Source organism: Alteromonas sp. KUL150, assembly GCF_009811475.1.
Lineage (GTDB): Bacteria > Pseudomonadota > Gammaproteobacteria > Enterobacterales > Alteromonadaceae > Alteromonas > Alteromonas gracilis.
This window is the reverse complement of record NZ_BLIJ01000040.1, coordinates 1-50308: the sequence shown is the minus strand read 5'-3', so window position 1 is coordinate 50308 and position 50308 is coordinate 1. Positions and strand designations below refer to the sequence as shown.

Below are 50308 nucleotides of genomic sequence, written 5' to 3'. Positions count from 1 at the left end.
AATGGCATTATTTAACTGGTAACGTCACGCCCTTGAACATCTTTTCCACTTCTTCATTGTTTTTAAGCATCATCGCTTTCTCAACTTTATCCTTGGTCAGATGAGGAGCAAAGCGCTCAATAAAGTCGTACATGTAGCTTCTTAAGAACGACCCTTTTCTAAAACCAATTTTAGTGGTGCTGTAATCAAATAAGTGACTGGCGTCAATTTTAACTAAATCGTCGTCTAAATCTTCACTCACCGCCATTGATGCAATAACGCCAATACCAACACCAAGTCGTACGTAGGTTTTTATAACGTCGGCATCTGTAGCAGTAAACACTATCTTAGGCGTTAGCCCTGCTCTCTCAAATGCCTGATCTAATTCAGAGCGACCTGTGAAGCCAAACACGTAAGTAACCAGCGGATATTTCGCGATATCAGAAATGTCTATGGTGCCTTTTTGAGAAAGTGGATGGTCTTTATTAACAATCACACTGCGATTCCAATGGTAACAAGGTAACATTACCAAATCGTTATACAAATGAAGCGCTTCGGTGGCGATGGCAAAGTCAGCCTCGCCTTTCGCGGCTAAATCACTGATTTGAGACGGTGTGCCCTGATGCATATGAAGCGATACCTTTGGGTACTTCGTCATAAAACCTTGAATAACGTCAGGAAGTGCGTAACGTGCTTGGGTATGTGTTGTCGCTATGTTTAACTTTCCCTGATCGGGTAAGGTATGCTCTCTCGCGACAGCTTTTATACTTTCAACTTTTGCCAGAATTTCTCTGGCAATATTTACAACATCATTTCCGGCATCAGTCACGTGTGTCAGGTGCTTTCCACTGCGGCCAAATATCTGAACGCCTAACTCGTCCTCCAGCATGCGAACTTGCTTGCTAATACCGGGTTGTGAGGTATACAAGCTCTCTGCAGTTGCTGATACATTTAAATTGTTATTAAGGACTTCTACGATATACCGTAGTTGTTGAAGCTTCATATTTACACCGATTCTATAGAGAAAACTGACATTGTTCTTTCACCGTTATAACTAAAACGACTCATTTTTACTAGTTGCTATTACAAAAATCGCATTATAAAGTTGCATTTCGTTCATTTTCTTAAGATTTTAAGTAGTATTCCTTTGCTCTAAACGGAATTGTTCTACATTATGTTTTAGACAAAAAGCAATGTGCGGCAATACAAGGGTTATGACAAGTAGTAAGCAAGTGACATCCACAATAGACTTTTCCTCGGTGCTCGCCGCTGCAGTGCACGATATGAAAAACTCCCTGTTTTTACTCATACAGTCTATAGAGTCGTTAAGCGAAACACTGTCAGCAGAAAATGTGGAAGCACAAGAACAAGTTTCACGTGTTCACTACGAAGCCTCAAGATTAAATACCAACCTTGTCCAAATTCTTTCGCTTTATCGAGCAGAACTAGAAAGTTTGCCTATTACAGTAGATGAAAGTTTTATCAAAGATTTGGTAGAAGACGTCGTTGGTTCAAATACGCTTTATGTAAAACAAAAGAAAATAATGATTACCATAACTATCGACGAAGACCTAAGCTGGTATCTAGATGGTGAGCTTATTTACTTATTGCTAAATGATGTCATTATCAATGCAATGAGATACGGAACGTCAAAGATACATATATCGGCCAAAGTAGATAAAAGCGAAAAGTTGGTGATTATGATTGAAGACGATGGGCATGGATATCCTCAATCTATGCTCGATAAAAGTCATGAAGACTTATCTGATTTCGAGTTGAGCCAAGGCCGCACGGGGCTAGGTTTGTTCTTCGCTAAATTGATAGCCCGAGCACATTCTCAAGATAATAAAGAAGGTACGATTGCACTTTCTAATGGCGGGTCACTCGGTGGAAGTGTATTTGAAGTAAAAATACCGTAGTATTGTGCGATAAACGCATGTAATTCAAAAAGTAATGCCTAAAAATGTGAACGAGATGGCGTTACAAAAAAACAAAACATAGACGGAAACACACGCATGTACGTGATAATAATCATTTCAATTGTTGTTTTGCTCATCGCGGCGATCTTTATCAATGCAATGCAGCAACATCGTCAAAAGCAAGAAGCTGAGCGCAGAACAGAATTAGCCAAACAGCGCGTTATTGTTGATGAAACTGAAAAAGTCATAACATCAAGTATTAACATGCCGGTGTCATCCAGAATAATGGGCATCTTGCATAATCGCATGCTCAACGCACTGAAAGCTATGAATGAATTAGCGAGTACCACAGATTTAAAGCAACGAATTGTAAGTAGCGAACAAGCGATGACAGCAGCGCTTTCTGACAACAGCGGCTCTCTGAATGAATTTACGTTGCCGGATAACGACAAAATGATTATCCAATATATTCAGTCGGTGAAAAAGCTTCGTATTATGCTTCGTTCTGAGCATAGTAAAGGTCAAATTGACGCAAAAGTGTTTTCAGATGAAGATAAGCAGCTTGAGCGTTTGCAAGTAAAAGTAAATGTTGAAACCTTAATTAAGCGCGGTCGCGCAGCACTTCAAACCAATATGCTTGGCTCGGCGAGGCAATATTTCGAAAAAGCAAAAGCTGCGCTTGAAAACCAAAACCCGCAAGATGATTACTCAACATCTAAGCTTGCAACATTAAATGAATGGCTAAATGAAATTCAGAATAATTTGAAAAGCGTCAACGAAAAAGACCGTGTTAGAAAACAAGAAGAAGAAAGAGACGAATTGGACGAATTATTTGCGCCTAAGAAAAAGTGGTAACGCGCTGGTGTAAAAAATAAACGATGCTATACGCGTTTGGTCATCTAGGCATAATGCGCAATAGCCAAGTTCCACAACGACTGAGCAGGTATTGAAAGACTCTTCCTGGTATTTCTTATAAGGCCAATATTTTTTATCAGTGGTTCGTCGGATACCTCTTTGACCACTAATCCCAATCCTTCCATTTGCTTTTTACATATGGAAGGCATTATGGAAATACCTAGCCCATTTTGAATAAGCTTGCCAAGCGTTGATAACTGTCCAGTCTCTGCAACAATGTCAAGTTCTCCATGGGACGCTAGTTTTGTTTGCGTCCAATGCCTCACCGCAGAGCCTCTATTCATCATAACAAGGGGCAGCTTAAGGCAGTCTAACCACTTGACTTTCTCGGGGAGCAAAGACGCCTGTATTTCATTGGCCACCACAACAAATTGATCATCAAAAAGACGTTCAAAAATTAAACCGTCCTTCCGCTCTGGCTCAAACGAGAACCCAATTTCAGAGCGCCCTGTCGTAACCTCATGAATAACTTGTTCCATTACCACATCAACGATTCGTAAATTCACATTAGGGGCTCGTTGGTGAAATTGAAACAATATTTCAGGTAGATGAGCCTCTGCAAAAGAAGGCATTGCGCAAATTGTAAGATGCCCTTTCGCCATAGCAAATAAGTTTTGAATATCTGAAAAGGTGTTGTCCCAATCGTGTAAAAGCCGTACCGCATTGGGAAAAAGAACCTCGCCCTCTGGGGTGAGGCTTACACTACGAGTATTTCGCAGAAACAGTTTCCCACCAAGCTGTTCCTCCATTTTCTTTATAGCGGATGACAAAGCTGGTTGAGTAAGGTGAAGACTGACTGCTGCTTCAGCAAAAGTAGACGATTTCGCTACTTCTACAAACGCTTTTATTTGGCGATAAGACACGTCCATTGAATGAAAATAAACTCAACTATTAATAAATAATATTTATTAATAGTAAGAATAATTCGATTTTACAAATGTAGCAACAATGCTGATACTTATTTTTAACAAGAAAAGTGGAGAAGAAGTATGGCAGGATTTAACAAAGTTGTGTCGTCTTACGATGAGGCGATGTCCGGCTTAGAAAATGGCATGACCGTCATTGCCGGCGGCTTTGGTCTTTGTGGAATTCCAGAAGGACTAATAGGTCAAATCAAAAAGATGGGCACTACAGGATTAACGGTTGTATCAAACAATTGCGGCGTAGATGGCTTTGGCCTAGGCCTACTCCTTGAAGATAAGCAGATTGCTAAAATGGTGTCATCTTACGTTGGAGAAAACGCACTTTTTGAAAAACAGTTGCTTAATGGAGAGTTAGAAGTAGAGCTAACGCCTCAAGGCACACTAGCGGAGAAAATGCGCGCTGGAGGGGCAGGCATCCCAGCATTTTATACAGCAACGGGTTATGGCACCCCTGTTGGAGAAGGCAAGGAAGTAAAAGAATTTAATGGTCGCCCTTATATTCTTGAACATGCTATTACCGGTGATTTTGCTATTGTAAAAGCATGGAAAGCAGATACCTATGGCAACTGCGTTTATCGTCATACTGCGCAAAATTTTAACCCTATGGCGGCTACCGCAGGCAAAATAACGGTAGTAGAAGCAGAAGAGATTGTAGAGCCTGGCGAACTATCCCCTAGCGAAATCCACACTCCGGGTATTTATGTAAATCGCGTTATTAAAGGGACGTTCGAAAAGCGTATTGAGCGTCGTGTAGTTAGTAAGGAGACAGTGTAATGCTTAGCAGAGAACAGATAGCAATGCGCGTGGCCCAAGAGTTTAAAGATGGTGATTATGTTAATTTGGGTATAGGCATCCCTACCCTGGCTGCTAACTACGTACCTGATGATATTAGCGTAATGCTTCAGTCTGAAAACGGTCTTCTGGGAATGGGCCGCTATCCAACAGAAAGTGAAATAGACGCTGACATGATTAACGCCGGTAAAGAGACAGTTACTGCCATAACTGGCGCGTCTATATTCAGCAGTGCTGAAAGCTTTGCCATGATCCGCGGTGGTCACGTAGATTTCACCGTACTTGGCGCCTTCGAGGTCGACGTATCGGGAAATATTGCGTCTTGGATGATCCCTGGTAAATTGGTGAAAGGTATGGGCGGCGCTATGGACCTAGTAGCCGGTGCAAAAAATATAATTGTTACTATGACCCATACAGATAAGCACGGTAACCCCAAATTACTTAGTGAATGTACGCTTCCATTAACAGGTGTGAATTGTATTACGCGTATCATTACAGACTTAGCAGTACTCAGCGTTGAAAACGGCGCTTTTGTTCTTCAAGAGCGGGCACCGGGTGTTAGTGTTGACGAAATCAAAGAAAAAACCGGTGGAAAGCTTGTTGTTCCAGAAAACGTGCCTGAAATGAAGTTTTAACGACCACTATAGGTTTTGCTTGCATCAAATCAGTACACAATGGGTGTGGCTGATTAGTAGATGGTGTAAACGAGGTTTCATAACAGAAATGTATAGCTAACAAGCGTGTACAGCATGTCACCTGTTTTCTTGATGTGACATCTAATCTTACATGGCGGCTATGCCGCCATCCTATCTATTTCTTTAAATTACAATTAATTAGCTTCAGCTTTTGTAGAAATATAAACTAAAACGCTATTGCAAAAATGAGCCTTTAACGAAGAATTATTAACAACTGTTGCTCCCTTCTATTGTGCCATCTAATAAGCCTTTCATTAACCAGGGCATTAAGGGATAATATGCGCGTCCATCATTTAATTAAGGCCGTATCTTCTTGCTAGTTTCTGATTTACCTGTAAACCACAAAATTATTTCAAAGCTCGAAACAAAAAATATTTCGACGCTAACCGAAATTCAAGAGCGCACCATGCTTCCCGCAATTCAGGGGAAGGATATTATTGCGTCCTCTAAAACCGGGTCAGGTAAAACCTTCGCCTTTTTGGTACCTGCGATAAACAGGTTAATGTCTCAGAAAGCATTAAGTAAACAAGATCCACGTGCGTTAATTTTAGCACCAACCCGCGAGCTCGCTAAACAGGTATTCATTGAAGCTAAATCAATGTGTACCGGTTTAAATTTGACTTGCTCGCTTATTGTGGGCGGTGAAAATTATAACGACCAGGTAAAAGCTTTACGCCGCAATCCGCATATTATCGTCGGTACAGCTGGTCGTGTTGCAGACCACCTTTTAGATAAGAGCATGTATTTAAACGGTTTAGAATTGCTGATATTTGACGAAGCAGACCGAATGCTTGATTTAGGGTTTTCAGCGCAGTTAAAAATGATTAATGACTACGCTGACCATAGAAAACGCCAGACAATGCTGTTTTCTGCCACGCTTGACAATATCGAACTCAAGCACATGACGACTCAGTTAACCAAAGGAGCGGTACGGGTAGCGGTGGGAGACTCTACCGCAGAGCATGGTGATATTGTTCAGCAGTGTTTCTTTGCCGATAACGTTGAAAATAAAGATCAAATCTTACAGTTTGAATTAAGCAAACGTTCATACAATCAAGCCATTGTTTTTACCGCAACTCGCGAAGATACGGACAGGATTGCTAACCTATTAAATGAACAGAAGTTGGAAGCAATTGCCCTTCGTGGTGACATGCCGCAAAACCAGCGTGCCGCCGTAATGAGTGCATTTGCCCGCGGACAACATAGCATCCTAGTTACAACAGACCTTGCCTCTCGCGGTTTAGACCTTTCAAAAGTAGGTTTGGTTGTTAACTTTGACCTACCTAAAAACGCCGACGAATATATCCACCGAATTGGGCGTACAGGCCGTGCAGGACAAAAAGGTGAAGCTTTTTCATTAATCGGTCCTAGAGATTGGAGCAGCTTTGAAGGGCTTAAAACCCATCTTCAATATGCACTTGAGTGTTCAGCCCACGATGAATTTCCAGCAAGTTTCAAAGGTTTTACTCCTAAGAAAAAAGTCTCGAAAAAACCAGGCCTTTCAAACGGTAAAAAGCGAACGGCGAAGCCGGCTAAAAGTGGCGTTAAAAAGCGCGTTGATACTATGTCGGGTGAAGATATTGGTATGGTTCCCGTTAAACGTAAGCCAAGAAGTATCCAGTCGGATGACGACGACGAGTAGAGCTTATAAAAAGAGGCTTATACACTCGTAACCGCTAAGCATGGTTCTTCTATGCTTAGCGATGGCCGGTATATCATTCAGTTTTACAGAACATTTTTTTACATTCTTTTTCTGTAATCCGTCTCCAGTAAATGCTGTACTACGCGTTCAAAATAATTAACTTAGTAAACTACTCCACTAATACAAGCCAGTGACTTTTAAGGCATTGAAGCCTTATATAAACGGATTTTGAAAACATGAAATTTCTTAAAGTTATGTCGTTATTGTTGGTTGCTATATTCCTTATTACCGCACTTTTTTATGAAAAGATAATAGCGAGCGTGCTATTACCCCAATATATAGATTGGGCGCAGGAAACAGATGAGAAAGGGATTGAAATTGGTACACCGTTAAATAACAAGGAACGGTCGTTGGCGAAAGAAATTGGCATCAAACACCCTGAAAAAGTCAGAATTGTTTATGTTGACGATGTCCCCTATCCTTACGAAAATTTTGCTCTTAAAGTATTCGGCCAGGCGGTTGGACTCGTTGGTGAAGGCATCACAAACAATGCACAAGTTTTCGGTTATTCGATTTACGCTCGTAAAGACTTCGAACTGACCAGGCCAAAATTAGCCCATGAACTAGTACATGTACTACAAGTTGAAAGGGCCAGCCTAGATAAAGTGGTTACCCAACACTTTTTTGACATGGCTGAGTATGGTTACGACAAAGCACCATTAGAAGTGGAAGCGGCAAAAGCTAATAATATATACAGTGCTGATTGGTAACATAAAAAAACGAGTACTTTTAAAAAAGCACTCGTTTTTGTTTATGTTCTGTGTACGATTTTAAGTTTCACTTGCGCATTAAAAAGAGCGTAAGGAAACCTCTGGCAAATGATGGCAACAGTAAGCCTTGGCCTAGTACTCCCACCACCCTTCTTGCCACCACTCCAAAAACTCTTCAAAGTCGATGTAACCGTCGTCATTACTATCGATAATCTTGAAGCCCTCTTGTACGTGGCTCGCTTTAGTTTTTGGCGAAATAACGGTTAGAAGCTCGATGAACTCTGGCAAGTCGATTTGGCCATTGCCATCACGATCGAAAAAGCTAAAGTCCTTCCTAATTTCTTCAATTTTAGATTCTGAAAGTTGAGTGCTCACTCGCATTCCTTAATTTCAACTGCAATAAACACGAGTGTAACGCCCTTCTTTCTGGCTGTCTATGCCTGATTTTCTTTCGCTTTAAGTGCGCGTAAACGTTGAGCTTCCGCTTTTTCTTTGCGTTTTTGTTCCATGGTTAAACGCGCTTCAGTTCCAACGTGTTCCTGTTGGCGTTCTTTCGCTAGCTGAACTTGTTTTTCACGCTCTCTAAATCGAGCAATTTGATCTTCAGTATGTGTACCATAACAATGAGGACAGCTTACGCCTGGCTCGTATTTATCGCTTTGCTTGTCTTCTTCCGTTATAGGGAGTCTACATGCGTAACACTGCTCGTAATGGCTTTTCTCTAAGTCATGATTAACGGCTACGCGGTTATCAAATACAAAACAGTCACCTTCCCACAGCGACTCTTCTTTTGGTACATCTTCAAGATACTGAAGGATGCCACCTTCTAAATGATAGACCTCTTCAAACCCCTGTTCTTTCAAATAAGCGGTAGATTTTTCACAGCGGATTCCACCAGTGCAGAACATTGCAACTTTCTTATTTTTAGACGGGTCTAGTTCTTTTGCTACGTATTCTGGAAACTCGCGAAAAGTTTCAGTTTTTGGGTCAACCGCGTTTTTGAACGTACCAATTTCAATTTCGTAACCGTTTCGTGTGTCAATAACCGTAACGTCCGGATCGCTAATTAGCGCGTTCCAATCTTTAGGTTTTACATACGTACCCACAGTTCGGCGCGGGTCGATACCCTCAACACCCATCGTAACAATTTCTTTTTTAAGCTTTACTTTAGTCCGGTAGAACGGCTGCTCGTCGTGAAGTGACTCTTTAAAAGAAATTGGGTTAATACGTTCATCACTGTTCAAATAAGCGAGTAAAGCGTCGATACCTTCACGGGTGCCCGACACAGTGCCGTTTATACCCTCGTGAGCGAGAAGAAGAGTGCCTTTGATGCCATTTGCTTCCATGGCTTCAAGTAGCGGTTGACGTATTTCTTTGAAGTTTTCAAGCGCAACAAATTTATACATTGCGCAAACAATATATTTAGACATAGTTTTTTACCTTTGCTGATTGGAGCGTAAGACCAGTGCAAAAATGCGGCGCGCAATATAACAAAACTAATGGTTAAAAACTAGGACAGATGTAATTATCTGTGCGGACTGGTACTAGTGAATGCTTTTTGAGTGTTCACGGTGCACGGTGTTGTGCTAAGCCATACTTCTAAAGGACGTTGAATTTAGGTGTTCAGGATTTGCAGAGTCAGTTTCACCGTGTTGTGAAGAGAGAATATCATAGAGTAATGTATTGTCTTCTTTAACTGAATTAGCATATTGTTTTTTCAGTCTTTTTTGCGTAGCGAGGCTGCAGTTGTGTATTACGTCATCGGGAAGACGCTTTTCATCGTTGGTTTGTGCTAAAGGTGCGGGTTTTAATGCCATGTACAATCGCGCTGTGGCATAGTCCTGTGCAACAAGCAAAGGCATAACGTGCATTGTTTTCCATTCACTTTCGCTCGCAGCGAGTGACGGCCGTCTGTAATGATTTAATGAGGCAAGTTGTGCCTTTACGCTATTTTGTTGTTCTAGGCCTGAATTTGCCGATTCAATTTGAAACGGCTCCGCAACACTGTGTTGCTGCATGGCAAGGTATAAGGAAAAAAGTGCACCTTGCGCTGATGCGCGAGCAAGCACCCCACTTCGCTCCCAGTAAATACTGGGGTCGATAGGCGTATTGTCGTTAGCAGCGGGGGTGTCTAATGGCATCCATTTTTATTACTTAATTTGCATACTTATGTTTTCGGCAAGATAATGTTTTTCTTAAGCTTATTTTCTAAAGTTAGATATACTTCTACTAGGCCTAGGTGTGCTCATTCACGGATGCGAAATGCAATTTAGCAACAAACAAGTATTGATTGTTGAAGATCAACGACCTTTCCTCCTTCTCCTCAAGGGATTAATGCACTCTATGGGCGTGTCTGACGTGGTCACTAAATCGTCAGCAGAACAAGCGGTATCACTTTGTAAAAAGCATAAATTCGATATCATCATTTGTGATCTTCATCTAGGCGCAGACAACAAAAATGGATATGAATTAATAGAGGAGCTGCGCACGGCCAGTCTCATTAGTCCAACGACCGTATTTATTTTAATTAGCGCCGATAGCGCACGACCGATAGTGTTAGGCTCAATAGAGCGTCGTCCAGATGACTTTCTTATCAAACCCTTTTCACAGGTACAGTTAAAATCTAGAATTGTACGCGCTTTTCAAAAACGCGAGTTCTTAAAAGAAGCTTATACACTGATTAATAAAGGAGAACTCAATAGCGCTATCGACCATATTGAAGCGCTCCTAGATGCGCCGTCTCATTATAAAGGTCACTGCGAGCAACTCTTGGTAGAGTTATATTGGCGAATCGATCAGCCTCAAAAAGCCCTTGATGTTTTAAATAGCTACATAGATGGAAAGCCTGTGCTCTGGGCTCAAGTCGCGATTGGTAAAACCTACCTTCAATTGAAAGATTACGAAAAAGCTATATCAGTGGCTAAGAAAACCCTCAAGCGCAACAGATTTAATGCAGATGCACACGATATTCTTGCTCAGGCCTATCAAGCTATCACATCTGGTGAAAAAGCATTAGAGGCTATCAAGGAAGCAATTAAACTTTCTCCCTATTCGCTGCCAAGGCATTTTAAAGCCTGCGAGATTGGCAGAGATAATGAGGATTTGCTACTCGCGGCAAGCTCTAGTTTAGCTATTTGGGATTTATCAAAACGTACCGTACACAAAAACAGCCTTCATTGGTGCGGCATTATCAGAAGCTATTTAGACATTGCGGAATTTGCAGAAGATAAAAAACAGCGCAACAAGTATCAACAAGAGGCCCTTCTCACACTGCAGCGGGGAAAATTTGATGATCATCTTCAAAAAATAGACCGCGACTTTGACATAAGTATCTTTGGAAAAATTGTTAACGCCAGAATAAGCGCAATAGATGGAAAGTTAATAGACGCAAAGCGACATTTAGCCTTGTCTCAAAATTTACTAGATGAAAAGTACACCGACGTTCCTACAGCTTATATCCCTGATAGTATAAATGTGATGTTTAAATTGGGTGAATTCGATGACGCGGTTCAGTTAAACGCGTTACTAGAATCACGGGGCGATCAGCTCGACCAAAATAGTGCGATTATGCTAAGAAAACAGTCTCAAGACGCGCAAAAAAGCCTAGCCAGCTATCAGCAGTTCAATCGCGAGGGTATTCAACATTACCAAGAAAAGGACTATGAGCGAGCTAAGGCATCATTTGCCCTTGCTCAAGGCTTTGCACCTGTTAATACCGGTGTTGCACTCAACCTACTTCAATGTCTTCTTCAAATAGCGTTGAAAGAGGGTAAAGCCGATGCAAACTTGATTAATGAGTGTAAGCGTTTATTTAAGTTAATAGACGACATGACGCTCAAAGCACCCTATAAAGAGAAATACGTCAATCTTCGAGACGAACTCTCACAATACATCGGTTTTTAGGCTATTCATCAATCCCTTGACTTTTATTTCACTAGGACAATCTTAAGCCCACTTATCAACCTCTATTACTAAACATTCGCTCAACGGGTTTTACTGCTTTCCCTCCAGATAAACATAACACATTTGTACTGTATATATATACATGTTATAACGCGAGTGGTTATTTCTTAAATAAAATATGTCAGCAAAATGTTTAGGTGAGATATCTCTACATCTGCTTTTGCTAAGAGGAAGTTTAATCTGCAATGCATGACAAACTGATACAAAAACTCGAAATTCTTTCAGACGCCGCTAAGTATGATGCGTCCTGTGCAAGCGGCTCAGCAGGTAAGCGTCAGGCAGGCAAAACTGATAAAACCGGTATAGGCTCGCTAACTGGTGGCTCAGGTATATGCCATAGTTTTACCCCAGATGGACGATGTGTATCACTATTGAAAATATTAATGACGAATTATTGTATCTACGACTGCCACTATTGCATCAATAGAGTATCTAGCAATGTACGACGTGCCCGTTTCTCAGTGAAGGAGACGGTAGATTTAACCCTTAATTTTTATAAACGTAACTACATCGAAGGCTTATTTCTTAGCTCCGGTATTGTTGGCTCACCAGATTTAACAATGGAAAGTATGGTGCGCATTGCTAAATCCCTGCGTCTCGATCACGGGTTCAAGGGCTACATACACCTTAAAACCATTCCAAACGCCTCGCCCGAATTACAGGCTGAGGCCGGTTTATATGCAGATAGATTAAGTATAAACGTCGAGATGCCAACCCAACCTTCATTAAATAAATATGCTCCAGAGAAAGACCTTGGCGCGATTCATGGGGCGATGAATACGCTTAAAGACAAAATAACGGAACATAATGTCGATAAAACACACTCGGGCAAACGCCCTCCTCGCTTTGCGCCTGGTGGACAGTCGACCCAAATGATCATTGGTGCGGATGATTCGAATGACAAAATCATTTTGGGAACCAGCGTTAAACTCTATAGCGAACAAAAGCTACGTCGGGTTTATTACTCTGCATTTTCCCCCATACCTGACGCCTCACAAGTTTTACCTTTGAAACCAGCGCCTTTAATACGTGAACATCGTCTCTATCAAGCTGACTGGCTTCTGCGTTTTTATGGATTTACCCTCGATGAAATTGTTCATGATGAAATGCTGGATATGGATCACGACCCCAAGCTCGCATGGGCATTGCGAAATCGCCATATATTTCCAATCGATTTAAACAAAGCCGATAAAATGCTTCTGTTACGAGTACCAGGGCTTGGTGCTCGTACAGTTCAAAAAATTCTCTCGATTCGTCGTCATACCAAATTAAATTGGATAGACCTTACTAAAATGCGGCTGCCTCTAAAAAAGTTAAAACCGTTCATCAGCGTGGGTGACTACTCACCGAACATTCACTTACTCGATAGCAATAATTTTGAACTTCTATTTAAACAGCCTAAGCAATTTGAGTTATTTGGTGGGTAAATGAAATTTATGTTAGCAGCTTCTAATTTAGTTTCGAAGGTAGTGCCAGAATGAAGACAATTACAATTACCTCGGTGCCTGGGTTTGATGAATGGCGCGAAGCATCAAGGGTGTGTCTAGCACACGGTATTCCTCCTGAGGCTATTATCTGGCAAAACGTTCAGTCGGTACAGGACGACCTGTTTGGTCATCAAGAGCAGACCCAAGCTACTAACAAACTTCAAATAAAACACACAATTCCCAAATCTGCTTTAGTGCTATTTAAGTATGCGCTATGTCATAGTGATACCAAACGCTTTGCTTTGTGTTATCGCGTTTTGTGGCGGATAATTTATGAAAATAGAAACCTTATTCAGCTAAAAACTGACGAAGATATAATGCAACTCTATATGCTTGTAAAAGCCGTCAAGCGTGACGCGTATAAAATGAGTGCGTTTCTGAGGTTCAAGGAACTTGAAGTTGAGGGTAAAGAACATTTTGTCGCGTGGTACGAGCCCGAACATTACAGTTTGGAGGTTAAGCTCGACTTCTTTCGAACTCGTTTTAAAAACATGCGCTGGTCTATCCTCACTCCCTACCGTGGCGCTCATTGGGATACCGATACGCTTCTTCTTGAGGATAATCCAGATCCAAGTGCAGTTCCTGATGATGACCGTATCGAAAAATACTGGCTTACTTATTATGCAAACATATTTAACCCAGCGCGCATTAAGACGAATGCGATGCTGAATCAAATGCCCAAAAAATATTGGAAAAATATGCCCGAAACCTCGTTGATAGACAACATGATCAAGCAGTCGGGTGCCCGTGCGTATAAAATGATTATTGATGGAAATAAGCACTGAATAGCTACGCACGAGCTTGTGTAGGCATACTTATTTTTTGAAGTTTTCCACTGTTTCAATAAGTTCATCAATATTTTTAAGTAGCGTATCTCGCTGCTTGTGGCTCATAGTTGTAAATATTTCAGAAATTAACGTAGCGGTAACGGCTTGATTGTGTTCACTACTTTGCTTATAGATGTCGCTCTTATACGTATCTGGGTTTTGCATTAGCGCAATAAGCTCCGTTTCAAAATCCTTATTAAACTTGCGTGTTACAAACAACTTTCTAGCAGCATTTTGTATGTCCCTACGATAATTTAACCATTCTTCACCAGTGGGAATAAACTGGCTAGCGTAAGTAGCAACAATTTGCTTTTGCTCGTCGCTAAGCTTTCCTATTCGCTCACTGATAGTTTCCTCTATGCGCTCAATGCGTTCTTCCAAACGCTTTTCTTCTGATTTCGCAAGCGTTTCAAGACGCTCTTCTTCTTCCTCTTTGTTGTCTTTTTCAAGTGCTGCAAAAAGAGATACGACTTGTTCGTCATCTAATGTTTTTGCAATTGATACCAACTCAGGGCTTATTTCGTCGCGAACTCGCTCCCAATGCTCCCTCGCTAGAACTAGATGCCCCTGCAAAGCGCCAGAATCTAATCTACCGTTTTTGATTTGACTTTTGATTTCGCTGAGGTGCGCTTTGTAGCGCTCAAGCTCTGATGTTTTGTGCCAGCGCAGCCAGTTTTGCAAATAATCATCAAATTTTTCTTCCTGCTCCCCCTTAAGTTCTATGTAGTCGTCCAAATACCAATAGACCCACCAGTCGAGGTTGTTGTAGGCCAATTTGGAACTACATGAAGCGAGAAAAATTACAGAAAACAAAACTAGCAGCAAGCGCATAATTCAATCCTTTTTTATTAACTACGTTCTCTACCGAAGATTCGCTTATTCGTTTTTTACATAGAAAAGCAATAACGATTTAGCAGCGTTACCTTTACGATATAAACGAGTTTTAAGTTCTTAGGCACTTGCTATAAATGTTTACTTTACGTGCCAACCCCTTAACGCTACCTTAAACATATTACCTGTAAAAAGAAGGATTTTAATGTGTCAAAACGTGTCGCAATTTTAACGTCTGGTGGTGATGCGCCAGGTATGAATGCGTGTATACGGGCAGCCATTATTGCGTGCCAAAAAGCTGAATATACGTTGTTAGGTTACCAACATGGATATAATGGCTTACTACAACAGGAACATGTCTCCCTCTCTCTCGGTTCGACCCACAATCTTATTCAACAAGGCGGTACTATTCTACACAGCGCCCGCTGTAAAGAGTTTAAAAACCGCGAAGGGCTGATAAAAGCAGCGGATAACCTAAAACAAGCTAAGATCGACACACTTATAGTCATTGGTGGTGATGGCTCGTTTCGCGGAGCATCAAAATTAAGCGAACATTGGGATGGTCAAATTATAGGTATACCCGGCACGATAGATAATGATATTGCTGGTACAGATGCAACTATTGGCTATTTTACCGCTATAGACACAGCAATGAGTTCAATCGATAAAGTCCGAGACACCGCAGATGCGTTTGAGCGAATTTTCCTAGTAGAAGTTATGGGTCGTAATGCCGGCTTTTTAGCATTAAACGCCGCTCTTTCCTCGGCCGCTGATTACGTGGTTGTACCTGAATTTTTTGAATCAGCCGAGATAGAGATTCAAAAAATGGTAACGCAGATCAAAGCACAGCGAGCGTTAAAGGGGGCCGTAAGCTTTATCGTTGTTGTGGCCGAAAACGTCTGGCCCAATGGCTTAGCAGGGTTAACCGAAGCATTACGGCAGCATGATATTAGCGATGTAAGGCCTGTCACATTAGGTCACGTTCAACGCGGAGGCTCACCAGTGGCACAAGACCGCTTACTAGCAACAACCCTAGGGGAACACGCTGTCAAGTTAGTGGGAAGTAAGGCTACTAACATCATGGTAGGTGAAGTAAATCAACGCCCCGTTACCGTACCCTTGTCGAGAACATGGGAAACAACAAAGCCCTTGAACGATGCAAGTGTAGAAGCAATGCGTACACTAATGAATGAGAGATACAGCAGTGAATAGCGAATAAGTTTATAACAAAAATGCTATGCTCATCGAGCGGAACTACTTAAAGAATAATAGAAAGCCTTGTTTAACTATAAACAAGGCTTTCTAAAACAAGGCCAAATGTTATGGTGCCGCTTTACATCTTCATTGCTGCTTTGACTTTATCGCGATGGCTACGGCTTACCTTTAACTCGGTATCGTTTTGAAGAATTAAATGATACTCACCGCTTATATGACTGACTAATTTTTTAACGAATCGGATGTTAGCAATCGCAGAGCGGTGAACGCGAACGAAAAACTGAGGGTTAAGTTCTTGTTCCAACTCTTTCATAGTCTTTCGCATAATATGCATGCCGTCTAGCGCATGAACACACATATAGTCACCCGCAGCGTCAATCCACTGTATGTCTTGAACATTAACACGCGTTACTTCAGAGCCATCTTTTATAGCGAGCACATCAGGATATGGATTGGTCTCTACTGGTTCACCATTAGCAAGTTTGCGGAGAATCTCTTCACAATCATCACCCGTTAATTCAGCAACCAAACTTACAAGCTTTTGCGACTGCTCATCTTGATGCTGCGTAGAAAAATACTCACGCACTTTGTCTAATGCAGCGCCTAAACGTTCGTCGTCTGCAGGCTTTAATAGGTAGTCAAGCGCATGAACATCAAACGCTTTAATAGCATAGCTATCATAGGCAGTTACGAACACGATCATTGGAATAGGTTGTTTTAATTCCCGAAGTTTATGAATAACTTGAAAACCATTTAAACCAGGCATCTGTATATCCAAAAACACCAAGTCAGGGCGATGTTGAGAAATACTGCTCACCGCCTCAAGGCCGTTTTGACATTCGGCAACCACCTGTACATCATCATGGCGTTCTAACCTAGCACGAAGCCCTTTTCGAGCTAAAGGTTCGTCGTCCACTACAATGGTTTTAATCACTTGCTTTGTCATGTTATACGTCCTTAACTTCATACGGAATGCGTATTCTTACGCGCACACCAGAAGGCTGATTGTGTTCTATTGAGAATGCAAAATTACGGTGATAAAGGGATTGCAAACGTTCTTTTATATTGGCTAAGCCCACGCCGTTCTCTCGACTTAGCGTACCGTCTTTAATGTCCGCTCCAGGCCCATTATCGGCCACGTCCATCAATAGGTCATTTCCAAAAGTACGTGCAGTTATTGAAATACGACCGCCGTTTTCCATTTTAGATATGGCGTGCTTTATCGAATTTTCAATAATTGGCTGCAAAATCATACTTGGCACGAGAGCACTCTCACAGCCTTCATCAATGTCCCAAAGTACTTCTAAACGGTCATCGAAACGCACTTTTTCTATTTCTAAGTACAGGCGCAATGCCTTAATTTCCTGCCCTAGTGGAACTCGCTTTATCGGGTCGTTATCTAAAGAGTAACGCAAAAAGTTGCTAAGGCGCGATACCATAGCTTCCGCCGTATCATTTTCCTTTAGCAGGATGAGTGTTGATATAGCGTTGAGCGTATTAAATAAAAAGTGCGGATTAAGTTGGTAGCGTAGCATTTTTATATGCGCTTGGTGCGCCATAGTGCTTGCTTTAAGCGCATTTTGTTTTTCTTTTTGGAGCATCTGGAAGTTTTTGATGCCGAAATACACGCCACTCCAACAGCCTACCATTATCAAAGAGTTGATGGTGTTGGTGAAATACATATACCATTCATCAGGGCGATATCCATGTTTATAGATTTCCCAGTAGTTTATGTTTTTTACCACAGCCCATAGCAGCGCAATTAAATAACAAGAAACGATCACAATAGTGATCATGTTGAGGGGCGACTGCTTTCTTGCCCAACGGTAGATATATCGAAGAGGGATGGTTAACAACCAACCTGCATAGGCGTTTAGCATAATAATGAAGACCCATATAGGCCTTACATCATGGAGAAATGAACCAATGTAATAAATTATCGCAAACCCTGCCCAGCCCGCGCTGTGCAACGTCCAAAATAATCGTTCATTACTTTCTATTACACGCTGAAAGCGACTCACATTATTACCAGTTTAAAAACTTATAATAAGATTATACGCAAGCATTGCTATCACCCAAGCAGCTTGGTCGTGCCACTTATGCTTCTGGTCGCAGGGCAAAATCTTGAAATTAGACATTTTTTGGCGAAATAAAGGGCTTTATCAGGTTAAACCCGCTTGGCTTTAGTAGCTAATATTCATTCTTTTTAGCCAGTGAACCCACCACCAAGCTGGGCCGACTAAAAGAAACCGTAAATCATCAAAAAAAGACGGCTTCTTACCTTCAATACGATGACCTATAAATTGAAGTGCCCACATAACCACAAACAACACAAGTGAAAACGACCACACAGTGATATTGAAATGTTCAAGGGTGTTAATTGCACCAAAACATAAAATAGTAAGTAGGGTCATTGCGGCCCCAATGGGCCCGGAAAGAAGGAAGTAGTAGTACAGTACAGGCAAGGCGATGATATGGGCCCAAGTTACATCAAACTGCGCGATAAAGTTGGGAACAGGTATACTCCAGAACAGCCCAATTGTGACAAAATAAATGCTCGGAACCGCTATCGCGTGAATAATGACATTCGTTTTATTTTGATGGCTTTCGCCGTATTGCATTAGTAAACGCTCAATGCTTCTCATGTAGACCCCCCTAGCCTGCTTATATAACCATTATTAAAAGCGCACTCGTTATCACGTTTTACACCACTATTAAGCTAAAAGTGTGTGCCGCGACAACAGCGTCTTTATCAGTTTCTCATCACAAGTAAAGGCGAGCCCGTAGTAAACCACATCGTTCTCTATCTTATGGTTTTTTACTTTAGCTGTAAGAGCTACTTCTTTACCGTCTAACAAATAATTTATTTTAACTTCAGATTCATCGATCATTATTGGCCAATTCGGTTTCACCTGTAACGCGACTTTCGACCCTTTTTCGCTCAAATCGATTATGATCCCCGTCACATTTTCATCGCTTGGATACACGTCTGCTTCTAGCGTAACTGACACACCAAGCTGTGCACGTTTAACCGACCTAAGTCCAATACTTTCAATACGTTTTGGAAAGGTTGTAACAAGTAATCCTGAAGGTTTTGAGAGTAACTTTAGCACTTTTACTTTAAATGCAATAACCTGACCGGTATCGCCTTCAAGTACAGAGCGAACGACCACATCGTTGCCTACGGTGAGCGCATCTCTTACCGTTATCCACTTAGCAGACGTGGGAATATGAAAGAGCAAGCACTCGTCAATGAGCATACCTATATAGTCAGTTTTTACGCGCTTTGGCGCAGCCGGCATAGAAATCTGTAAATCTACTGTATCGCCGGGCACTAACGTTCGTAAAGAATCTAAGTTTTCTTCACTCAATACACTGCTTTGTATTTTTTCAGCCATTTGTATTTGTTATTGCTGGAATTAATAGGAATAAGTTCAATGTACGCATCAAACAAAAACTAATCAACACTGTGATGTGAAAGACCCTTAATAATTGTTAAAGAATGTTAGTTATGAATCTGTTGGGCTAAGCGCCTTAGATTGGTATAGTAATTAACTCGAGTTATTGACCCTATTGGACGTTTATGCCTTCTGCTCTTCATTACACGTTAACTATCGAAAATTGGCGTGCCCATCAATTTACCGTTACATTAGATATCCCCGAACACAGTAAAAACATGCTTGAGCTTTCATTGCCAAGCTGGATACCAGGCAGCTACATGGTGCGGGATTTCGCCAAGAGCATTATAGATATCAATGTTACCACTGGTGCAAATAGTAAAAATGAACATCTAACCATGCTCCCCATCGTCAAGCTTGATAAGCAAACATGGCGTGTAGAAACCCAGGGAAAACCATGCACCATTAGGTATTCTGTTTATGCAAATGATTTGTCAATCAGATCGGCATTTATGAACGATCAGTATGCGTTTATCAATGGTACCAGTGCGTTTCTTAACGTGTCTGAATTTGAAAATGCACGCTGTGAACTCGATATTAAACTTAATGAGAATGATCCAGAGATCACTGATTGGAAAGCCTATACATCCATGCCCACACGGGCGGATAGTGCATCTTCTTCTAAATGGCACTTCGTTGCACAAAGTTATGACGAGTTTATTGACCATCCTATTTATGTAGGTATTGCCGATACTCACTGCTTTGATGTGGATGGTGTTTCATTCACCTTACTATTTTCTGGCAATAACAACATCGACTATGAGCGTATCGCTAAAGATTTAACGCCTATTTGCAAACATCACCTTGATTTGTTTGGTGCCCCTCGGACTATCGACAATTATTTGTTTATGACGCTGCTTGCCGACAATGGTTTTGGAGGTCTTGAACATAAGTACTCTACTGCTCTACTGTACCCACGTTTTGACTTGCCACTGGTTGGCGAAAGTGGCAAAAAAACAGATAGCTATATTACATTCTTAAGCCTCTGTAGCCATGAGTTTTTCCATACATGGCATGTAAAGCGAATTAAACCCAGTGTCATGGTCAAGCCGGACTTGTCGCAGGAAACCTATACCAACCAACTGTGGATATATGAAGGCTTTACGAGTTTTTACGACGATGTAACCCTTGCTAGAACTGGCGTTATCGAACCACAGAAGTACCTCGATATTGTGGCGCAAAACGTGAGTCGGCTTTTACAAAATGCCGGGCGCTTAAAACAAACCACTGCAGAGAGTAGTTTTGACGCATGGACAAAGTTTTATAAGCAAGATGCTAGCGCTACTAATAATATTGTTAGCTATTACACCAAAGGCGGTATTATTGCTCTCGGACTGGATTTATTGCTTCGTAGAGAGTCTGACAACAAGGTCAGCTTAGATATGCTCATGCAGTTGCTCTGGCAAAACTATGGAATAGAGGAAAAAGGCACGCCTGACAACGTTATACAAGATTTATGTAAAACGCATTTTGATATTGATGTATCAGCATATTTAGACCAAGTAGTTTATGGCACAGATGACGTAGAACTAGCCTCACTCGTTAGTGAGATGGGGGTTGATTTTCATATTCGCCCTCGCGTGTCGAGTGACGACAAAGGTGGTTTAACGTCACAGCCTGCAATTGTCAATCAGCTTGGCGCCACGCTCAAACCAGCAAGCTTTGGTTTGACGGTTGTACAGGTTTTTGAAGGGCTCGCCGCCATGGATGCTGGAATTCTGCTAAACGATGTGATTATTGCACTTGATGGACACGTCGTGAATGCGCAAAAGTTTCAACGTCTTTTAGATAATGCACAGGCGTCAACGGTAGAGATAACCCTTATCCGTGATGGCAGACTCCTTACCTTGCCCCTTAATGTAGTTAAAGCCCGCACAGACATGGCGTTCTTTACCATTACCGATCAGCAGAAGCTCAGCAAATGGTTAGCTCGGTAAATTAAAAGAAAAGGCACCACAAGGTGCCTTCTTAACGTGTATCTAGCTGATTGGAGCGCGCTTAATCTTTTTCTGGTGAGCCAGATATAACCGTTTGCGGGTCTAATCTCATTTTCCCAAGGTTAATTCGCCAATCTAGATGGGGACCGGTAGAGCGGCCCGTTGTTCCAATAGTGCCAATTTGTTCACCCTGCTTTACTGTATCTCCCACTTCTACCGTGATGGTATCCATATGTAAAAAGGTTGAGAACACACGCATCCCATGATCAATAATCAGCGTGTTTCCTGAGTAGTAGAGGTCGTCAGCCATTGTTACAACGCCATCTACCGGGGCATACACATGTGTACCTGTTTCATTTGCTATATCAAGCCCGTAATGAGGCCATTTAGGCACGCCGTTTAAAATACGCTGACTACCATACACGCCAGAAATACGTCCGTTGGCTGGCCACTTAAAGCCTGTAAACAACGCGTCTAAATCAGAATTGCCGCTACGAGCATTCGCCACATTGATATTATCTTGCTTAATACGTGCCGTGACTTCAGCAGGTGGCGTAACCATTTTTTGTTCTAACCCATCAATACGCTGAATATTGTATTCCCGCTTTTCTAGCGTAATGTGGCGCTCCCATTTCTCACCGTTGGTTAATTCTACAGTGAGGCGTTGTTCTAGCGGGGCTTCTCTTTCAAACCCAACAACAAACTTGCCATCCTTGTTGGTGGGCACGCTCTGCCCGTTTAAGAAAACACGCGCGCCGTTTGGCGCTTGTCCGCGCAACAATGCGCCCTGTGTAAACTTCCCGTTGAGAGTGACATCTATGTTTGGTTGTTGCAAAGGTTTAGCCGTGGTGCCGCTAGTGTTAGTTCCTTCTGAAGCAAAACTCACTTGCGGCGATACAATTAGCGCAATTGAGCAGAGTGAAGCACGAGTAAGTAGTCTAAAACTCGCGTTTCTCGTTCGTGTAATTTCCATAGCCAATTCCTTACCCACTTGAGTCGCTATCTTGTCGTGCCGCTGTTTGAAGGGGTCTGCTTACCCTTTAACGGTAGCACCCTTACCTACGCCTTCATAAGCAATCACCTGACAAACGCCATCCGGTGTCCGTTTCTTTTGTTCTTCAAGTAAATACTGTGCCAAACACTCAACCGTAGAGTCAGTTTCAATGATTTCGCAATCTGATTTAGGAATTAGCAATTCGAAATAACCCTGCGAAGACTCATAAGCGAAGCAGTGATAATCTTCTTGATTTTCTACTTCACCCTTTAATTTTCTGTCGCTGTAGGCAATCTGGTCTTCACGGGTGGCTATGTAGATATCTTCCCAGCGTTCAGCCCAGTATTGTTGGCTGTCGACACACACTTTACCGTCTAAGATAATATCAATACGAGAACGATGGCCATGAGCGATGCGCTGACAATTACCGTCATGCTTTTTTAGCCCGTGTGTGTAGTGATAATAAGGTGAGGTAATAACCTCTTCCCGAAGATTAAGCGTAATATTTTCAACGTTTTCCGGCAAATGCGTAGCCAAAACCTCTTTTAGATAAACACCCACTGAATCCATATTAATTTCATCAGAATACACAAACGCATACGCTTCAGCAGGACAATGAAGCATGATGCTACGGCCATCTTTGCAGGTAAAACGGGTTTCAACTTGTTCTGAGTCATCCTCATGGATCACTTCTGAGCCTTCATACTCAGCCGGTACGAGCAACTTATGGTCAACATATTCGTCAATCAATCGCTTTAAGTTCTTTTTAACATGACCGAAGTCTTGAACCATGCTCTCTTCGTTAAGTTCACCGTCCAAAATCACATCGACAATCCAGCTTTCACCAACCATGCCACGCTTTGGGCAAAGGTACGAGAAGTCCATCACTGTCAAATCATTTACAAATAATTGCATAACACCCTTGAATCGAGTTTATTTTCTAAAAACTAGTATACGTTTTTTATCGCGGTTTCGCAGCGACTAGTCCATTGAAGATTGGCGATTAAGCTGATCTTTTAAATTTGGTGGAATTCCACGTATCGTCAGCGTATCGGTTGCTGGGTCATAGAAAACCCTATCCCCCATTAGTTTGCGCTCAAAACTCAAGGAAATGCCTCCGCCTTGCCCTGTGAACTTAGCAAGCTGTTTCAGCGCTGCTGGATCGGGCTGAATTTCTTTTTCAAGCGGGACTTCCATTGATTGAGTAAATGCAGAAAAATTACTGCTAGTCTCTTCGTTTTGTGGAAGTCGGTTAGCCAACTCGTCGACCGACAGGCTTTCACCCGCATCAATTTTTTCTTTGAAGTACGATTTTACTTCTTCTCTATGCTGATGCTGCTCTTGCGGGTCTAACGATTCACTGGCTAAGTATGCATCCACAGAAGAAATAAGCTGTTTATTTTGCTGCTTAACGTCTACCAGTTCTTCGCAACCAACAAACTGCATAAAGAAGTCTGATACTTTACGGCCCATTCTACCTTTAATAAAACTAACGTACCGCTGTTGCTCTGGCTGTACATCCCATTGAGTTAGATCGAATCGAACGGCAAGTTGCATTTTCGCCAAATCTAAATGCTCGCGAGCAGATAAATCAAGAGAGTTCGTCACTTCAACATGTGACCGGGTATTTAACAACGCAATCATGAGGTACTGCGTAGCCAAATATTCGTACTGACAGAAAATTAAAAAACCCGTCTCTACCGTTCCAGTTTCAGCTAGCGTGCGTACTAAACGGTTTGTTGCTGACACCGAAAACGCGTGAAAAGCATCCTCTACATTGTCGCCCGCTGCTTTTTGAATATCCATATACGCTCTTAGACCTTCCGCAAACTCAGCGACATTCTCGGTGCTTTTCTGCGTCTCGGCTTCCCCCTCTTCGTTCTCAACTTTGGCTTCGCGAGTTACTTCACTAACGAAGTGGCCTACCCCCTTTCCTGGTTTGGCGTTAAAGCTGTGATTGATTTGATGGGCAAGAAGCTCAATTTCGGGCGTAACTGCAAGGCAGTTTTCTCGGGGAATAGCTTCAATTTTCTCTTCTTTGTTTACAATCAAACGATGTACAACAAAGTGATGAATCAGTGCACTCATAGAGTATCAGGTGTCCTGTTGCTTAAAAAGTGTCAGAATTATTCAAAGAATTGCGGGATTTAAGAATGAATGATTGTACTCACTCAAACAACGATTATAATCATTTTACGTGTAAAACCATTCTTTTTATCAAAGAAATCTTAAAAAAGAGGCGTAGCAATGCCCCAACAAAGCCGCTATAACAACGACGAATTCGAAGCGCTAATGAATAACGTCATTCTAACGCTTGAAGAAGCTGGTGCAAACCGCGATCTTTCTCTTATGGTGTTAGGAAATGTAATTACGCATATTTTGAACACGCAGGTAGCTCCTGAAAATCGTGAAAAAATGGCAACGCAGTTTGCCGATGTTCTTAAGAAAAGCGTAAAAAACAGCTAAGGGACAGCATGATACTTGCCGAATCACCTCGTCGCCAGCGCGTTACTAAACTGGTAAATTGGGGGCACTGGTTTGCCTTGGCGAATATTATTATCGCCATTGTTATAGCCTCAATTTTCGTGTTCTCTTCCCCTATGCCTGGAACAGGTATCGGCACTGTATATCTTCTTGCCAATTGGTTTGGTCATATCGGATTTATGACCTTCTTCGGCTTTGTTATTTTTATTCTTCCGCTATGCTATTTGGTCAATAACCAAAGGGTGATAAAGCTAAGTGCCTCTATTATCGCTGCAGTAGGCCTTGCGCTTCTGGCATTCGATGCACTCCTCTTTAACCGCACTGGCTTTCATATAAGCTTTCACGCCGCCGATTTACTGCGAAGTGAAGCACAATCGACAATGGCAATCGAGAGCTGGCAGCAATGGTCATTTCTACTTCTTTTGTTTGTGGTATGGCTTGGGTTTCAACTGGTTCTAGCTAATGCAATCTGGAAGCGTGTTGAGCGCTTTACTCGCTATAAAGTAGGGATACCCGTCACTACATTTTTCGTCAGTTGCTTTGTTACAAGCCACGCCATTCATGTTTGGGCCGATGCTAGGCTTTATCAGCCAATTATTAAACAAGACAACATGTTTCCGTTGTCTTACCCAGCGACGGCTAAAACGACGATGTCGCGCTATGGTCTTCTAGATTTAGCTGCATATGAAGAGCGAAAGCAGCTACAGTTCAATCCAGATATCCATAACATTACTTATCCTGCAGAACCTGTTTATTGCTCTATAGAGACAAATAGAAACTTAACAGTAGTCGTGCAGACGGACAACGAGCAAACCGTCAATATTGGCGAAATTGCTTCAACTAGCCTGTCTCAAGTGGCCAATTACTACTCAACAGCAAGCACTATTGAAGGTTTAATGGTATCCACCCTATTTGGTGTGCCTGAGATCTATCAAGACGCATTGTCTCAAAAGCGTCCCGTTCTGCTAGCACTTCCCTTGGGTTCAGGTATGCCAGTTTCTATTCATAGTGATGATTCGCTGCCATTACCGCAACTTTCAGGCTACCAACAGCCGATAACGAATAGTCACCAAGGGCTTCACATCGCTTTTATGCAAAGCGCAGATACAGCTAGTTATGTGAAGAGCACGCTTGCACGCAATCACGATATTATTGTGGCAACGGGGTTTGGAAGTGAAGATGGAAAGGGAGTGCTTTACAGCACCCTTAAGTTAGACGCAAAGTTAGCGAGTACCGAAGATTTAGCGCCAACGATATTAAATGCCCTGGGGTGTAACGCGCCAACCACCTATTATTCAACAGGCCAAAATCTATTATCCCCTAATAGGGCTTGGTTGGTGAGCACTTCAGGTGAACGAATTGTTGTATTCCACGACAATAAACGCACTGATGTATTAAGTAATGGAAGTTACGAAATTAGCGACATGGCAACGGGAAAACGTAGCAAAGACCCGTTAAACGTCGACTTATTAAGTCAGGCAATAAAGCACCTGTCGCGCTTTTCAACGCAAAATTAATGATTAACGCTGCTGTGCAGTAATTCTTTTACTCACAGCAGTTTACATCCTATCTCACTGAAAATTCTTAATTTTCAGCCTAAGCGCCGGTTACGCATAACCATTCATTCACGTAATCAGCTCTTTTAGACTCTCAATTCTTGTTACCGAGTGGTCGTTCGAAAGCTGTGCTCTCTGCTCGCATGAAGCATTGTCTTTGCTTAGGAAAAAACTTTGCTTGAGCCCTGCCGCATCAGCAGCCTGTATATCCCGCCAGCTATCGCCAACCAACACGCTATTAGCTAGGTCTATTTTTAAATCTTGTGCAGCCGATAAAAGCATTCCCGGTGCTGGCTTTCTGCATGCGCACTTTGTTGCGTACTTAGGAATGTTTCCATCAAGATGGTGTGGACAAAAATAAAAAGGTAGTGAATGGATACCATGAGTTGAAAAGTCGTCTTGAACCCGCTCCATAAGTACCTCAAAGTCAGTTTCAGTATAATATCCACGAGCAATACCGCTTTGATTTGTTACGACAACAGGAAGAAACCCTTTAGATTGGAAGAAAAGTACCGCGTCAAAAATTCCCTCTATAAAATCAAAATCCTCATATTTTCCAACATAACCATGGTCTACGTTGATAACTCCGTCCCTATCTAGAAAAAGCGCAGGTTGCTTGTATTGGTTATTCATTTAGCATCTTCGCTGTTGTGTTTTTGCCAAAGTTGAATGTGAAAATCAGCGGAAACCGACGTGAGCGTTTTCACAATCTCATTAATTTTTCCTTCTGGCAATTTCCAATAAAATGGCGTCATTTTTATCAACGCAAGCGCCTGCTCATGGCTTTTAAATTCAATAGAAAACGTGAATATCTCGTTGTGTAATCTCGTGAACCCTGCCCTTGGCGCTTCTTCAAGCTTGTGTTGTTTCGGATCGTCATAAACCCTTGTTTTTAGCTCAAACAAATGCTTTGGAGCAGGGTCCACAGTAAGCAGAAGGCCTTGGGCTCTTAGTACTCTTAGATACTCCTCGTTGCTCCCCGGTGCGAAAACCTGAATGATCACATCTTGACTGGCATCAACAAGCGGTAAGTCAAAGCTACTTGCTACCACAAACTGTGTGCTCTTAAATGCTTTGGCAGCAAGTTCAACCGCAATCTTAGCTATATCACTACCCGCGCCATTAACTGAAAAACCTTTAGCCAGTAATCCGTCGATAACTGCATCTAAGTAACTGCCTTCACCGCAGCCAGCATCGTAGATATTAATGAAACCTGATTTACGTTCTCCATCCAAAGGTACAGAATGAGTATCTTTCTTGCCCAGGGTATCCCCTAGTAGTGAAATTATTCTCTCTTTTAGCGGTAGGTAAGCGTTTAGTTGGTGAAATTCTCTTCGCGCTCTCACCATGTCCTTATCGTCGCCTGGCACTTTTGATTTTTTAAACTGAACAGGCAACAAATTTACGTAACCAGACTTTGCTTTATCGAAGCTATGGCGATTGGGGCAGATAATCTGTTTAGTACCAAGAGAAATCGGGGATTTACAAAGTGGGCAGTGCCACATGGCAAGATCTTACTTGTAGGAAATTTGCCGCTTAGGATACCAAATCCAGTACCTTGACGGCAATACAGTGTTCCATTGCTCCGTCAGAACCTTGTATTTCAAAAGGTGCTCTAGTCAGCACGATAGAGCTAAAGCACCTTTTAAGACTTATAAAGCTTAAAGTGACGCCAGCGGATGGTTCTCTTTTGTCCAAGGCGAAGTGAAATGATGTTCAATCTCGCCCGGGGGAACATCTTCGACGTGCTTATATTTCCACTTGGGCGCCATGTCTTTGTCAATCAAGAGCGCCCTAACACCTTCTTGAAATTCACCACTCTCACCGCAACGACAAGACATGTCAGCTTCCATTCTAAAGCAATCAGCTAGCGTCATATTCCCACCTCTCTCGCACTGCTCAAAAACCAGGTGCATGGTAATGGGAGAACCTTTCGCTAATGTCGCTTGAGCTTTTGATAGCCACTTGTTGTCTTGCATGTCACAAGACAAAATCGCATTTACAACCTCAGTAACGTTGTCGCCTTTACATAATTCATTAATCAACGCCATATTGGGTTCGATATTGCTTTGCGGGATATTTTCTGGCCCTGGAAGGTCACTCAGGACATGGGTTACCGCCTCGTTTAAATTATCTAAATCAGTGACGTTCCAAGAATAATTTGCAAGTTGCTCGAGCAAATTATCTTTTTCAGCGCTACTGACCATGATATCAGCTAATCCAACGTAGCAAGCGTCAGCCCCATTCATCTGCCCACCCGTTAACCCTAGAAACAAACCTGATTTCCCTGGTAGCCGAGGAAGAAAGTAACTTCCTCCAACGTCAGGGTAAAGTCCGATGGTAATTTCAGGCATGGCCAGGCGAGATGTTTCGGTGACAACTCGATGGCTAGCACCGCAGAGAAGACCCATGCCACCGCCCATCACAATGCCACTTCCCCATACAATAATGGGCTTACTATAGTTATGAATGGTGTAGTCTAACGTGTATTCAGTTTCGAAAAACGTTTCTAGGAATGCCGGAATTTGTCCTTGCGCTTCAACCATTGATTTGTACATGGAAACGATGTCACCACCAGCACAAAAAGCCTTTTCGCCAGCCGAGTCGATAACTACCGCAACAATATCACTTCTAGTATGCCACCTTTGTAATGCTTTTAGCATAAGGTCTGCCATTTCGAGATCTAACGCATTTAATGCTTTTGGCTTATTCAACGTCAACCGGCCTATTTTAAAGCCATCTGTTTTCGTACTAATCTCATCAACGATCACAACTGATTCGGCATCTGTCATTGCAACTCCTATCGGGAAATCCGTTTATAAACATGAATAAAAAAGGGTTTTACAGTACGCTTCGTTCGTCCGACAGTAAACGCCTACCGATGATCACCCGCATTATTTCGTTAGTTCCTTCCAATATCTGGTGAACTCGGACATCTCTGAAATGACGCTCTAGAGGATATTCTTTTATGTAGCCATATCCGCCATGCAGCTGCAATGCGTCGTTACATACGTTAAAACCGACATCTGTTGCAAAACGCTTCGCCATTGCACAATACGTTGTTTTATCAGCGTCATCGTTATCCAGTTTACATGCAGCCATCCGCACCATTTGTCTTGCGGCAACAAGTTCTGTTGCCATGTCAGCCAGCTTGAATTGTAGCGCTTGAAAACCAGCAATGGGCTTTCCAAACTGTTCACGCTCATTCATGTAGTCTCTTGCTACATTTAACGCTTGCTGTGCAGTGCCAACTGAACATGTTGCGATGTTAATACGGCCACCGTCCAAGCCTTGCATTGCCATTTTAAAACCCTGGCCTTCGTCGCCTAATAGCCAACTTGGATGAAGCTTCACATTATCAAACGTTATCATACGGGTTGGTTGCGCGTTCCAGCCCATTTTCTCTTCTGCTTTGCCATACTCAATGCCTGCTGCATCAGCAGGAACAGCAAATGCAGAAACCCCTTTCGGACCTTCTTCTCCAGTACGAGCCATAACAACCAATACGTCTGTGCTACCCGCGCCAGAGATAAAAACTTTTGAACCGTTTAAAACGTACTCACCGCCTTCCTTAACGGCTTTAGTTTTAAGTGACGCCGCGTCAGACCCAGCACCAGGCTCTGTAAGGCAATACGACGCGAGTTTTTCACCAGAAACCAGCTTTTCACACCATGTGCTCTTAACTTCTTCGGTTCCCCAGGTTGCAATCATCCACGTCGCCATGTTGTGAATAGTTAGCATAGCGGTGGTTGTCGTGCACCCCATCGCAAGCTGCTCGAAGATAATTGAAGAATCAAGACGCGAAAGCCCTAGACCCCCAGCGCTTTCTGGCGCGTACAAACCACAGAATCCTAATTCGCCTGATTTCTTTATTGCCTCAACAGGAAAATAATGTTCTCTGTCCCACATCGCTGCATTGGGCGCCAACTCTTGTTGTGCGAATTGACGGGCGGTTTCTTCAAAGGCCAATTGGTCGTCTGTTAAATCAAAATTCATGAGTCATACCTTCAATTGATTTGCTTTTTCATAACAATAACCAATAGCTACCCCTTACGTAAACGTAAAGGTAAACATTCTTTTAAATTTTGTCGCAAAGGACGTAAATATTTTGTGACGACAAGAGGTTCACAATTGGATATCGCCTCCATCGACATAAAATCTTGGTCTATTTGCTAATGCACTTTTATGCCGCTACTGATAACCTAGCTACTTTGTCATCACACACTAAGTACTCGTGGAATTTAGAATTGCTATTGTAGAGGATAATGCCACCGCTCGAACTGCGCTTCGAGGGCACCTTATGTCTATTGCAAACTTAGAAGTGAGTAGTTTTGCTACAGGTGTTGAACTTAAGGCCGCGCTAAAAAAGCAGAACTTTGAGCTTTTGCTTATGGATTACCACCTCGGTGAAGGTAAAAACGGTGTAGAATGGGTTCATAATCTTCGCGAGGCGGGGTTTATTCGTCCAAGCACGGGCATTATCTTTTTAACGTCAGATCGCTCTCCACAAATCATTGGTCGTATTATGGACCTGCAACCTGATGTCCTTCTTATAAAACCCTATACAATCGCATCCCTGACCCGGCAAGTTAACCACTACTTAACGTACCGAGACTTTATAAAGAACGCGTTGCATTCGCTTGATAATAGAGAGCCAGACCGAGCAGTAAATATTATTAGAGCGAAGATAAAAGAAGGCATTCCACCTCGTCTTGTTGGAGACATCAGAAAGCTTTACGCTCGTCTTCTTGTCGATTGCGGAGAAATTCGCCGCGCACTAAGTATTTATGAAGACGTGTTGACCCGTTCGGAAAAGGTACTTTGGGCTCAATGGGGTAAAATTAAGTGCCAGTATGCGTCAGGTCAGTGGCCAGATTGCAAAAACCATTTAAGCGATTTAGTTAATTCAAGTCTTGCTCGCGATAAAGCCTTTGAATGGTTAGCGTCCATTTCCTTCGAGCAAAGTGCGTTTGAAGATGTAGAAAAATATTTAAACGAAATCAACTTTAGCGAGCTAAGTCTTCCCGCAGCTAAATTAAAAACTATTGCTTTTCAGAAGCAGGATAAAGTCATAGAAGCCATTGACTTACTTCAGAAAAAAAGAGCAATGCACAGAAGCGCTAAAGACAGGTTTGTTGACTTTACTTTCGAACTTGCAGAATTTTATCTTTTGTTAGCGGAAGAGTCCCCAGAGACAAATCGGACAGAGAGTTTGTCTCAGGCCCGTAAGCTAGTAGGTATAGCAGGGCGAAGCCAAGGTGATCCACAAATTCTTCAAAAGCGAGATTATCTCCTTGCCTTCGGCGCAGTAATTGAGAACGATTTAGAAAAAGCGGCGCACCTGCTTGAAGGCGATCACATCGACAACTATTTGCGAACAGAGCCTTCGATTTTAGTGATTGCAGCTAAAGTCCATCACGGTTTAGGCGACGAGCGTAAAGCGGGTGAACTACTTTTGATGGCTAAGCAAAAAAACGCTGAGTTACAGGTCATCTCTGAACAAGTCATGAATGATGAACTCATATTTTCAGGTGGGGAACGTTTAGGGTTAAATCATGAACAGGCCGTTGCTATCAACCAAACCGGCACCCAGTTATTTATCGAAGGGAGTTTCACAAGCGCAATGAAGCACTTCTATGACGCGTTTCACCTCTCTGAAGAAACGCCAGCATTTGGGTTAAACCTGCTTCAGTGCATGATTGAGGCAGATACGGGCGTGTATCGAAAATTTAACCTAAAACAGCTTATCGATAAGATATCGACGATGAAATTAAATGAAACTAATAAAGCCCGTCTTGAACAGCTTATTCTTTCTAGTCAAGAGCAATCGATTTAAAGCTATTAATGAAAACGCGACCCTGATTGTTAACCAGGATCAGCGTTAACGTTTAAGTATCTACCAGCGTAAAATTATTTGAGGCGTGTTAACAGGCTAGAGGTATCCCAACGTCCTCCACCTAACTTCTGAACATCGGCATAATATTGATCAACAAGTGCAGTAAGAGCTAGCGTTGATCCATTTTTACGCGCTTCATCTAACGCAATGCCTAAATCCTTTCGCATCCAATCAACCGCAAAACCAAAATCAAATGTATTGCTTAGCATTGTGCTGGCTCTGTTTTCCATTTGCCAAGATTGCGCAGCGCCTTTGCTGATTACATCAATTACAGCATTACAATCTAAACCGGCCCTTTGGCCAAAATGCAATGCTTCTGATAACCCTTGAACGATACCCGCGATGCATATTTGATTCATCATTTTTGCTAATTGACCGCTACCGCTCTTGCCCAATAGCTGGCTATGTCGAGCATAATGAGACATTACTGGTTCTGCTTTATCATAGGATTCTTGATCGCCACCAACCATTACCGTCAGTTGACCGTTTTCGGCACCTGCCTGTCCTCCCGAAACAGGTGCATCAAGAAAGCCGATATCTTTTTCTGTGCAAGCAGCGTAAAGCTCTCTGGCTATATCCGCCGATGCAGTAGTGTGGTCCACAAGAACGCTGCCCGGTTTCATCACTTTAAGCGCTTGATAGGCAACGTCTTTCACATCGTTATCATTTCCTACACACATAAAAACAATGGATGCATCTTCGCAGGCCTGAGCAACCGTTTCACAAGCCTTAACTTGTGCGGCATCTAAATTATAAGTCGTTACCCAGTCTTTGGCTTTTTGCGCCGTTCGGTTGTAAACAGTCACAGGGTAACCCGCTTTGCTTAAATGGCCGGCCATTGGAAAACCCATAACACCCAAGCCTAAAAAACTCACTTTCAAATTACTCATACAAAATATACTCTAGAAGATAAACATCAATGTTTTGATTACTTAAGAGTAACAGACTTAACAACAACAAAAACATAGGAATTTACTTTGGAACTCTACTCGCATCACATTACCCGCAATACCGGCGAACAAATCACCCTTGAACAATACAAAGGGAAAGTGTTGCTCATTGTCAATACCGCCAGTAAATGTGGGTTTACTCCACAATATGAAGGGTTAGAGGCACTTTACAAAAAGTATAAAGACAAAGGTCTGGAAATACTGGGTTTTCCATGTGATCAATTTGGTCATCAAGAGCCAGGGAGTGATGAAGATATTGCAGAGTTTTGTAGTTTAAATTTTGGTGTGTCTTTCCCTTTATTTCAAAAAACTATTGTGAACGGTCCTGAGGCAAATCCACTTTTTGAGTCATTGAAAAAAGAAGCGCCAGGCCTATTAGGAACCAAGCGAATAAAATGGAATTTCACAAAATTTCTTGTCACCCCAGATGGCAAGGTATTAAAGCGATACGCGCCCACCATCAAACCTTCGGCAATAGAAGCCGATATCGTTAAGCATTTACCTGTTGACTGATCGTTCCAACAGGACTTTAATTACCTGCTCAAGGGGTAAGGCATATGAAACAAAAAGGTTTATCGCTAGACGACGGCTCTAGCAGGAATGTGGCTTTTTTTAGTACTCGGCCTTATGAAAAGCAGGTCTTTACTGAACTGCTCAATGTACGCAATGAGACGTTAACCTCTCCCATAGAGGCAACGTTTTTTGAACATCCGCTAAACCCCTCTACAGCTTTAAGTTGTGAAGGTTTCTCTGACGTTGTGGTATTCGTAAATGACGATGTAAGCGAAGCTACAATTAAAGCGTTGAGTCAAAATAATGTAAGCCACGTAGCGCTTCGTTGTGCCGGCTACAACAATGTGGATGTGGACGCGGCAGCTGAAATGGGGATCAGTGTGAGTCGTGTACCGGCTTACAGCCCTGAAACTGTTGCAGAGCATACGCTTGCGCTTATCCTTACATTGAACAGAAAAACACACAAGGCCTATAACCGGGTTAGAGAGGGTAACTTTAACTTACAAGGTTTAATGGGCTTTACGCTTCATGAAAAAAATGTTGGCGTTATTGGAACGGGCAAAATTGGCAAAGCGGTCATTCGAATATTGCTCGGGTTTGGGTGCAATGTATTATGCTTTGACCCAACACAGGATCCTTCTGTTAGCGGCATGGGGGCTCAATATGTCTCTCTCAACGAGCTGCTCTCAAAAAGCGTGATTATTACGTTGCACTGCCCGCTCAATGAACATAGCCAGCACATAATAAACGCTGACAGCATTGCCAAGATGCCTGACGGTGTCATGCTTATTAACACGTCTCGAGGGGGGTTACTTGATGATGCGGCGGTTATTAAGGGCCTAAAGTCGAAGAAAATCGGCTACCTAGGCTTGGACGTTTACGAACGCGAGTCTGAACTCTTCTTTAGCGATCATTCTCAGGAGATTATTCAGGATGATGTTTTTCAACGGCTCACTACCTTCCCCAATGTTTTAATAACCGGGCACCAAGGTTTTTTTACTCAAGAAGCCCTCCATGAAATTGGAGAGATAACGCTAGATAATATAATGTATGGCGGCAACAGGCTCTGAGCCATTGTCGCTTTTGATGGTCTATTTATACACTCACTTATTGCGCCTTTTTCCAATCCAAGCTGCTTAACACAATAAGCTGTTGGGAAAAGAAAAAGGCATGCTCTTACGGCTTTTTAAGTATTAATTGGAAATATTTGCCAAGCCACATGTAAGGTGCTTTTGTATGATATTGACGTTCTAGCGCCAGTAGTTCGTCGAACTTACTGCTCTGATGGCTTATATCGCGCATATAATCATGAAAGCATCGAATGCCAGCTTTTTCTAACACCTGAAAACCAAGCGCCTCACAGTGCTCCACAACGCGCATAGCACTTAACGGCTGGTTAGGATTAAGCCTAACCTGCTTTTTTACTTTCATGCCTTTGGCGATATAGTCAAAGTTACCGTAAATGGCATTTGCAAATAAGTTTGCATCCTGGTTGAAAAAGCTAAGACTAAGAGACGCCCCACTCTTCATATTGTTAAAAATATAGTCGATTGCATCGAAAGGCGCGTCAAGCCATTCAAGCACTGCATGACACACAACCAAATCATAGTCAGCTAAGTCTTCTATAGCCTGCAGGTACTGCTGTCTTATCGTTATGCCGTCACAAGCACTAAGAACAGTAGCAGCTTGTTCGAGCACATCTTTAGATGCGTCGGTTAGCGTAACAGTGTGCCCCATTGACGCTAAATGGGCAGACATAACCCCTGTTCCGCCGCCTATCTCAATGGCGCGCAGCGGTTTTGCAACATAGGGCGAAAGCACATCACAGAGTAAGGTGTGCCTTAGCTTTCCTTTTGTTGTACCGTAAATATTATTTGAAAATTTTTCAGCAATTCCATCAAAGATACGATCGTTGTTCATACACCTTACTCTACATCAAGCAGGATTATCGATATCAATGAACTGAACAGTCACATCAAACTGTTCTGCTATGTGCTCACCTAAAGATTTCACCCCGTAGCGTTCAGTAGCATGGTGACCAGCGGCAAAAAAGGTGATCCCCATTTCTCTGGCAGTATGTACTGTCTGCTCGGATACCTCGCCGGAAATAAAAGCGTCGACACCAAGGTCCACGGCTTGTTCGATAAACCCTTGTCCGCCTCCCGTACACCAAGCAATGGTTGAAATAGGCTTAGTGACAGGGCCCTCAATTAAAATTTCTCGTCCTAGAAGTTTTTTTAATTTCGATTGCAGGGCTTGACCGTCAATCGACTCTACTAAATTTCCCTGCATAACAACGCCCAGCGGCTTAACGCTACTTACCGCGCTCACATTTTCAATTCCTAGAAGCGCTGCAAGTTGACGGTTATTGCCGAATTCTGGGTGTACATCTAATGGAAGGTGATAGGCATACAGATTAATATCGTTAGCAAGCAGCGCTGAGAGACGACGTTTTTTCATGCCGGTAATTACTTGAGATTCACCTTTCCAAAAATAGCCATGGTGGACAATGATAGCGTCCGCATGCTTTTCTACGGCAGCATCAACTAACGCTTGCGATGCCGTCACGCCCGTTATAATAGTCTCTATATTCCGTGCGCCTTCTACCTGTAAACCGTTAGGGCAATAATCACTTATTTCTTTGACCCTAAGCATGCCATCAAGATAATTCTGTAGTTCTAGATTGGTAATAGACACAAGTCCTCCGGTTGAAAATTAGACAAAAAGGCCAAAAAGCGCTATAAAAAGACGCGAACGTTATTCAAAATTACTGCTTATGGGCAAACACAAGTAGTTTGTGAATTTGCAGATGTTCACCTTGTCGGCTTGGGTAATTTGTCGTGAAGCGCTACATCAATATTAGTTTCAGCCAGCGCTTTTATAGGTTTTGAATCGTTCGCTATGTTAACAAATTAAAGAGCAAAAAAGCATGACAAACTTAGACAAAGATGCCGTGTTGGCAGCTTTCACTGACGCTTATAAGAAGGCTCACGGTAAAAGCCCTAATATCGAAAGTAAAAGTGGATGGTACAGCGTAGACGGTGGTAAGAACGTACGACTCGCACAACTTCAAGAGATGATAGCGTCATTGGAGTCACAGCACGGGAATTCTGCTGAGAAAACTTCAAAGAAGAAAAATACAACTACCGCGACTAGCACAGCGAAGAAAAAAGCCACAAGCCCCACGAAATCAGGATTTTCTGTGAAAGACTTTTGGGCAGAAAAACTTAATGCAGAAGCACCTGGCGCCACCCTTCCTCGCTAGGTTAACAAATAGAAAGCAATTCGAAACAAAAGGGATTTACGTAATGCGAAGTTGCATGGCCAGCTCCTCATTACGTAAAACACCTCATCTGTAACCACCCGTAAAACAATAGTAACAGCTGATACCAAAGTATTTGATTGTCTAAGCGGAGTGGTATTACCTGCCTGCTAGCCCTTGTGCCACAAATGGAACAAGGTGCTGAATCACTTCTTCAATATCAACGTGCTTATGAAAATCTGATTCTGCAATCTCTGTTAATGCTTGGCTCGACGCCATAGAAAACACAAAACTTCCCATTGCAAAATGCAATCGCCAGAATAGCTCCTCCTCTGGTAATTCCGGAAGGCAACGCCTTATAGCGTCAACGAGCGCTCGGATACAATCACCATAATCATTCATTAAAAACTTTCGCAAGTGACCCTGAGTTTCGTTATACCCTCGCCCTAGTAACTTAACAAAGGTGGCGGTGCCCTGAGTAGATAGCTTATTAAGATTTATCATAGGTGGGATGAGTGAATAAAGTAGCTGCTCAACGCCCTTCACACCCTCGATATGCGGTAGCGAAGCTAAGCAGGATTTCACTTCCGGCATAAGCTGGTCGAAATAGCGCTTAAAAACCGCTTGAATAAGGTTTTTCTTGCTGCCAAAGTGGTAGTTGACGGATGCAAGGTTCACTTCAGCTCTGGCGGTAATTTCTCGCATCGAGGTTTGTGTAAAACCGCTTTGAGAAAACAAATATTCAGCCGCATCCAATATATCGGTTTTCGTATGCCGTGCCATATTCTTCTTATTATCTTTCTTGTAGGTTCAAAAACTTAACTCACGCCTGCCTTACTAAAAAAAGTCGAAATACCGTTTTTTCAGTCGCAGACGTGAGCTTGACATTAAAACCAGTGACGGGCTTTATTCATAGATTTCATAAAAACACGCTCAACAACATTTGCTGCCGACATACCAAGTTTTTCTGCAACATTCTTTTTCACTGAATATTTTACGCTAAAGATTTCTCGCGCTGGATAGTGAGAAAGGATGTAATCATCCGATGTAGTAATGTCGTCAACTAAGCCAAGCGCTTTAGCCTTAATACCTGGCCAGTATTCACCGGTTGCCACCTTGTCGATGTCCATATCTGGGCGCTGGCTTTGCACAAAATCTTTGAAGAGCACATGAATTTCTTCAATTTCCTCTTTGAACTTTGCGCGGCCTTCATCGTTGTTTTCACCAAACACCGTTAGAGTGCGCTTAAATTCGCCCGCAGTGTGCTGTTCAAACTCGATATCGTTTTTCTTTAATAACTTATTAAAATTTGGAAGTTGAGCCAGTACGCCAATACTTCCGATATACGCAAATTGAGAGGCAAGAAGGTTGTCAGCGACGCACGCCATCATATAACCACCACTAGCGGCGACTTTATCTACAGCTATGGTCAGCTTTATCCCTTTTTCTTTAATCCTTTGGAGTTGTGACGCCGCTAGGCCGTATCCGTGCACAACACCACCACCGCTCTCTAGACGAACCAGTACTTCATCGTCTTTATTAGCTACGCATAAAATAGCTGTAATTTCTTCCCGTAAGTGTTCAACCTCGTTTGCATCCATAGAGCCTTTAAAGTCAATCACATATAGTCGAGACTTTTGGGTATCGTCGCCTTTTTCTTTACTTTTTGCTTTCTCTTCTTTTTTCTGTTCTTTCGCCAACTTTTTAAGTGCATTTTTATCTAACAACACCTGCTTTGCGTAGTTAGTGATGTCTTTTAATTGCTCTGAAATAGACACGATTTCAAGCTGCCCTTTTCCCTGTTTTTGCTTACTTGCAACGCCAACAATGGTTGATACCACTACAACAAAAGCAATGACCAGTGTCGCTGCTTTGGCAACAAACAAACCGTACTCGTACAAAAACTCCAAACTCTACTCCTAGTAAGATAAGCGGGTAACATAACGTCACAACAATTAAGTAAATAGCGACCTTACCGATTAACGGCAAAGTCGCTGTTTTCATTGCGCTATAATACCAGTCTCACGCTAGTCTGACGATAGGGTAAGCTGCTCAATCTTATTGGCTTCAATTTCTTCTTCCGTGAAAAAGATGTCTCTCAGTGTTGGCTGCTCAGAATAAAGCTCGGTTTGGTCCAAGAAATGCTCGCTGCCATACTTACGTGATTGTGAGTAGGTCAATATACCGCGCCCTTTTGGTCCATTGTCGGTAAAGTTAATAACCATAGCCCAACTCGTACCATAATTTATGTGGTAACCCTCTGCTTCAGCACTCATGATGGTATTGCTATTAACCGGGTCATAAGTATGACGTGGAAGGAGTGTTCCGTTTCTATTTCGAATGACGTCAAACACATTAAAGCCGCCCTCAATGTTGTGCGCGCCCGCCCAAGGCAACTTAATACCTGATGGTGCACCGTTTGGTAGGCTGCGTTCAACAAACTGTACCTCGCCTAAAGGTGCATCGAAAGCAACTCCTGCTTGCTCGATAACCTGAGTTGCTCTTGCTAAATGTTGAAGAGTAACTTCGTTTTTAACCAAACCAGATGGCGTGCTGACAGGCGCATCGAGGGAGAAAGGTATTTCCCATTGTGGCGCTTGATTAAATTGAAAAGCAAACTCTCTGAACACATGGGCCCCTGTGCTTGCTAGGTTCATTGTGCCATCCCAGTCCTCAAGTGCTGCGCAAGCTTGTGACACATCCACATTGGTACCGTCTACATCAACTGGAGTATCACCTTGTTCTGCACACATCGAAAGCAACGAAGGCAAAATATTTTCTGCTAAATAGCTTCTGTTATTAAGCAGCAAACCTTCTACTTCCTCCGGCGTGAAAGTACCGTCACTCCCAGCTTCATTTTCGATAAACTGTTGACCCATACGCGAACGCAGTGATTGTTGGTTGTTCACATTACCGAAAAGCGGGTTGCTTACCACAATAGGCGTATCGAGATTAGTTAGCCAATAGCTATCATTAGAGTTTTGTACCGAGTCAGTACCTTCGTATTTTGGCGCTTCTTCGTAAGGCACGGGCCCTTCGAAATCAAACTGAGAAATATTTCCAGGTAAAACCGTGAAGCCTGCAGCCGCTTTAGTTTGAATAAGCAACGGATTTGTTGTGAGCTGCTCTATCGCTGTTTCAGTTAAATTAGGAACGGTTGAGTCATCAATATAAAAAACCTGACCGTCAGCAGAAGCCGCCATAGTGTTATTAAAAATAACGCCATCATAATCTTTAAACGCTTGCTTAAATTCATCCATCGATGTTGCCATGTTCATGGCAAGCCAATGATCAACGATATCGAAATTAGGTAAGTTGGCATCTTTTATTGCAAACGCGTTGTTCCCTGTCCAATCAAAATTACCCGGCACTTCTATCATAGGCCCGTAGTTGGTGTAGTAAGCCGTTTTATTGAGCTTAATTGTCTGCCCACCACCTACAGCAACATCTATCTGCAGTGGTTTTTCGTAAATAGTTCGTCTATTGCCGTCAACAACATGGGTAAGACCAGATTCATCGTTTTCATCGAGAGTGAGTTGATAAACTACAAAATGCTCGGCTGTAGAGAATGTATGTGTCCATGCAACGCTCTCATTAAACCCAATATTAACTGCACCTGGCAAACCCATTAACGAGCCACCTGTAACATTTAAATGACCCGGTACTTGAGCATGAAAATTCCAGAAACGAAGGTTACCGGTATGCGGAAAATGTGGGTTTCCAAGAACCATACCTTTTCCGTTGGTTGTCTTGTCACTGCCTAGACCCCATCCATTTGACCCCATTTCCTGGGGATTTCTTTCAGGTAAAGCGACCGTTGGCGCAATATTAACAGAAGCTGCGACCTCGCTTGTTGATGCTGCAGGTGTGGGTAAGTAACTTTTCCCCTCAGGTGCAGCAATAAACATTGGCCCAAGGAAATTAGCTGCCCCTGGAAGAAGCGCCACACCCAATGAATAGGTTAAAAGATCAACACTGTCTATTTCAGTTACCCATGGCTGCCCGGCACAACTTTGGTCTTGGTCTTCAATTGGTGTTTCGCTTAAATAACGATTGTAGCCCGCGGTATATCCCTGAAACATAGCGCGTGAGTTCGCTGAAAGTCTCGGCAAATTCTCTTCGGCCAGCTCTCTTATTCCTAGTGTCAAAAAACCGAAGTCATTAATAAGATGCTCGGAATCTCCGCTACCGGGATTTAGGTCCGGTCCATAATACTTGGCCCGTTCTGAGTTGTATTTCAGTATTTGATCTGCCAATACACAAAGATTATCTCGAGCAAAAGCATAACCAACGCCATAAGCCATACTCTCTAAATTATCCGCTTTAACATGCGGCACCCCGTAAGTTGTCCATGTAATATCGGCTGAGAGTGAACCGTCAGGCGAAAATGCTGGTATTGGTGCTGGTGTAGGATCTGGAGTAGTTGGCTGAGTTGGTGCTGGTTGCTCTACGTTTGAGAAATCGTTGTCGTTGTCTCCACACGCCGCCAACAGCGTAGCTAGAGAAAGCGCAATAAGCGTTTGTTTAGTAGCAAACGTATTTTTTTTAATCATCGCATTGAATCCCTGTAATAAATGAAAAGGCCCTTCTCTCATAAGCATATATAACCATTCTATGCTGAGAAGCGAGTATCAAGAATCATACTGATCCGACCTGAATTTTACACTACATTAACAACGTGAAACATTCAAACAACATTATAATTTATATAAAAAAAAGCCGGCTTCAAAAGCCGGCTTTTTCAACATTAAATGTAAGCAGTTGTTACATTGTATTTTACAGAACTAATACCTTTTTAGTTTGCTATAACGCTCTCATCCGAAATTGGAAGCGCTAATGCATCAGAAGCAATATAGCCTGCCACTTCTTTTTGCATCTCGGTGGTAACTGCCGCGCTTGCTGTTGGGCTTAAGCTAGATGCATGTGCGCCGCTGTTGAACAGTACCAAACCGCTGATTGGGTCTGTACCCGGACCTTGGGTGGTAGTCACTTGATCTAAACCAATGGTAGAAGCGAGTGGAAGCTGACCTGAAAGCGGCAGTGCAGTTGAAACTGGGATTACCTGATCAGGTAAGTTCTCTGCGCTACCGTCACCCACTACCGTCATCATGTGAACTGGCGTAGTGCTACCCAACGTCTGTGCATAGTTTGTTGGGTCACCTGCATCCATAACTGTTTGCGCAGCAAAAGCAAACTCGGCAAATACCGCATTCACAGCTGCCGCTTGTTCTGGCGTCAAGTTATCTTCAAATATTGCAACAGCTGCGCGAAGCTGCTCTTCGCTTACGTCAGTTGTTTCATACAGCTGATTAAGCAGTGCAACAAAGTCCTCAGATGCTTGAGACAACAATAGACCTTTAATTAATGGGCCAAAAGCAGCAGATTCTAGTAAGAATTGCGCCACGCCGCCTCCCGGAGATTCAAGAGAAGCTTGTCTCACGGCAAACATACCGTCAAGTGCCGCTAAGTCACCACCCATCGACGTGTTAGCAACTGCCGCGAAGTTGCCGCCGGTAATCGCACCAAGTGATACACCCATAATAGAAACACGAGACATATCAAACTTAACGTTCTGTGCAGCAGTGGTATCTACAACAGCGTTTAGACCTAAGCGCAATCCAAGTAAATCTGACACGCTTTGACGTAAATTATCGCGTGCAGTAGGTAGACTCGCTAGGTTCATATAGTGAGTAGCACTAACCGTGGTTGCATTTAGGTCGTCATTACCGTCGCCATCGAGATCAAAACCACGACTACCGTGTAATGGTTGGTCGATTGCTACAGACGCTATACCAGCCAAAGACAGTGTGCCTGTAATCGCAAGCATGTCTTCTTTCTGACTAGTAATGCCGTGAGCTAGAATAACCACTGGCCAACCTGCCTCAGGCATACTAATCGGGAAGCCCAATGCACCTGCAATTGCCGGATCAGGGATCGTTACCTGAACGTCTAGCGTTTCTGTACCCATGTTTCCGCCGGTCGGCTGTGGATACGGATTAAATTTAGTAATGTTTCTTGCGTTATCAAGCATTTCGCCATTAATTCGAACGTCAGCAAGTCCTAGCGAGGAACACATAGCTGCATTTGGACCTGGCTCTGCATTTGCAAGTAGCTCCTGCGGTGCGCCAGCTAGTACAATGCCGCTATCGCACGCTGCTTTCCAAAAGTCATTTACCGGTGCTAATGGGTTTTCAGCACTCGGTACACCTAAGAAATAAGGCAGTGCGATGTTACCTTCATAACGCTGCGCAGCACAAAATGGGCCCGCTTGCGCTAAAATACCTGTCGATACGCCAACTGCAAAATCATTCAGTGCACCCCACTGTGACGCAAGTTGACCAGAAGCCGTACCGGCAAGACCTGCACATGTTTCTAACAGGCTAAAGTCAGTAGCGTCAATAGCAGCTTGAATATTATCAGGTAAGCCTTGCTTGCCCAATTCAACCGCGCCTGCAACAACCGTTTCGTTAACCAATCCAAGCGCTTCCATCGCATTTGGCGCTGCAGAAGCGTCGCTAACCGTAATCGCTGGTAGTGCTGTTGGTGCAGATGGGTCACCACCAGCAGCAAGTTGTGCAAATCGACTAATCATCACCTTTTTAATCGTATCAAGTGAGTTAGCTATTGACTGCGTTGTGAAGGCAGATACGTAAGTAATGTCTTCACGGTCATAACCTGCGCCAAGTACCGGATTAACTAATGAATTTACTAGGCCCTGCAATTGAAGCTGTGCATCGCTTGATAAAGGGTTGGAGTTAATGTCTTGTCTAACAGAGTCCCAGGTTGTTGAACCTTGCACAGACTTGCCAGAGGAATCTTTCAAATCAGTGGTCATGACAAGCATGTAGCCTTGTGCAGATTTGAGCGGTTTTAATGGAACAAATGTAATAGTGTTGCTGTCCGCTAGACTAAGCACATAATCAACACCAAAGGTAAGCTGGTCACCAAGCTTACAACCCGCTGATGGCGTAGTGACCTGAGCACAGTCTGGGTCGCTTTGGTCAAGACCAAGAGTAGCTTCAAACAACAATACGCCAGCCGCAAGTGTACTTTCATCAAGCGAGGTACCTGGCGGTGTTTCTACGTTAATAACGAATGGATGTTGCGTAGACCAACCGTCCAAAACGTTAAGTGCGTTTTGCGGGTCTGCAAAATCGGTAGGGTCAGCCACCGGAATGTTTAGTGTGTAATCGAAGAAACCGTCATCGCCCGGAAGCATAAGCAGGTCATTAGGAATATTTAGGTTCCCTGCTGCTGGGTCAAAAACAATTCGTGAAAATGGGGTTTGAACTTCTGTTTCGGCCTGAATGTCGGAAAGGGTTTCATCGGAGCCACCACAGCCTGCTAGACCCAGCGCAAGGGCCACACTGGAACTTAATACGAGTTTTCTCATCTCTACTCCCTACAAGCATTGTTGTTATTCTGTGTTTAAAACCTAATTCTTTTAAAAGTAGCCTGCTGTGCGTTTTCTTTACAGGTGTAATTAATGGTTTTAAACATGTTAGACCAGTTGTATCTCACTCAATCTTATTGACTTTGTTGCAACTTTGCAAAGTTTTGTTAACTACTTTTGTGAACTTTTTTTACGTTTGAAGAAATTTTCATTCATTGATTTACTTGTGAGTCAGGCTGGGTATGATCTCTCACCTATTTTTGAGATGGGTACAACCACCCTTATCACCGCGATAAAAATTAACCTTTTCAAGGATTACAATGAACGACTATAACGCACCGGCTGATTTATTACGGGACAAAGTTATTCTAATTACAGGCGCTGGCGATGGTATTGGCGCACAAGCAGCTAAAACTTATGCTGCTCACGGCGCAATTTGTATATTACTGGGCCGCACTGTGTCTAAGCTTGAAGCTGTATACGATGAGATTGTCGCTGCCGGCGGACAAGAGCCTGCCATTGTTCCACTTGATATAAAAGGTGCAACACCTTCGCATTATCAGCAAATGACACAAACTATCATTGATCAGTTTGGCCGACTGGACGGTGTACTTCACAATGCTGGGATTTTAGGTCATTTAAGTGCGTTTAAAGATATTGATGCACAGGAATGGCAAGATGTCATGCAGATTAACCTTAATGGTATGGTGTATATGACACAGGCGCTTATACCTGCGTTGGAGAAAGCCGATAATGCTTCAGTGATTTTCACAACATCCAGCGTAGGCAGAAAAGGCCGCGCGTTTTGGGGCACCTACGCCGTATCAAAATTTGCAACAGAAGGCGTCATGCAAACCCTAGCAGATGAATATCAAAACAAATCGCTGCGCTTTAATTGCATTAACCCAGGTGGTACTCGTACTCACATGCGCGCGCAGGCTTTTCCTGCAGAAACCCCTGAAACACTCAAAACACCAGCGGATATCATGCCTATGTACTTATACTTAATGGGTGATGAAAGTATAAAGGTAAACGGTCAGTCCCTTGATTGCCAGCCAAAGTAAACAGCGAAATAGCTTATCTCCAAAGAAGCTTAGATGCACGCAATACGTTGAACTGTAAAAGGGCTGTTGGCTTTCCTATCTAGATACAATCGTAAGCGACTGAGTAAACACTGTTCACTAAACCAAAACAGAAATTAGCTTTTTTGCCAAATAAAAAACCGCTTAAGTTTGCACTTAAGCGGTTTTTTAACGTTTGCGTTCTCTTACACGGCTAACTTATTCGCCTATTTTTGCCCAAGTGTCTCTAAGGCCAACCGTACGGTTGAAAACAGGTTTTTCGTCAGTACTGTCGTTGTCAACGCAGAAATAGCCTGTGCGCTCGAACTGCCACGCACCTACTTCTGGAACATTTTTCGCCAAGCCAGCTTCAACCCAACCTTGTTTAAGTTCAAAGGACTCTGGGTTAATCGCATCAGTAAAGTTTTCTTCCGCAGCAGGGTTAGGTACGTTAAACAAGCGGTCATAAAGCCTAAATTCGGCCGCCTGCGCGGTTGCCGCATCCACCCAGTGAATAACGCCTTTCACTTTGCGTCCGTCAGCTGGATCCTTACCCAAAGTACCAGGGTCGTATGTGCAGTAAACGGTTGTTACGTTACCCGCTTCATCCTTTTCAACTCGATTAGCTTTGACTACATATGCGTTACGAAGGCGTACTTCTTTGTCCAGCACTAGGCGTTTGAATTTTTTATTCGCTGACTCGCGAAAATCTTCCGCTTCGATATATACTTCGCGGCTAAATCCAATGTTACGCGTACCCATACTCTCATCGTTTGGATGATTAGGCGCAACCAGTGTTTCCGTCTTGCCTTCCTCATAGTTTTCGATAACCAACTTGATGGGGTCTAGAACGGCCATGGCACGAGGAGCATTAGTGTTTAAGTCGTCGCGAATACAGGCTTCTAACATGGACATTTCAACCATGTTATCCATTTTAGTCACACCAATCCGCTTACAAAACTCAACGATAGAGCCAGGTGTATAGCCACGGCGGCGCAAACCGGCAATGGTTGGCATACGCGGGTCATCCCAACCGTTTACATGATTTTCTTCTACTAACTGAATCAAGCGGCGTTTACTTAATACCGTATACTCTAGATTTAGTCGTGAAAACTCATACTGACGCGGCGTGCAGTCAATACTAATATTCTCAATAACCCAGTCATAGAGACGGCGGTTATCTTGGAACTCTAGCGTACACAACGAATGCGTAATGCCTTCAATGGCATCTGAAATACAATGGGTAAAGTCATACATCGGGTACACGCACCATTTATCACCGGTTTGATGATGGTGAGCGTGTTTAACGCGATAAATAACCGGATCACGCATGCACATAAACGGCGATGACATGTCTATCTTTGCACGCAGACTGCACTCGCCTTCTTTATATTCGCCTGCCGTCATTTTAGCAAACTCACGAAGGTTCGTTTCAACGTCTGTATCGCGATAAGGGCTGTTCTGACCAGGCTCTTTAAGCGTACCGCGCATTTCGCGCATCACGTCTTGTGCTGAAAAATCTACGTAAGCCAAGCCTTTTTCTATAAGCTCAACGGCATATGCGTGCAGCTGGTCAAAATAATTTGATGAATAGCGCGCTTCGCCATCCCAGGTAAAGCCAAGCCACTGAACGTCTTCTTTTATGGAATTGACGAATGTGATGTCTTCTTTTGCAGGGTTAGTATCGTCAAAGCGCAGGTTGCACGTTCCTGTATAGTCTTGTGCAATACCAAAATTCAAGCAAATCGACTTAGCATGGCCTATATGAAGAAAGCCATTTGGCTCGGGCGGAAACCGAGTTTTAATAGCATTGTGTAAGCCACTAGCCAGGTCTTTGTCTATGATCTGACGGATAAAATTGGTCGGACGGTTTTCAGTCTCGGCCATTCGCTTGTTCCCCTTATGCACGTAATATTTCAAAATCTTTGCGAGTATAACACTCTCACAATTACTTCAACCATGTTTTCTTTAAAGAAGCCTGACAAGTGGTTGAATTAAGAACGATCCAACCGTTAAGCACAGGTTTTATCATTAAACCAAATCAGCAGAGATATAGATAAAGACTAAGGATTTATGAATTTTGCGTTGCAATACTGCCTCTGAGACGCAAAAAACACGCCTTATTCGAAAAATGTGGTAACCTAAATTTGCGACAACATTGTCGTAGCAGCAAAAAATGGTATTTATGAAAGAAAAAGCAACCTCTTTTGATATTGCCCATTTGGCAGGGGTTTCGCAGTCAACCGTATCGCGAGCATTAAATAATAGCCCGCTGGTAAACCAAGAAACTCGCGATCGCGTTCAACGCATTGCCCGGGAACTCAATTACAAAGTGGACAAGAACGCGAGTAATTTGAGAAAACAAAAGAGCAGCACGATTGCCCTACTCTTATTTGAAGATCCCACGTCTGATGATTCGATGATCAATCCGTTTTTTTTAGCTATGCTGGGCAGCATCACACGGGCCTGCGCGCATGCCAATTACGATTTACTTGTCTCTTTCCAAAACCTAGATGACGATTGGCACGCCGAATATGAGGATTCGAATAAGGCGGATGGCATTATTTTGCTGGGATATGGCGACTACACTGATTATCAAAATAAAGTTGCTCAATTAGAATCACAAGGCACCCACTTTGTCCGTTGGGGAGCGCCAGATGAAGCACATCCAGGGATTAGTATTGGTTGCGATAATTACCAAGGCGGCCAAAGCATAACTGAACATCTTATAAAGTTAGGTAAACGTTCGTTTGCTTTTATCGGCGATAATGGTGAGCACGCGCCTGAATTTAAAGCGCGATTTAACGGCTATTTTGACGCCCTCAAAAAGCACGGACTGAGTAGCACAAGCGTGCAAAGAGACGCTATATCCACTGAGGATGCAGGCTCTCAAGCCGTAAAGTCATTACTTGAAGGCGGTGAGTTACCCAATGCATTTGTTTGCGCATCGGACCTTATCGCCATGGGCGTATTAAGAGCGCTAAGACAAGCCAACGTGAATGTTCCTGATGACGTTGCAGTAGTTGGCTACGACAATATTGCTGTGTCTGCCTACACCACTCCATCGCTTACTACCGTTCAGCAAAATACTAAACTGGCTGGCGAGTTACTGGTGAATACCCTGTTAAAAGCAATCAACAATGAAGATGTTCAGGACTATTTAATGCCCGCGGATGTCATTATTCGCCAATCTTGTGGTAGCGAGTAAAATCTTTATAAGCAGCAAATCTCGTATCAACGAAAAAGCCCTGAAAACTAATATTCGGGGCTTTTTTAAGGTTCAGATTTCAACTTAAGCGCGCGTAACTATTACATTTCTTAGTTGGCTTGAAAGTATCATTTATACTCAGTGTTCAAAGCATACGTTTGTCAACGACCAATATTCAGCCAATTCCCGTCTTGCTGTATTAAGTATATGTCTATTGACGAGCCAACTGATACTTAATTTGCTCAAGTAAATCAAGGTTGTTCACTTCCCCTTCACGCACCCATACCTGTACGCCATTTGGCTTAACAGTAGTCTTTACCGAAGCGCTGCTTGCCACGGTCAGTGTCTGACCAGTTAGTTGTTCTACCCATTCTCCAGACTGCATGAATTCACTAATATCGAAGGATTCCAGTGAATTACCTTTATTCAATAATACTAGTGCAGTCTCTTGAGCGTCTTCGTTATCTATTACACGATAAAATGCCGCTCGATGGCCGTTAAGTTCGATATTTACTTGAACACCGCGCTGCAGCGAAACTGTGTTTTTGCGAACATTAGCAATTTTTGTTAGCGCCTGTTGGATAGTATGCTCCTTTGCTTGGTCGAGGCGCTCTTGACCCACATAGTTACGATTGCCCGCATGTTCAGCTGTTCCGCGCATAAAGCCTATTTCAGACCCCATATAAACCACCGGAATACCGCGAACCGTAAACAACCAATTATGGGCATTGATAAAGCCTTCATCAGTAGCATTCATTCGCGCCATATCATGGTTATCATAGAAGGTGGTTAATTCATAAACATTGTGATAAGGGCCGTGAGTAAGGTGAAGTACCTTCTCTAGATCAGCAAAATTACTCTCTAGTGGCTTTTCAAAAACACGTACCATGGCTTTTTGCATCGGAAAGTCGAGGACGCTGACGCCGCCATTTTTTGGTAAGGTATGCTGCGCAATATTATTGGCTTCATAATCGAATGCTTCCCCAAACATAAAGAAATTAGGGTGCTGCTTACGAATGCGGTCAGATGCCTCTCGCCAAAACGCATGAGGAACATGTCTGATTGTGTCTATTCTAAACGCATCTGCACCTTGAGAAATCCAATACAGATAACTGTTTATGAGATAGTCGCGTACCGCCGGGTTCTCATCATCTAGATTAGAAAGTTTTACTAAATCTGGATAGTCATGAAAAAAGCTATGTAGCGGATTGTTTTTAGGGTCTAAATCTTCAGGTGCAAGATTTTGATGGTCAGCAACTAAGTTTCCATCCTTATCATAAATTTCACCATAGCCCGGTAAGTCTTTTTGCATGGTAAAGCTTGGCGTGCCGTGATTCGCTACAATATCAAACACCGACTTAAGACCGTGCTCACGCATTTTCGCGGTATAATCACTTACACTTAAATTGTCGCTAACCAAGTGCTCGTCAGCTTTATAAAAGTTTGTAGCCCAGTAGCCGTGATATCCGGTTTTACCGCCGTCTTTAAATGCACCACCGTAAGTAATCGGCTCATCACCGTTGAACGCATAGTCTGGATTATCGTGTACTGGCGTCATCCATACTGCGGTGAAACCCATGTCTTTTATGTAGTCAGCGTTATTTAAGATACCTTGTAAATCTCCGCCCATATAGCCTA

Annotated in this window: 45 protein-coding genes; 19 read left to right on the top strand and 26 right to left on the bottom strand. The window is 42.9% G+C overall.

All coding sequences use genetic code 11. The features are described from left to right. Positions 1-7 precede the first annotated feature (7 nt). Positions 8-982, bottom strand: coding sequence for an HTH-type transcriptional regulator CysB (cysB, locus tag GVO62_RS09805; RefSeq protein WP_105931301.1), 975 nt, complete (start codon positions 980-982; stop codon positions 8-10). A 211-nt stretch (positions 983-1193) separates the two neighbouring features. Between cysB and GVO62_RS09800 the strand changes: the two genes are divergently transcribed. Both GVO62_RS09800 and GVO62_RS09795 read left to right on the top strand, forming a co-directional pair. Next, positions 1194-1898 (top strand): sensor histidine kinase, encoded by a 705-nt coding sequence (locus GVO62_RS09800; protein ID WP_159118906.1) that lies wholly within the window; start codon positions 1194-1196, stop codon positions 1896-1898. A gap of 96 nt (positions 1899-1994) precedes the next feature. Beyond that, positions 1995-2753 (top strand): hypothetical protein, encoded by a 759-nt coding sequence (locus GVO62_RS09795; RefSeq protein WP_159118904.1) that lies wholly within the window; start codon positions 1995-1997, stop codon positions 2751-2753. 44 nt (positions 2754-2797) lie between these two features. On the opposite strand, the gene GVO62_RS09790 is transcribed toward GVO62_RS09795, so the two are convergent. Then, positions 2798-3682 (bottom strand): LysR family transcriptional regulator, encoded by an 885-nt coding sequence (locus GVO62_RS09790; protein WP_159118902.1) that lies wholly within the window; start codon positions 3680-3682, stop codon positions 2798-2800. A 120-nt stretch (positions 3683-3802) separates the two neighbouring features. Between GVO62_RS09790 and GVO62_RS09785 the strand changes: the two genes are divergently transcribed. The 4 genes from GVO62_RS09785 (at position 3803) to GVO62_RS09770 (ending at position 7635) form a co-directional block, all read left to right on the top strand. Continuing rightward, positions 3803-4510: a CoA transferase subunit A gene (locus tag GVO62_RS09785; protein ID WP_105931297.1), complete on the top strand. Its 708-nt coding sequence runs from the start codon at positions 3803-3805 to the stop codon at positions 4508-4510. Further along, positions 4510-5163 (top strand): CoA transferase subunit B, encoded by a 654-nt coding sequence (locus GVO62_RS09780; protein ID WP_105931296.1) that lies wholly within the window; start codon positions 4510-4512, stop codon positions 5161-5163. Before GVO62_RS09785 ends, GVO62_RS09780 begins: the two co-directional genes overlap by 1 nt. A gap of 373 nt (positions 5164-5536) precedes the next feature. Next, positions 5537-6865 carry a DEAD/DEAH box helicase gene (locus tag GVO62_RS09775; protein ID WP_159118900.1) on the top strand — a complete coding sequence of 443 codons (1329 nt, stop codon included), beginning with the start codon at positions 5537-5539 and terminating at the stop codon, positions 6863-6865. Positions 6866-7101: 236 nt separating this feature from the next. Further along, positions 7102-7635, top strand: a complete 534-nt coding sequence (locus GVO62_RS09770) for a hypothetical protein (RefSeq protein ID WP_159118898.1) — start codon at positions 7102-7104, stop codon at positions 7633-7635. 132 nt (positions 7636-7767) lie between these two features. Here GVO62_RS09770 and GVO62_RS09765 read toward each other — a convergent pair whose 3' ends face one another. The 3 genes from GVO62_RS09765 to GVO62_RS09755 form a co-directional block, all read right to left on the bottom strand. Continuing rightward, complete coding sequence (locus tag GVO62_RS09765) at positions 7768-8016, bottom strand: EF-hand domain-containing protein (RefSeq protein ID WP_105931294.1); 249 nt, start codon at positions 8014-8016, stop codon at positions 7768-7770. A 53-nt stretch (positions 8017-8069) separates the two neighbouring features. After that, positions 8070-9065: an oxygen-dependent tRNA uridine(34) hydroxylase TrhO gene (gene trhO / locus GVO62_RS09760; RefSeq protein ID WP_159118896.1), complete on the bottom strand. Its 996-nt coding sequence runs from the start codon at positions 9063-9065 to the stop codon at positions 8070-8072. 156 nt (positions 9066-9221) lie between these two features. Continuing rightward, a complete protein-coding gene (locus tag GVO62_RS09755; RefSeq protein WP_159118894.1) occupies positions 9222-9776 on the bottom strand; it encodes a VC2046/SO_2500 family protein in 555 nt (184 codons plus the stop codon). Between the two features lie 121 nt (positions 9777-9897). Between GVO62_RS09755 and GVO62_RS09750 the strand changes: the two genes are divergently transcribed. The 3 genes from GVO62_RS09750 to GVO62_RS09740 all read left to right on the top strand — a co-directional run bounded on the left by GVO62_RS09750 (position 9898) and on the right by GVO62_RS09740 (position 13870). Next, positions 9898-11538, top strand: coding sequence for a response regulator (locus GVO62_RS09750; RefSeq protein ID WP_159118892.1), 1641 nt, complete (start codon positions 9898-9900; stop codon positions 11536-11538). A 245-nt stretch (positions 11539-11783) separates the two neighbouring features. Further along, on the top strand, positions 11784-13025 hold the full coding sequence (locus tag GVO62_RS09745; protein ID WP_159118890.1) for a putative DNA modification/repair radical SAM protein: 1242 nt from the start codon (positions 11784-11786) through the stop codon (positions 13023-13025). A gap of 50 nt (positions 13026-13075) precedes the next feature. Further along, positions 13076-13870, top strand: coding sequence for a TIGR03915 family putative DNA repair protein (locus tag GVO62_RS09740; protein ID WP_159118888.1), 795 nt, complete (start codon positions 13076-13078; stop codon positions 13868-13870). A 30-nt stretch (positions 13871-13900) separates the two neighbouring features. Here the strand turns inward: GVO62_RS09740 and GVO62_RS09735 are convergent, their stop codons facing one another. Then, positions 13901-14743, bottom strand: coding sequence for a DUF6279 family lipoprotein (locus GVO62_RS09735; RefSeq protein WP_159118886.1), 843 nt, complete (start codon positions 14741-14743; stop codon positions 13901-13903). Positions 14744-14950: 207 nt separating this feature from the next. Between GVO62_RS09735 and GVO62_RS09730 the strand changes: the two genes are divergently transcribed. After that, the gene (locus GVO62_RS09730; RefSeq protein WP_159118884.1) at positions 14951-15955 is read left to right on the top strand and encodes an ATP-dependent 6-phosphofructokinase; all 1005 of its coding nucleotides are present in this window, start codon (positions 14951-14953) and stop codon (positions 15953-15955) included. A 121-nt stretch (positions 15956-16076) separates the two neighbouring features. Here GVO62_RS09730 and GVO62_RS09725 read toward each other — a convergent pair whose 3' ends face one another. The 4 genes from GVO62_RS09725 to GVO62_RS09710 all read right to left on the bottom strand — a co-directional run bounded on the left by GVO62_RS09725 (position 16077) and on the right by GVO62_RS09710 (position 19356). Next, on the bottom strand, positions 16077-16904 hold the full coding sequence (locus GVO62_RS09725) for a LytR/AlgR family response regulator transcription factor (protein WP_105931286.1): 828 nt from the start codon (positions 16902-16904) through the stop codon (positions 16077-16079). A 1-nt stretch (position 16905) separates the two neighbouring features. Continuing rightward, a complete protein-coding gene (locus tag GVO62_RS09720; RefSeq protein WP_159118883.1) occupies positions 16906-17979 on the bottom strand; it encodes a sensor histidine kinase in 1074 nt (357 codons plus the stop codon). Positions 17980-18141: 162 nt separating this feature from the next. Beyond that, complete coding sequence (locus GVO62_RS09715; protein WP_159118881.1) at positions 18142-18603, bottom strand: Mpo1 family 2-hydroxy fatty acid dioxygenase; 462 nt, start codon at positions 18601-18603, stop codon at positions 18142-18144. A gap of 69 nt (positions 18604-18672) precedes the next feature. Then, complete coding sequence (locus GVO62_RS09710; protein ID WP_105931283.1) at positions 18673-19356, bottom strand: PilZ domain-containing protein; 684 nt, start codon at positions 19354-19356, stop codon at positions 18673-18675. A 185-nt stretch (positions 19357-19541) separates the two neighbouring features. Here GVO62_RS09710 and GVO62_RS09705 point away from each other — a divergent pair, with 185 nt between their 5' ends. After that, a complete protein-coding gene (locus GVO62_RS09705) occupies positions 19542-21353 on the top strand; it encodes a M61 family metallopeptidase (RefSeq protein WP_159118879.1) in 1812 nt (603 codons plus the stop codon). Positions 21354-21414: 61 nt separating this feature from the next. On the opposite strand, the gene GVO62_RS09700 is transcribed toward GVO62_RS09705, so the two are convergent. The 3 genes from GVO62_RS09700 to yejK all read right to left on the bottom strand — a co-directional run bounded on the left by GVO62_RS09700 (position 21415) and on the right by yejK (position 24435). Then, positions 21415-22326, bottom strand: a complete 912-nt coding sequence (locus GVO62_RS09700) for a M23 family metallopeptidase (RefSeq protein WP_159118877.1) — start codon at positions 22324-22326, stop codon at positions 21415-21417. Positions 22327-22386: 60 nt separating this feature from the next. Further along, positions 22387-23262, bottom strand: coding sequence for a 6-carboxytetrahydropterin synthase (locus tag GVO62_RS09695; RefSeq protein WP_159118875.1), 876 nt, complete (start codon positions 23260-23262; stop codon positions 22387-22389). A 66-nt stretch (positions 23263-23328) separates the two neighbouring features. Further along, on the bottom strand, positions 23329-24435 hold the full coding sequence (gene yejK / locus GVO62_RS09690) for a nucleoid-associated protein YejK (RefSeq protein ID WP_159118872.1): 1107 nt from the start codon (positions 24433-24435) through the stop codon (positions 23329-23331). A gap of 159 nt (positions 24436-24594) precedes the next feature. Here yejK and GVO62_RS09685 point away from each other — a divergent pair, with 159 nt between their 5' ends. Next, entirely contained in the window at positions 24595-24813 is a 219-nt protein-coding gene (locus GVO62_RS09685) for a DUF1414 domain-containing protein (RefSeq protein ID WP_159118870.1), read from the top strand. An 8-nt stretch (positions 24814-24821) separates the two neighbouring features. Then, positions 24822-26348 (top strand): DUF3413 domain-containing protein, encoded by a 1527-nt coding sequence (locus GVO62_RS09680; protein WP_159118867.1) that lies wholly within the window; start codon positions 24822-24824, stop codon positions 26346-26348. 108 nt (positions 26349-26456) lie between these two features. Here the strand turns inward: GVO62_RS09680 and GVO62_RS09675 are convergent, their stop codons facing one another. The 4 genes from GVO62_RS09675 to GVO62_RS09660 form a co-directional block, all read right to left on the bottom strand. Continuing rightward, the gene (locus GVO62_RS09675; protein WP_159118865.1) at positions 26457-27020 is read right to left on the bottom strand and encodes a D-glycero-alpha-D-manno-heptose-1,7-bisphosphate 7-phosphatase; all 564 of its coding nucleotides are present in this window, start codon (positions 27018-27020) and stop codon (positions 26457-26459) included. Continuing rightward, positions 27017-27892, bottom strand: a complete 876-nt coding sequence (locus GVO62_RS09670; protein ID WP_159118863.1) for a putative RNA methyltransferase — start codon at positions 27890-27892, stop codon at positions 27017-27019. Before GVO62_RS09670 ends, GVO62_RS09675 begins: the two co-directional genes overlap by 4 nt. Before the next feature lie 156 nt (positions 27893-28048). Further along, positions 28049-29179: an enoyl-CoA hydratase/isomerase family protein gene (locus GVO62_RS09665; protein WP_159118861.1), complete on the bottom strand. Its 1131-nt coding sequence runs from the start codon at positions 29177-29179 to the stop codon at positions 28049-28051. Between the two features lie 49 nt (positions 29180-29228). Next, positions 29229-30383 carry an acyl-CoA dehydrogenase family protein gene (locus tag GVO62_RS09660; RefSeq protein ID WP_159118859.1) on the bottom strand — a complete coding sequence of 385 codons (1155 nt, stop codon included), beginning with the start codon at positions 30381-30383 and terminating at the stop codon, positions 29229-29231. 304 nt (positions 30384-30687) lie between these two features. Here GVO62_RS09660 and GVO62_RS09655 point away from each other — a divergent pair, with 304 nt between their 5' ends. Next, a complete protein-coding gene (locus GVO62_RS09655) occupies positions 30688-32223 on the top strand; it encodes a response regulator (protein ID WP_236547118.1) in 1536 nt (511 codons plus the stop codon). A gap of 74 nt (positions 32224-32297) precedes the next feature. Here the strand turns inward: GVO62_RS09655 and GVO62_RS09650 are convergent, their stop codons facing one another. Further along, on the bottom strand, positions 32298-33173 hold the full coding sequence (locus tag GVO62_RS09650) for an NAD(P)-dependent oxidoreductase (RefSeq protein ID WP_159118855.1): 876 nt from the start codon (positions 33171-33173) through the stop codon (positions 32298-32300). Positions 33174-33260: 87 nt separating this feature from the next. Here GVO62_RS09650 and GVO62_RS09645 point away from each other — a divergent pair, with 87 nt between their 5' ends. Both GVO62_RS09645 and GVO62_RS09640 read left to right on the top strand, forming a co-directional pair. Then, on the top strand, positions 33261-33746 hold the full coding sequence (locus GVO62_RS09645) for a glutathione peroxidase (protein WP_159118853.1): 486 nt from the start codon (positions 33261-33263) through the stop codon (positions 33744-33746). Positions 33747-33790: 44 nt separating this feature from the next. After that, on the top strand, positions 33791-34816 hold the full coding sequence (locus GVO62_RS09640; RefSeq protein ID WP_159118851.1) for a 2-hydroxyacid dehydrogenase: 1026 nt from the start codon (positions 33791-33793) through the stop codon (positions 34814-34816). A gap of 106 nt (positions 34817-34922) precedes the next feature. Here the strand turns inward: GVO62_RS09640 and GVO62_RS09635 are convergent, their stop codons facing one another. Continuing rightward, positions 34923-35666 carry a methyltransferase gene (locus GVO62_RS09635; RefSeq protein WP_159118849.1) on the bottom strand — a complete coding sequence of 248 codons (744 nt, stop codon included), beginning with the start codon at positions 35664-35666 and terminating at the stop codon, positions 34923-34925. Between the two features lie 15 nt (positions 35667-35681). Further along, positions 35682-36443 carry a Nif3-like dinuclear metal center hexameric protein gene (locus tag GVO62_RS09630; RefSeq protein ID WP_159118847.1) on the bottom strand — a complete coding sequence of 254 codons (762 nt, stop codon included), beginning with the start codon at positions 36441-36443 and terminating at the stop codon, positions 35682-35684. 232 nt (positions 36444-36675) lie between these two features. Between GVO62_RS09630 and GVO62_RS09625 the strand changes: the two genes are divergently transcribed. After that, a complete protein-coding gene (locus GVO62_RS09625; protein ID WP_159118837.1) occupies positions 36676-37011 on the top strand; it encodes a hypothetical protein in 336 nt (111 codons plus the stop codon). A gap of 156 nt (positions 37012-37167) precedes the next feature. Here the strand turns inward: GVO62_RS09625 and GVO62_RS09620 are convergent, their stop codons facing one another. The 4 genes from GVO62_RS09620 to GVO62_RS09605 all read right to left on the bottom strand — a co-directional run bounded on the left by GVO62_RS09620 (position 37168) and on the right by GVO62_RS09605 (position 44401). Next, positions 37168-37791 carry a TetR/AcrR family transcriptional regulator gene (locus tag GVO62_RS09620; protein ID WP_159118835.1) on the bottom strand — a complete coding sequence of 208 codons (624 nt, stop codon included), beginning with the start codon at positions 37789-37791 and terminating at the stop codon, positions 37168-37170. A 104-nt stretch (positions 37792-37895) separates the two neighbouring features. After that, a complete protein-coding gene (sohB, locus tag GVO62_RS09615; RefSeq protein WP_159118833.1) occupies positions 37896-38918 on the bottom strand; it encodes a protease SohB in 1023 nt (340 codons plus the stop codon). A 117-nt stretch (positions 38919-39035) separates the two neighbouring features. Beyond that, positions 39036-41561 carry an acylase gene (locus GVO62_RS09610; RefSeq protein ID WP_201282653.1) on the bottom strand — a complete coding sequence of 842 codons (2526 nt, stop codon included), beginning with the start codon at positions 41559-41561 and terminating at the stop codon, positions 39036-39038. A 242-nt stretch (positions 41562-41803) separates the two neighbouring features. After that, complete coding sequence (locus tag GVO62_RS09605; RefSeq protein ID WP_159118831.1) at positions 41804-44401, bottom strand: VolA/Pla-1 family phospholipase; 2598 nt, start codon at positions 44399-44401, stop codon at positions 41804-41806. 320 nt (positions 44402-44721) lie between these two features. On the opposite strand from GVO62_RS09605, the gene GVO62_RS09600 reads away from it, so the two are divergent. Beyond that, positions 44722-45465, top strand: a complete 744-nt coding sequence (locus GVO62_RS09600; protein WP_159118829.1) for a YciK family oxidoreductase — start codon at positions 44722-44724, stop codon at positions 45463-45465. Between the two features lie 216 nt (positions 45466-45681). Here GVO62_RS09600 and glnS read toward each other — a convergent pair whose 3' ends face one another. Beyond that, complete coding sequence (gene glnS, locus GVO62_RS09595; protein WP_159118827.1) at positions 45682-47349, bottom strand: glutamine--tRNA ligase; 1668 nt, start codon at positions 47347-47349, stop codon at positions 45682-45684. A 298-nt stretch (positions 47350-47647) separates the two neighbouring features. On the opposite strand from glnS, the gene GVO62_RS09590 reads away from it, so the two are divergent. Beyond that, positions 47648-48670 carry a LacI family DNA-binding transcriptional regulator gene (locus tag GVO62_RS09590; RefSeq protein WP_159118908.1) on the top strand — a complete coding sequence of 341 codons (1023 nt, stop codon included), beginning with the start codon at positions 47648-47650 and terminating at the stop codon, positions 48668-48670. A gap of 211 nt (positions 48671-48881) precedes the next feature. On the opposite strand, the gene GVO62_RS09585 is transcribed toward GVO62_RS09590, so the two are convergent. Next, positions 48882-50308, bottom strand: a 1427-nt coding sequence (locus GVO62_RS09585) for an alpha-amylase family glycosyl hydrolase (protein WP_159118825.1), incomplete at its 5' end; no start/stop codon positions are given.

What these genes read in the sequence shown, in the direction of transcription:
- cysB (WP_105931301.1), bottom strand. Translation starts at nt 982, where the DNA reads ATGAAGCTTCAACAACTACGGTATATCGTAGAAGTCCTTAATAACAAT.
- GVO62_RS09800 (WP_159118906.1), top strand. Translation starts at nt 1,194, where the DNA reads ATGACAAGTAGTAAGCAAGTGACATCCACAATAGACTTTTCCTCGGTG.
- GVO62_RS09795 (WP_159118904.1), top strand. Translation starts at nt 1,995, where the DNA reads ATGTACGTGATAATAATCATTTCAATTGTTGTTTTGCTCATCGCGGCG.
- GVO62_RS09790 (WP_159118902.1), bottom strand. Translation starts at nt 3,682, where the DNA reads ATGGACGTGTCTTATCGCCAAATAAAAGCGTTTGTAGAAGTAGCGAAA.
- GVO62_RS09785 (WP_105931297.1), top strand. Translation starts at nt 3,803, where the DNA reads ATGGCAGGATTTAACAAAGTTGTGTCGTCTTACGATGAGGCGATGTCC.
- GVO62_RS09780 (WP_105931296.1), top strand. Translation starts at nt 4,510, where the DNA reads ATGCTTAGCAGAGAACAGATAGCAATGCGCGTGGCCCAAGAGTTTAAA.
- GVO62_RS09770 (WP_159118898.1), top strand. Translation starts at nt 7,102, where the DNA reads ATGAAATTTCTTAAAGTTATGTCGTTATTGTTGGTTGCTATATTCCTT.
- GVO62_RS09765 (WP_105931294.1), bottom strand. Translation starts at nt 8,016, where the DNA reads ATGCGAGTGAGCACTCAACTTTCAGAATCTAAAATTGAAGAAATTAGG.
- trhO (WP_159118896.1), bottom strand. Translation starts at nt 9,065, where the DNA reads ATGTCTAAATATATTGTTTGCGCAATGTATAAATTTGTTGCGCTTGAA.
- GVO62_RS09755 (WP_159118894.1), bottom strand. Translation starts at nt 9,776, where the DNA reads ATGCCATTAGACACCCCCGCTGCTAACGACAATACGCCTATCGACCCC.
- GVO62_RS09750 (WP_159118892.1), top strand. Translation starts at nt 9,898, where the DNA reads ATGCAATTTAGCAACAAACAAGTATTGATTGTTGAAGATCAACGACCT.
- GVO62_RS09745 (WP_159118890.1), top strand. Translation starts at nt 11,784, where the DNA reads ATGCATGACAAACTGATACAAAAACTCGAAATTCTTTCAGACGCCGCT.
- GVO62_RS09740 (WP_159118888.1), top strand. Translation starts at nt 13,076, where the DNA reads ATGAAGACAATTACAATTACCTCGGTGCCTGGGTTTGATGAATGGCGC.
- GVO62_RS09735 (WP_159118886.1), bottom strand. Translation starts at nt 14,743, where the DNA reads ATGCGCTTGCTGCTAGTTTTGTTTTCTGTAATTTTTCTCGCTTCATGT.
- GVO62_RS09725 (WP_105931286.1), bottom strand. Translation starts at nt 16,904, where the DNA reads ATGACAAAGCAAGTGATTAAAACCATTGTAGTGGACGACGAACCTTTA.
- GVO62_RS09715 (WP_159118881.1), bottom strand. Translation starts at nt 18,603, where the DNA reads ATGAGAAGCATTGAGCGTTTACTAATGCAATACGGCGAAAGCCATCAA.
- GVO62_RS09710 (WP_105931283.1), bottom strand. Translation starts at nt 19,356, where the DNA reads ATGGCTGAAAAAATACAAAGCAGTGTATTGAGTGAAGAAAACTTAGAT.
- GVO62_RS09705 (WP_159118879.1), top strand. Translation starts at nt 19,542, where the DNA reads ATGCCTTCTGCTCTTCATTACACGTTAACTATCGAAAATTGGCGTGCC.
- GVO62_RS09700 (WP_159118877.1), bottom strand. Translation starts at nt 22,326, where the DNA reads ATGGAAATTACACGAACGAGAAACGCGAGTTTTAGACTACTTACTCGT.
- GVO62_RS09695 (WP_159118875.1), bottom strand. Translation starts at nt 23,262, where the DNA reads ATGCAATTATTTGTAAATGATTTGACAGTGATGGACTTCTCGTACCTT.
- yejK (WP_159118872.1), bottom strand. Translation starts at nt 24,435, where the DNA reads ATGAGTGCACTGATTCATCACTTTGTTGTACATCGTTTGATTGTAAAC.
- GVO62_RS09685 (WP_159118870.1), top strand. Translation starts at nt 24,595, where the DNA reads ATGCCCCAACAAAGCCGCTATAACAACGACGAATTCGAAGCGCTAATG.
- GVO62_RS09680 (WP_159118867.1), top strand. Translation starts at nt 24,822, where the DNA reads ATGATACTTGCCGAATCACCTCGTCGCCAGCGCGTTACTAAACTGGTA.
- GVO62_RS09675 (WP_159118865.1), bottom strand. Translation starts at nt 27,020, where the DNA reads ATGAATAACCAATACAAGCAACCTGCGCTTTTTCTAGATAGGGACGGA.
- GVO62_RS09670 (WP_159118863.1), bottom strand. Translation starts at nt 27,892, where the DNA reads ATGTGGCACTGCCCACTTTGTAAATCCCCGATTTCTCTTGGTACTAAA.
- GVO62_RS09665 (WP_159118861.1), bottom strand. Translation starts at nt 29,179, where the DNA reads ATGACAGATGCCGAATCAGTTGTGATCGTTGATGAGATTAGTACGAAA.
- GVO62_RS09660 (WP_159118859.1), bottom strand. Translation starts at nt 30,383, where the DNA reads ATGAATTTTGATTTAACAGACGACCAATTGGCCTTTGAAGAAACCGCC.
- GVO62_RS09655 (WP_236547118.1), top strand. Translation starts at nt 30,688, where the DNA reads ATGTCTATTGCAAACTTAGAAGTGAGTAGTTTTGCTACAGGTGTTGAA.
- GVO62_RS09650 (WP_159118855.1), bottom strand. Translation starts at nt 33,173, where the DNA reads ATGAGTAATTTGAAAGTGAGTTTTTTAGGCTTGGGTGTTATGGGTTTT.
- GVO62_RS09640 (WP_159118851.1), top strand. Translation starts at nt 33,791, where the DNA reads ATGAAACAAAAAGGTTTATCGCTAGACGACGGCTCTAGCAGGAATGTG.
- GVO62_RS09635 (WP_159118849.1), bottom strand. Translation starts at nt 35,666, where the DNA reads ATGAACAACGATCGTATCTTTGATGGAATTGCTGAAAAATTTTCAAAT.
- GVO62_RS09625 (WP_159118837.1), top strand. Translation starts at nt 36,676, where the DNA reads ATGACAAACTTAGACAAAGATGCCGTGTTGGCAGCTTTCACTGACGCT.
- GVO62_RS09620 (WP_159118835.1), bottom strand. Translation starts at nt 37,791, where the DNA reads ATGGCACGGCATACGAAAACCGATATATTGGATGCGGCTGAATATTTG.
- GVO62_RS09610 (WP_201282653.1), bottom strand. Translation starts at nt 41,561, where the DNA reads ATGATTAAAAAAAATACGTTTGCTACTAAACAAACGCTTATTGCGCTT.
- GVO62_RS09605 (WP_159118831.1), bottom strand. Translation starts at nt 44,401, where the DNA reads ATGAGAAAACTCGTATTAAGTTCCAGTGTGGCCCTTGCGCTGGGTCTA.
- GVO62_RS09600 (WP_159118829.1), top strand. Translation starts at nt 44,722, where the DNA reads ATGAACGACTATAACGCACCGGCTGATTTATTACGGGACAAAGTTATT.
- glnS (WP_159118827.1), bottom strand. Translation starts at nt 47,349, where the DNA reads ATGGCCGAGACTGAAAACCGTCCGACCAATTTTATCCGTCAGATCATA.
- GVO62_RS09590 (WP_159118908.1), top strand. Translation starts at nt 47,648, where the DNA reads ATGAAAGAAAAAGCAACCTCTTTTGATATTGCCCATTTGGCAGGGGTT.